Origin of the sequence: Roseovarius sp. (genome assembly GCF_040219995.1) — a bacterium.
Classification (GTDB): Bacteria; Pseudomonadota; Alphaproteobacteria; order Rhodobacterales; family Rhodobacteraceae; genus Roseovarius.
On the sequence record NZ_JAVJUC010000014.1, the window covers coordinates 670782 to 728019 of the forward strand.

The 57238-nt window shown below is 62.4% G+C and carries 55 protein-coding genes, 1 tRNA gene and 2 pseudogenes (2 of these 58 only partly in view); 19 read left to right on the forward strand and 39 right to left on the reverse strand.

Going from position 1 to position 57238, the window contains the following annotated elements:
• Positions 1-12 carry the start of a hypothetical protein gene (locus tag RID11_RS07525; protein ID WP_350137160.1) on the reverse strand. Its footprint begins 186 nt before the window's first position, so only the first 12 of its 198 coding nucleotides appear in the window; its start codon is at positions 10-12; the stop codon falls past the left edge of the window.
• A gap of 191 nt (positions 13-203) precedes the next feature.
• Between RID11_RS07525 and RID11_RS07530 the strand changes: the two genes are divergently transcribed.
• The 4 genes from RID11_RS07530 to RID11_RS07545 are packed head-to-tail and all read left to right on the forward strand — an operon-like array spanning position 204 to position 3160.
• Entirely contained in the window at positions 204-392 is a 189-nt protein-coding gene (locus tag RID11_RS07530; protein WP_350137161.1) for a hypothetical protein, read from the forward strand.
• A gap of 40 nt (positions 393-432) precedes the next feature.
• The gene (locus RID11_RS07535; RefSeq protein ID WP_350137163.1) at positions 433-1920 is read left to right on the forward strand and encodes a CHAD domain-containing protein; all 1488 of its coding nucleotides are present in this window, start codon (positions 433-435) and stop codon (positions 1918-1920) included.
• A gap of 2 nt (positions 1921-1922) precedes the next feature.
• Entirely contained in the window at positions 1923-2672 is a 750-nt protein-coding gene (locus RID11_RS07540) for a ParA family protein (RefSeq protein WP_350137165.1), read from the forward strand.
• Entirely contained in the window at positions 2669-3160 is a 492-nt protein-coding gene (locus RID11_RS07545; protein ID WP_350137168.1) for a CYTH domain-containing protein, read from the forward strand. The genes RID11_RS07540 and RID11_RS07545 overlap by 4 nt, the downstream gene beginning before the upstream one ends.
• Positions 3161-3705: 545 nt before the next feature.
• Here RID11_RS07545 and RID11_RS07550 read toward each other — a convergent pair.
• The 9 genes and pseudogenes from RID11_RS07550 to tnpC all read right to left on the reverse strand — a co-directional run bounded on the left by RID11_RS07550 (position 3706) and on the right by tnpC (position 9258).
• Positions 3706-3945: a hypothetical protein gene (locus tag RID11_RS07550; protein WP_350137169.1), complete on the reverse strand. Its 240-nt coding sequence runs from the start codon at positions 3943-3945 to the stop codon at positions 3706-3708.
• A gap of 9 nt (positions 3946-3954) precedes the next feature.
• Positions 3955-4674 (reverse strand): hypothetical protein, encoded by a 720-nt coding sequence (locus RID11_RS07555; protein WP_350137172.1) that lies wholly within the window; start codon positions 4672-4674, stop codon positions 3955-3957.
• Between the two features lie 163 nt (positions 4675-4837).
• Positions 4838-5344 carry an SMI1/KNR4 family protein gene (locus tag RID11_RS07560; protein ID WP_350137175.1) on the reverse strand — a complete coding sequence of 169 codons (507 nt, stop codon included), beginning with the start codon at positions 5342-5344 and terminating at the stop codon, positions 4838-4840.
• 33 nt (positions 5345-5377) lie between these two features.
• Positions 5378-5761, reverse strand: coding sequence for a hypothetical protein (locus RID11_RS07565; protein WP_350137177.1), 384 nt, complete (start codon positions 5759-5761; stop codon positions 5378-5380).
• Positions 5733-6410, reverse strand: coding sequence for a hypothetical protein (locus tag RID11_RS07570; RefSeq protein ID WP_350137179.1), 678 nt, complete (start codon positions 6408-6410; stop codon positions 5733-5735). Before RID11_RS07570 ends, RID11_RS07565 begins: the two co-directional genes overlap by 29 nt.
• Before the next feature lie 41 nt (positions 6411-6451).
• On the reverse strand, positions 6452-7213 hold the full coding sequence (locus RID11_RS07575) for a hypothetical protein (RefSeq protein ID WP_350137181.1): 762 nt from the start codon (positions 7211-7213) through the stop codon (positions 6452-6454).
• Complete coding sequence (locus RID11_RS07580; protein ID WP_350137183.1) at positions 7213-7806, reverse strand: hypothetical protein; 594 nt, start codon at positions 7804-7806, stop codon at positions 7213-7215. The genes RID11_RS07575 and RID11_RS07580 overlap by 1 nt, the downstream gene beginning before the upstream one ends.
• A gap of 353 nt (positions 7807-8159) precedes the next feature.
• A tRNA-Ser gene (locus RID11_RS07585) sits at positions 8160-8249 on the reverse strand.
• Between the two features lie 179 nt (positions 8250-8428).
• Positions 8429-9258 (reverse strand): annotated as a pseudogene (tnpC, locus tag RID11_RS07590) (IS66 family transposase).
• A gap of 513 nt (positions 9259-9771) precedes the next feature.
• On the opposite strand from tnpC, the gene RID11_RS07600 reads away from it, so the two are divergent.
• The 4 genes from RID11_RS07600 to RID11_RS07615 are packed head-to-tail and all read left to right on the forward strand — an operon-like array spanning position 9772 to position 13902.
• Positions 9772-10818: a glycosyltransferase family 2 protein gene (locus RID11_RS07600; protein WP_350137185.1), complete on the forward strand. Its 1047-nt coding sequence runs from the start codon at positions 9772-9774 to the stop codon at positions 10816-10818.
• Positions 10811-12319 (forward strand): hypothetical protein, encoded by a 1509-nt coding sequence (locus RID11_RS07605; RefSeq protein WP_350137187.1) that lies wholly within the window; start codon positions 10811-10813, stop codon positions 12317-12319. Before RID11_RS07600 ends, RID11_RS07605 begins: the two co-directional genes overlap by 8 nt.
• A 3-nt stretch (positions 12320-12322) precedes the next feature.
• Complete coding sequence (locus RID11_RS07610) at positions 12323-13057, forward strand: O-methyltransferase (protein WP_350137189.1); 735 nt, start codon at positions 12323-12325, stop codon at positions 13055-13057.
• Positions 13054-13902, forward strand: coding sequence for a lysylphosphatidylglycerol synthase domain-containing protein (locus RID11_RS07615; protein ID WP_350137191.1), 849 nt, complete (start codon positions 13054-13056; stop codon positions 13900-13902). The genes RID11_RS07610 and RID11_RS07615 overlap by 4 nt, the downstream gene beginning before the upstream one ends.
• A 136-nt stretch (positions 13903-14038) precedes the next feature.
• Here the strand turns inward: RID11_RS07615 and RID11_RS07620 are convergent.
• Positions 14039-14182 (reverse strand): annotated as a pseudogene (locus RID11_RS07620) (IS3 family transposase); the annotation flags it as partial.
• A gap of 138 nt (positions 14183-14320) precedes the next feature.
• Between RID11_RS07620 and lexA the strand changes: the two are divergent.
• A complete protein-coding gene (gene lexA / locus RID11_RS07625) occupies positions 14321-15022 on the forward strand; it encodes a transcriptional repressor LexA (protein ID WP_350137194.1) in 702 nt (233 codons plus the stop codon).
• Here the strand turns inward: lexA and RID11_RS07630 are convergent.
• Complete coding sequence (locus RID11_RS07630) at positions 15016-17034, reverse strand: ComEC/Rec2 family competence protein (protein ID WP_350137196.1); 2019 nt, start codon at positions 17032-17034, stop codon at positions 15016-15018. The genes lexA and RID11_RS07630 overlap by 7 nt on opposite strands.
• A gap of 77 nt (positions 17035-17111) precedes the next feature.
• Between RID11_RS07630 and gltX the strand changes: the two genes are divergently transcribed.
• The 3 genes from gltX to RID11_RS07645 all read left to right on the forward strand — a co-directional run bounded on the left by gltX (position 17112) and on the right by RID11_RS07645 (position 21789).
• On the forward strand, positions 17112-18524 hold the full coding sequence (gltX, locus tag RID11_RS07635; protein WP_350137198.1) for a glutamate--tRNA ligase: 1413 nt from the start codon (positions 17112-17114) through the stop codon (positions 18522-18524).
• A 73-nt stretch (positions 18525-18597) separates the two neighbouring features.
• Entirely contained in the window at positions 18598-19893 is a 1296-nt protein-coding gene (gltA, locus tag RID11_RS07640) for a citrate synthase (RefSeq protein ID WP_350137201.1), read from the forward strand.
• Positions 19894-20139: 246 nt separating this feature from the next.
• A complete protein-coding gene (locus tag RID11_RS07645) occupies positions 20140-21789 on the forward strand; it encodes a calcium-binding protein (RefSeq protein ID WP_350137204.1) in 1650 nt (549 codons plus the stop codon).
• A 55-nt stretch (positions 21790-21844) separates the two neighbouring features.
• On the opposite strand, the gene RID11_RS07650 is transcribed toward RID11_RS07645, so the two are convergent.
• The 10 genes from RID11_RS07650 to RID11_RS07695 form a co-directional block, all read right to left on the reverse strand.
• Positions 21845-22624, reverse strand: a complete 780-nt coding sequence (locus tag RID11_RS07650; protein ID WP_350137206.1) for an enoyl-CoA hydratase-related protein — start codon at positions 22622-22624, stop codon at positions 21845-21847.
• A gap of 73 nt (positions 22625-22697) precedes the next feature.
• Positions 22698-23150 (reverse strand): cytochrome c-type biogenesis protein, encoded by a 453-nt coding sequence (locus RID11_RS07655; protein ID WP_350137208.1) that lies wholly within the window; start codon positions 23148-23150, stop codon positions 22698-22700.
• Positions 23147-25111: a heme lyase CcmF/NrfE family subunit gene (locus RID11_RS07660; protein WP_350137211.1), complete on the reverse strand. Its 1965-nt coding sequence runs from the start codon at positions 25109-25111 to the stop codon at positions 23147-23149. The genes RID11_RS07655 and RID11_RS07660 overlap by 4 nt, the downstream gene beginning before the upstream one ends.
• 78 nt (positions 25112-25189) lie before the next feature.
• Positions 25190-25756, reverse strand: a complete 567-nt coding sequence (locus RID11_RS07665) for a holin family protein (RefSeq protein ID WP_350137212.1) — start codon at positions 25754-25756, stop codon at positions 25190-25192.
• Positions 25750-26358, reverse strand: a complete 609-nt coding sequence (locus RID11_RS07670) for a holin-associated N-acetylmuramidase (protein WP_350137215.1) — start codon at positions 26356-26358, stop codon at positions 25750-25752. The genes RID11_RS07665 and RID11_RS07670 overlap by 7 nt, the downstream gene beginning before the upstream one ends.
• A gap of 143 nt (positions 26359-26501) precedes the next feature.
• Positions 26502-26948, reverse strand: coding sequence for a cytochrome c maturation protein CcmE (gene ccmE / locus RID11_RS07675; protein WP_350137218.1), 447 nt, complete (start codon positions 26946-26948; stop codon positions 26502-26504).
• Between the two features lie 15 nt (positions 26949-26963).
• Positions 26964-27992, reverse strand: coding sequence for an N-acetyl-gamma-glutamyl-phosphate reductase (gene argC, locus RID11_RS07680; protein WP_350137221.1), 1029 nt, complete (start codon positions 27990-27992; stop codon positions 26964-26966).
• Between the two features lie 65 nt (positions 27993-28057).
• Complete coding sequence (locus RID11_RS07685; RefSeq protein WP_350137223.1) at positions 28058-28870, reverse strand: glutamate racemase; 813 nt, start codon at positions 28868-28870, stop codon at positions 28058-28060.
• A gap of 18 nt (positions 28871-28888) precedes the next feature.
• Positions 28889-29752: a lysophospholipid acyltransferase family protein gene (locus RID11_RS07690; protein ID WP_350137224.1), complete on the reverse strand. Its 864-nt coding sequence runs from the start codon at positions 29750-29752 to the stop codon at positions 28889-28891.
• A 78-nt stretch (positions 29753-29830) separates the two neighbouring features.
• Positions 29831-33250 carry an indolepyruvate ferredoxin oxidoreductase family protein gene (locus tag RID11_RS07695; protein ID WP_350137226.1) on the reverse strand — a complete coding sequence of 1140 codons (3420 nt, stop codon included), beginning with the start codon at positions 33248-33250 and terminating at the stop codon, positions 29831-29833.
• Between the two features lie 171 nt (positions 33251-33421).
• Between RID11_RS07695 and RID11_RS07700 the strand changes: the two genes are divergently transcribed.
• Positions 33422-34327 (forward strand): LysR family transcriptional regulator, encoded by a 906-nt coding sequence (locus RID11_RS07700; RefSeq protein ID WP_350137229.1) that lies wholly within the window; start codon positions 33422-33424, stop codon positions 34325-34327.
• A 216-nt stretch (positions 34328-34543) separates the two neighbouring features.
• Here the strand turns inward: RID11_RS07700 and RID11_RS07705 are convergent, their stop codons facing one another.
• Together RID11_RS07705 and RID11_RS07710 are read right to left on the reverse strand one after the other, a co-directional pair.
• Entirely contained in the window at positions 34544-35674 is a 1131-nt protein-coding gene (locus tag RID11_RS07705; protein WP_350137232.1) for a M24 family metallopeptidase, read from the reverse strand.
• A complete protein-coding gene (locus RID11_RS07710) occupies positions 35671-36702 on the reverse strand; it encodes a pyridoxal-phosphate dependent enzyme (protein WP_350137234.1) in 1032 nt (343 codons plus the stop codon). Before RID11_RS07710 ends, RID11_RS07705 begins: the two co-directional genes overlap by 4 nt.
• Before the next feature lie 200 nt (positions 36703-36902).
• Here RID11_RS07710 and RID11_RS07715 point away from each other — a divergent pair, with 200 nt between their 5' ends.
• Positions 36903-37412, forward strand: coding sequence for a phosphoribosylglycinamide synthetase (locus tag RID11_RS07715; protein WP_350137237.1), 510 nt, complete (start codon positions 36903-36905; stop codon positions 37410-37412).
• 161 nt (positions 37413-37573) lie between these two features.
• Complete coding sequence (gene purL / locus RID11_RS07720; RefSeq protein ID WP_350137239.1) at positions 37574-39739, forward strand: phosphoribosylformylglycinamidine synthase subunit PurL; 2166 nt, start codon at positions 37574-37576, stop codon at positions 39737-39739.
• Between the two features lie 101 nt (positions 39740-39840).
• Here the strand turns inward: purL and hflX are convergent, their stop codons facing one another.
• From hflX to trkA, 4 genes are all read right to left on the reverse strand, one after another.
• Positions 39841-41118 carry a GTPase HflX gene (gene hflX, locus RID11_RS07725; RefSeq protein WP_350137241.1) on the reverse strand — a complete coding sequence of 426 codons (1278 nt, stop codon included), beginning with the start codon at positions 41116-41118 and terminating at the stop codon, positions 39841-39843.
• Positions 41115-41354, reverse strand: coding sequence for an RNA chaperone Hfq (hfq, locus tag RID11_RS07730; protein ID WP_008283145.1), 240 nt, complete (start codon positions 41352-41354; stop codon positions 41115-41117). Before hfq ends, hflX begins: the two co-directional genes overlap by 4 nt.
• A gap of 118 nt (positions 41355-41472) precedes the next feature.
• Complete coding sequence (locus tag RID11_RS07735; RefSeq protein WP_350137245.1) at positions 41473-42996, reverse strand: TrkH family potassium uptake protein; 1524 nt, start codon at positions 42994-42996, stop codon at positions 41473-41475.
• A gap of 4 nt (positions 42997-43000) precedes the next feature.
• Complete coding sequence (trkA, locus tag RID11_RS07740) at positions 43001-44380, reverse strand: Trk system potassium transporter TrkA (protein ID WP_350137247.1); 1380 nt, start codon at positions 44378-44380, stop codon at positions 43001-43003.
• 98 nt (positions 44381-44478) lie between these two features.
• Here trkA and RID11_RS07745 point away from each other — a divergent pair, with 98 nt between their 5' ends.
• From RID11_RS07745 to RID11_RS07755, 3 genes are all read left to right on the forward strand, one after another.
• Positions 44479-44955 (forward strand): hypothetical protein, encoded by a 477-nt coding sequence (locus tag RID11_RS07745; protein ID WP_350137250.1) that lies wholly within the window; start codon positions 44479-44481, stop codon positions 44953-44955.
• A gap of 210 nt (positions 44956-45165) precedes the next feature.
• Entirely contained in the window at positions 45166-46092 is a 927-nt protein-coding gene (locus RID11_RS07750; protein ID WP_350137253.1) for a LysR family transcriptional regulator, read from the forward strand.
• A gap of 204 nt (positions 46093-46296) precedes the next feature.
• Positions 46297-46563, forward strand: a complete 267-nt coding sequence (locus RID11_RS07755) for a hypothetical protein (protein WP_350137256.1) — start codon at positions 46297-46299, stop codon at positions 46561-46563.
• Positions 46564-46583: 20 nt separating this feature from the next.
• Here RID11_RS07755 and phoB read toward each other — a convergent pair whose 3' ends face one another.
• The 10 genes from phoB to RID11_RS07805 all read right to left on the reverse strand — a co-directional run bounded on the left by phoB (position 46584) and on the right by RID11_RS07805 (position 55936).
• On the reverse strand, positions 46584-47273 hold the full coding sequence (gene phoB / locus RID11_RS07760; protein ID WP_350137258.1) for a phosphate regulon transcriptional regulator PhoB: 690 nt from the start codon (positions 47271-47273) through the stop codon (positions 46584-46586).
• A 17-nt stretch (positions 47274-47290) separates the two neighbouring features.
• On the reverse strand, positions 47291-48019 hold the full coding sequence (gene phoU, locus RID11_RS07765) for a phosphate signaling complex protein PhoU (protein WP_350137260.1): 729 nt from the start codon (positions 48017-48019) through the stop codon (positions 47291-47293).
• A gap of 22 nt (positions 48020-48041) precedes the next feature.
• Positions 48042-48842: a phosphate ABC transporter ATP-binding protein PstB gene (gene pstB, locus RID11_RS07770; protein ID WP_350137262.1), complete on the reverse strand. Its 801-nt coding sequence runs from the start codon at positions 48840-48842 to the stop codon at positions 48042-48044.
• Positions 48843-48857: 15 nt separating this feature from the next.
• Positions 48858-50141 (reverse strand): phosphate ABC transporter permease PstA, encoded by a 1284-nt coding sequence (gene pstA, locus RID11_RS07775; RefSeq protein WP_350137265.1) that lies wholly within the window; start codon positions 50139-50141, stop codon positions 48858-48860.
• A gap of 12 nt (positions 50142-50153) precedes the next feature.
• Positions 50154-51527, reverse strand: a complete 1374-nt coding sequence (pstC, locus tag RID11_RS07780) for a phosphate ABC transporter permease subunit PstC (protein ID WP_350137267.1) — start codon at positions 51525-51527, stop codon at positions 50154-50156.
• 70 nt (positions 51528-51597) lie between these two features.
• Positions 51598-52632: a substrate-binding domain-containing protein gene (locus RID11_RS07785; protein ID WP_350137270.1), complete on the reverse strand. Its 1035-nt coding sequence runs from the start codon at positions 52630-52632 to the stop codon at positions 51598-51600.
• A gap of 146 nt (positions 52633-52778) precedes the next feature.
• On the reverse strand, positions 52779-53816 hold the full coding sequence (locus tag RID11_RS07790) for an ATP-binding protein (protein ID WP_350137272.1): 1038 nt from the start codon (positions 53814-53816) through the stop codon (positions 52779-52781).
• Positions 53817-53822: 6 nt separating this feature from the next.
• Entirely contained in the window at positions 53823-54344 is a 522-nt protein-coding gene (locus RID11_RS07795; protein WP_350137274.1) for a gamma carbonic anhydrase family protein, read from the reverse strand.
• Entirely contained in the window at positions 54341-54982 is a 642-nt protein-coding gene (gene gmk, locus RID11_RS07800) for a guanylate kinase (protein WP_350137276.1), read from the reverse strand. The genes RID11_RS07795 and gmk overlap by 4 nt, the downstream gene beginning before the upstream one ends.
• A 63-nt stretch (positions 54983-55045) precedes the next feature.
• The gene (locus RID11_RS07805; RefSeq protein WP_350137279.1) at positions 55046-55936 is read right to left on the reverse strand and encodes a YicC/YloC family endoribonuclease; all 891 of its coding nucleotides are present in this window, start codon (positions 55934-55936) and stop codon (positions 55046-55048) included.
• A gap of 273 nt (positions 55937-56209) precedes the next feature.
• Here RID11_RS07805 and RID11_RS07810 point away from each other — a divergent pair, with 273 nt between their 5' ends.
• Positions 56210-56836, forward strand: a complete 627-nt coding sequence (locus RID11_RS07810; RefSeq protein WP_350137282.1) for a PAS domain-containing protein — start codon at positions 56210-56212, stop codon at positions 56834-56836.
• Between the two features lie 112 nt (positions 56837-56948).
• On the opposite strand, the gene RID11_RS07815 is transcribed toward RID11_RS07810, so the two are convergent.
• Positions 56949-57238 carry the 3' portion of a class II 3-deoxy-7-phosphoheptulonate synthase gene (locus RID11_RS07815; RefSeq protein WP_350137284.1) on the reverse strand. 1081 nt of this gene lie beyond the right edge of the window, so only the last 290 of its 1371 coding nucleotides appear in the window; the start codon falls outside the window, past its right edge — the gene reads right to left on this strand; its stop codon occupies positions 56949-56951.

Consider the following 57238-nt stretch of genomic DNA (forward strand, 5'->3'; position numbering starts at 1 on the left):
GCGTTTTGCCATGGGCACCCTTTCAAGGCAACGACGAGGCGGGCCTGGCTGTTAGAACCGTCTCCGAGTGTATTCCAGACTGATTTGCGCGCAAATCAAAAAATTGTCGCATGTCTTTCGATACATGTGCAATCTCCGGAACATTCGGGTTGCGCCGGGATATTCTATGTGAAAAGTGACGTCATAACGTCATGAGGTCACGAATGTCGAAATCCAAAAAGAACACCACCAAGCCGGACAACGCCAAGGGCGACAAGAAGAAAAACACATCCCTTCGGCTGAACAGCAAGACCCTCAAGGCGCTCAAACTTCGCGCGATAGAGGACGAGACGAGCGTCCAGAAGATCATCGAAACGCTCGTCGAAAACTATGTCAACCAACCCGGAAAGTAGCTCTATGACCCGAAACGGCGACGCGCGCCTCCTTCTTCCTGTGGACGCAATCGACGACCTTTATGCCAGCCCCATCGGCAAGCTGGCGGCTGTGCTGACGCAGGCAGAGGAAACCGCGACCTTTACCCTTTACGACACGTTTGACCAATCCCTGCGCCGCGCGCGGCGGGTACTGATCGAATTCGATGACCGCCTGGAGCTGTGGGAGCCCGACGGCACGACCCTGTCGCAACAGGCAGAACACTGCGAACAATTTGTCGCCGACATGACCGACGGGCCGGTTAAACATGCTCTGTCGGACCTGCCAGCGTTGCGCCGCCTCATGGCGATCTGCACCGGGCAGATGCGCCTGTCGGACCTGGCATTGATGGATGACGAGGAAAAAACCCAGGCCCGCGCCAGCCTGTGCCTGCTCTACGCCGATGACGGTGCCAGCACAGCCGTTGCCACGCTGCAGGGCCTTCGCGGATACGACAAGGCGCTGGCGCAACTGGCTGATCGCACCCGCGCGTGCGGTGGCACACCGTTGGAGAAAGGCGATCTTCACGCGCAACTCCTGCCCGATCAGGCACCCTATGTTGCCAAGCCCGATATCGGTGTTGGCAAGACCGAAAAAACCTTCGATGCCGCGACCGATATCATCGCCGCCTATATCCCGGTCGCCCGGCAGAACGAGCCGGGGATCGTATCGGATATCGACACCGAATTCCTGCACGACTACCGCATCGCCCTGCGCAAGATCCGCTCGGTTCTGAGCCTGTTCAAGGGTGTCTACGCCGAGGATCAGACCCAGCAGCTGAAGGCCCGGTTCTCGGCTCTGATGGCGCCGACCGGACGGCTGCGCGATCTCGACGTTTACCTGTTGGAAAAGGGCGATTTCTACGCGCTCGTACCCGACAGCCTTCATGGTGGTCTGGACCGGATGTTCGCCATGTTCGCCGCCGAGCGGCAAGAGGCGCAAAAGAGCCTGTCCAGCCACCTGCGCAGCAAATCCTACGAGGCCGAGATCGGAAAACTCGCAAGGCTGTTCGACAGCCGCAAGAGGCTGAAGCGCGGCCCGAATGCGGACCTGCCCGCATATGATTTCGCCTGCAAGCTGATCTGGAAACGCTATCGCAAGATCTGCAAGATCGCGGCGGGCATCAATGCCGAGACCGAGGATGAAGAGGTTCACCAACTGCGCATCCATTGCAAGAAGCTGCGCTACCTGATGGAGTTCTTCGGGCCCGTGTTTCCGAAATCCGAGTTCAAGAGCCTGATCAAACCGCTCAAGCGCCTTCAGGACAATCTGGGTCTATTCAACGACTACTCGGTTCAGCAAGACAGCCTGCGGGAGTTTCTCAACGGACTGGAAACGCAGAACCGTGCCGAAGGTCTCGAGATCGCGCAAAGTGTCGGAGCCCTGATCGCCGTGCTGCACCAGCGCCAATTGACGGAGCGCGCCAAGGTCGTCGAAAGCTTTGCCCGCTTCAACAGCCGCGAAACGCAAAAAACCTTCCGCAACCTCTTTCACGGGGGAAAGGAGTGACCATGAAGATCATAGCCTGCTATTCGAACAAGGGCGGCGTCGGCAAGACCGCCACGGCGGTAAACCTCGCCTATGCCCTCGCGGCCGCCGGACAGCGCACACTGCTGTGCGATCTCGATCCGCAGGGCGCATCGAGCTATTACTTTCGCGTCAAACCGTCGAAAAAGTTGACCGAAGCCAAGTTTTTCAAGGACGTGGAGAAATTCACCAAGGCGATCCGGGGCAGCGATTTCGAAAGGCTCGACATCCTGCCCGCGAACATGACGTTTCGTGACTTTGACGTGTTCCTCGCGCGGATGCGCAACAGCCGCTCGCGGCTGAAAAAGGCGCTCAAGGGCGTGAAGAGCGATTATGACGTGGTCTTGCTGGATTGCCCGCCAAATATCTCGACACTCTCCGAGAACGTGTTTCGCTCGGCTGACGGGATCGTCGTGCCGGTGATCCCGACGACCCTGTCGCAGCGCACCTTCGAGCAGTTGGAAGAGTTCTTTCGTGCCAATGACCTGCCGCTGAAAAAGCTGCATGGTTTCTTTTCGATGGTGCAGGGCGTGAAATCCCTGCATGGCGAGACTGTCGACGAGATGAAAAAGGCGCATAAAAAGCGGTTGATGAAAGCGCAGATCCCCTTCGCCTCGGAAGTCGAGCGCATGGGCGTTCACCGCGCCCCGGTGATGGCAACATCCCCTAAAAGCGTCGCCGCGCAGTCCTATCAGGCGCTGCATGACGAGGTCATGGACAGGATCCGCGCATGAGCGACGCGACCGAGATCGAGCGGAAATTTCTCGTCGCCGTTTGCCCGGCGCTAGACGGTGTGACGTCCGAGGCGGTCCGGCAAGGCTATGTCACCGGCCCCGACGACAGCGTCGAAGTGCGCCTGCGCCAGAAGGGGTGCGGGTATTTCCTGACCGTGAAATCCGGCGGCACGGTGCAGCGCGCCGAGCATGAGACAGCGATCACCGCAGAGCAGTTCGAAACACTCTGGCCGGCCACGGCCGGTCGCCGGATCGAGAAGACCCGCTATACCGGCACCTTGCCGGATGGGCTGATTTTCGAGCTTGATATCTTTCGCGGCGCGCTCGCCCCGCTGATCCTGGTCGAGGTAGAGTTCACCACGCTCGACGCAGCAAACATGTTCACCGCGCCCGACTGGTTCGGAGCCGATGTCACCGCCGACAAACGGTTCAAGAACGGCGCTTTGGCGCATGCTTCGTTGGACTCGATGATCGGGGGTAACAGTTAACCAGTTGCGCTGCCACAGGCGAAATTGGATGGCCCATGCTCGAAACGGTAGTTACTTGAATCCAGCATCCAGTCCCGCACAGGCTGCGCTTTCGCCCATGCTTGTATCCTTCACGATTTCACCAGTCCACCTCATCCTCCGGATGGTGGCCCATGTGCGTGTCCGGTGAATCGAGTTTATGCCATGCACCAGTTTCCTCGACAAAAACCTCGTCTTCAGCAAATTCGTTTTCTCACAGCGTCCCCTCTGTCCTGATAAATTCGCCACTCCCGACCGCCCACCTCAACAGTTTCATCGGGAACATAAGGTCTCAAATGCCTGCCTTATGTCACTAGAGAGGTCTTTCAGTACCCCAACCATCATTCACCCTTCTGGATTCCCCGGTTTCGTGGGCAGTTATCTTAGATCGCTCCAAATATCTGGACATGATACCGGACGGCGTTTTGGTACTGCAAATTTATCCTGTATTTCTGCTGACGATCGCATCGGGTTTTCGCTTTTCGGTCAAAGGAAAACCAAACTGACGGAAATAATGGTCAAACTCATCAGCTCAAATTGTACTTCAGCAGTAGGTCGTAGTCGGTCATCTCGCCTGCATAGACAGCCGCGAAGTCTTCCTCTGCAATCTCGTATCTTTTGATCCCACCTGCAAGTTCGCCGGACATGTACTCGTAGAATACCTTGCCATCTACACGCTCAACTGACCATGTTGGTCCCGTCACGCGGTTTGGTTCACGCTTGATCGCAGATGTTTTAGGTACGATGACTTTTTTCCCAAATTTCATAACGATTCCCTAATCCAGAATTATCGGTGTGAAATCCACACCAGTAAAGTCCATGACAGCCTCAGCTTGCCCTCCGGATGTAAAGCCACCGGGCAACCAACGGTCGTTCGCACCGCCTTCATTTCCAGACGGAATACGAATGCTGTTGAAATCCTCGGCCTCAATGAGCACGGGTTCAAATCGTCCGCTTGTCAAATGACCGGGATCGAACCCTAACCCATCCTCCACGATTGAGAGATCGCCTCCTGCGTCTTTCACCATAGCCTCAAATTCGTTTTTTGGCATGACAGAACCGCCGGGCGGGCCCGCCGTATCGTAGTTTGCATCGCGGAATCGCACGGCACCATCGTCAAAACGCGCGAGATGCTCATCAATCTCGGCCTTCGTCATGTATGTTGACGGATCAGGTCGTTGCCCACGCGGTGTGTCCAGTATCTCCCTTATCTTTTCGTCCGAAAGTCCAGAAATCCGCCTCGGCGGCGCCACCTTGTCCTGCCGCACCACATGCGGCTCGGCGTTCTTCGTGCTTTTGCGCTGGATCCGGGTCATGCCGACGGCGAGGGTGTCGAGGAGGCGTCTTTGCAGGTCCGCCGCTGCGGCGCGCAGCTTCGCGGGGTAAACCGATCTGAACGCCCCCACCCGGGCAAGGCCGTCATCGATGATCCTGTTCCAGCCCCAGCTCAACCAGCCCTTCGACCGGGTCATGTAACTGACGACGCGGGTCAGCATGTCATCGAGCAGCCCAAGCGCGGTGTCGAGATGCTTGCCCGTCAGACCGGTGGCCAGATCACGGATCCAGCGATGCGCGTTGCCCTTCTCGAAGAAGTTGAAGACGTTTTGGAGTGTTCAGGTATGAGCTGCCCAAGGATAATAATAGCTTCACTCAGCAGAACTAAAAACCAAATGAAACGCGTTTCACACCACTCCCTATCGCGGCCTGGGCATCTTCTTCGACAATTTCCAATCCCGAGATAAATGAACCAACGCAGTCAGAAACCCTTGTCAACGCATCAAGACTGGTCTCGCCATTCTTGCTCTCATGATGCCAAAAGTATACAGCACCGTTGTCGGGAGCGAGGACAAACAAGTTCCCCAAACCATCATCAGCGAAGGGAATACACTTCCTGCCAATTCTGTCTTTGTACGAGAAATACTTATTGGGAATTCCATTCTTACCATTTGTGAGGCCAAAAACAACAAGCACAAGCTGACGACCGTTTTTATCAGGCAGTGGGTTCGCTTCCTCCACCGATATCCTGATCTCTTCTTCAAAAGTGAATGGGGTACCGCCTTGAGGTATAAATTGAATCAAGTCGGCGGGTATGGGATGCCCGATCAGGCGTTCAACCTCCTGTTTAGGCAGTACCCGTTCCCCTGACTGGAGGTCATAGGGCTTCAAATGAATGTCCGAGTTCAACTTTATCAAAGTGAATTATTTACTCATATACTGATCAACCAATGTTAGCCTAGCAAGATCTATCTTGCTTGCAAACCCGTTCCAATGAAACAAGGTTAAGATCGCCTCATCAATGGAAAAATCCACAACATCTGTAGTGACAACCTGCTTTTTCTTTCCTTGAAAACCAAACCCGAGATCGGTCTCATTTAATCTCTTGAGACTTACGGCCTGATCACAGGCGTTGCCCGACACTCCTGTTACGACATTCAGGAAGCCGGTCGCACGCAAAAGCTCTGATGCTGCCTTGTCCTGATAAATTCGCCACTCCCGACTGCCCACCTCAACGGTTTCATCGGGAACATAAGGTCCTAAAGCCTGCCTTATGTCACTAGAGAGGTCTTCCAGTACCCCAACCATCATTCACCCTTTCCAAGAATTCGAACTGTTGCGCGCCTCCGGAACCACCAAATATGGGGTTGACGGTACCTGTCCTCATTGGTGTACCAGTTGGTGGAGTAACATGAATGAGGTGCGTTGGCTCTGCCGGAAGCGCAAACTTATCTTGTATCTGAGTAGGCGTAAGTCCCGCAATATCGCTTTCTTTCATGACCCAACCACCTTTGGAACTATTCGTCCCATAAACGCGAACGAATTCCGCATTTCCATCAGATGTGAATTCGATAACATCAGTACCAGGCTTATGAGGCGGCTCATAGCCTTGGGGATACAAAGCGTTAACATCATTGGCTGATCGTCGCGTCCCATTCTCGACCAAACTGTCAATGCGGCGCGATTTTTCCGCAATACTTACAGGCGGCGCCATCTTCTTCTGCCGCACCACATGCGGCTCGGCGTTCTTCGTGGCTTTGCGCTGGATCCGGGTCATGCCGACGGCGAGGGTGTCGAGGAGGCGTCTTTGCAGGTCCGCCGCCGCGGCGCGCAGCTTCGCAGGGTAAACCGATCTGAACGCCCCCACCCGGGCAAGGCCGTCATCGATGATCCTGTTCCAGCCCCAGCTCAACCAGCCCTTTGACCGGGTCATGTAACTGACGACGCGGGTCAGCATGTCATCGAGCAGCCCAAGCGCGGTGTCGAGATGCTTGCCCGTCAGGCCGGTGGCCAGATCACGGATCCAGCGATGCGCGTTGCCCTTCTCGAAGAAGTTGAAGATGCCGTAGAGTGTCGCAGGGCGCTGATATCGCCCGCCTTCTTGATTGCCAGCTTCAGCAGGCCCTTGGCCAGCGAGCCCAGAACCGGGATCAGGCCGATCAGCGTGATCAGCAGCAGGATCCAATGCATGGTGACATCCCACTCACGCTTCCAGATCAGCCGGTAGAGCACATTGACGACGTCCTGCACATCGGCCAGTTGGTCGATGCCGGGGATCATGGTCAGGATCATCCGCCCGATGATCTGGCTGGTGGCGGGGTCTTCCTCGAAATCGCCTTTGAAAACGCCCCAGATCCAGTCAGCGCTGTCGGAGATCGTACGCCACAGACGGTCCCAAAAGCCGGCCTCCGGCTCTTCCAGTGGCTTTGCGGCCTCGGGATCTTCGTAGGGGTCGCCCTCGGGATCGTCGTGAAAGTAGAACTCGACCTCGGTGTGTTCATCCGGCAAGGGCACATGCGCGTCGCCGTTTACGTCGGTTTTGCCTTCTGCGATGATATTGCCGGTGAGTGTGCCGTCGGCGGTGGCAGTCTGGACCACGTAATTGGCCCCCGGTACGCCGGCGCCGTCCTCGTATTCGTAGCGAATCTTGATCCAGTTGCCCTGACACAGCTCGCAGATCTGGCCGATAGGGGAAGAGCCTTGCACCGCGGCCGCGTCGGTGGCGGCCTCGAAGACCTGTGGATCCTGGGGCGACCCCATCAGGCGCTGGCCTCAGCGTGGATGTCGACGAGCGTCTGCGCCAGCGTGTCGGGGTCGGAGTGCAGGCGCACCGCCTGGGACAGGCGCGGATACTGCGGATCGTTCAGCCATTGCACTCCGTAGACCAGCGCGCACGCGCTAAGGGCCAGCCGCTGGTGGGCGGTCACGCAAGAGGTGTCGGGGACCGAACGGGCCAGCCAGGCCAGCAGTCGGTCATTGTCGGTGGCCGAAAACATCCGCCAATGGCCCGGCACCACATCCTGCAGGCAATGGGGCTGGGGCCCGTGGCCGGTGCGCACCCGTTCGGCCAGGCGTTCGGAAAAGGCGCGCGGGCTGTCATCGGCCCAAAGCCCGCGCAGCCAGGTCTTGGCCTGCCCCATCATGGCGGTGGCGCGGCGCCCTGGCGGAATATCCGGCGACATCGCCGCCTCGACAGGGCCGCGGAATCGCGGGTCTTGCCAGAACCGGTATCCCAGGGCTGCGGCCACATGGCAAAGCCGGGTCACGTCCGCCCGGCCCGTCACCTGATACCGGCGCGCCCAGTCCGCCACTGTATTGACAAGCGGGATCAGCGGTTCGGGCGAGGCCCCCATCGCGGCATAGTGCGTGCGGAACGTGTCGCATAGGTCTTGCGCCGCCGTTTCGCACCAACGATCCCGAGCAACATCTTCAAAAGCTGTGAACTGGTTCCGAGAAAGTGTAAAAACCAACAGACGATACCCGACGCAAATCTCACCCTACAGTTGAACTTTTAACCCAAGGAGATCGAAATACCATAGCAAACTCCGCGCAGCCTGCCCCGAAATGCAGTGCACCGATCAAGCGTTGTACGCGTTCCGCCTTTTTTCAGCACTGCTTTTATGAGTGTGGTCGGTGTGTGTGGTTGATGTTTCGGCGCCACGCCCAAGTTGCGGACATCGTTAACCAATCAATGATTTTGGTAAAATGGCGGAGACGAAGGGATTCGAACCCTCGAGACCCTTCCGGGCCTACTCCCTTAGCAGGGGAGCGCCTTCGACCACTCGGCCACGTCTCCGCCGATGCGTATAGCCGGGCAATCCCCTGCATTACAAGGCGAAAATTCAAAAACTTGGCCAGCGTCCGCCGACGGCTTTAAACCGTTGAAATGGCATGGAAAGGAACCGCGAGGAATAGGAAATGGGCAGGATCTGGTCATTTCCCGTTTGTAAGCGCCAGTTGGGCCCCACGGGCTTTTCAGCTTGAAGGCTGGAAGTTCCAAGGCAGCAGGTCATCGACGCGGTTCTGTGGATGGCCGGCGGCGATGGCCTCGAGAGTGGCTTTGAGATAGGCAAAGGGCTCTACGCCGTTGATCTTTGCAGTTTCGATCAGCGACGCGATGCGTCCCCATGCCTTGCCGCCCTCGCCGCCCTCGTCGTGGCCCGCGAACAAGGCGTTTTTCCGATTGAGGGCGATATTGGGCGGATCAGGTTCTCGATGCTGTTGGAGTCGATCTCGACGCGTCCGTCCTGGAGGAAGGCCTGCAGCCCGTCCCATTGGTGGTGGATGTAGGTCAGCTTATCACCCAATCTTGATTTTGCCGACACGCGCAGGCGCTGCTGTTGTAGCCATTGACCGAACTCGGCCACGAGGGGCGCCGTACGGATCTGCCGGACCTGGAGCCTTTGCTCGGGACCGCAACCGCGTATGTCGGCCTCGACCTTGTAGAACTCGGCGATACGCCGCAGCCCCTCGGCTGCGATCTCGGAGCCGTCGCGGTCGAACACCTCCTTGAGCTTGCGCCGGGCGTGTGCCCAGCAATGGGCCACGCGGATGGGATCACCGCCCGCGCGGGAGGGGCGCGTCAGGCGATTGTAACCCTGATAGTCGTCGAGCTGGAGGATCCCGTCGAAGCCGCACAGAAACGTCTCCCAGAACAGGATCTTCAGCCGATCCGTCCTCTTAGCACGGAACACGAACACCGTGCCGGCAAACGGATCCCCTTTCAACGTCGATTGGACCAGCGCCGCCAGCCCGTCATGGCCTTTCCGGAAGTCAACCGGATGCGTCGCGACCAGGATGCGCACCCTCCTTGCTCACGGTTGCGATCTCCGCGAGGAGGCTGGGCCACCTGTAAGGTACGGCGAGTTGATCAGCACTTGAAAACCCAAATGGCCAAGTGAAATTCGACGAGATGGTTTGTGTCCGCAATTGCAGGAACTCGCTCCGGGGGCTTGGCGGGCGAGACACCCGTCAAAATGGCGAAACAGTCTTTCGACCAGCCCCGCTTCCGGCTTAAGTCACACCCGCCTGAGGGCCGGAAACTAATCCCCCAAAGGCACCACGTCATCGATTTTAACCAGCCCCCTTCTTGGCGTTCGGCTTCGCCTAAAAATCTGAAAGATACAAGAAATCCATCTGTGCAATCTCTGCACCCCCTTGCCGGTTCAGCACCTCAAGCATATCGCAACGCCGGGGTCCGACCAATTTTTGGAGGTGCCTGTCATTCAAAGAACCGGAACAGGCCATAAACCAACCACATTCAACTGCTTGATTGAAATTGAACTTTGCCAGGAATTTTTGCTTGGAGTGCTGACATAATGAATTATCCCATCCGTCTGACCGATGACACGCGCACTTACTCCTGCGGCATGAACCTCAAGGTCATCGTCCAGATCCCCTGCTACAATGAGGCCAAGACGCTTCCCGCGGTTCTTGCGGATATTCCGGAGATCATTGAAGGTGTCGGCCCGGTCGAAATCCAGGTCATCGACGACGGATCGGACGATGACACCATCGAGGTCGCGCGACGCCACGGGGTGCACCATATTTTGCAACAGAAGGGGAATAAGGGCCTCGCGCGGAGCTTTCAGGCAGGGATCGAGCACGCACTGCGGCTCGGAGCAGACATCATCGTCAACACCGACGGGGACAACCAATACTGCGGCCGTTCAATCCCCGATCTTGTACGGCCGATCGCAGAAAAGCGCGCCGACATCGTGCTGGGAGACCGCCGTCCCGGCGAAAGCCCGCACTTTTCACCGTTCAAGCGCCTGCTTCAGCGCGTCGGCAGTCGCTTGGTGCGGGCGTTGTCCGGCATCGACGCTTCAGACGCGGTCACGGGCTTCCGCGCCTATTCCCGCGACAGCGCGCTCAGCATCACAGTGATGACGCGATTCAGCTACACCGTGGAGACACTGATCCATGCAGGGCAGCGCGGTCTGACGGTCATATCCGTGCCGGTCGAGACCAACGCACCGACGCGGCCTTCTCGGCTTGCGCCGTCCAAGCGGCACTTCGTGTCGCGCCAGGTTGTCACCATGTTTCGTAGCTGCCTGATGTATCGCCCTTTGCGGACGTTTCTTATTGCAGGCATTGCGATGAGTATCGTCGGCCTCGTGCCGATTCTGCGGTTTCTGTGGTTCTACGCCATTGGTGCGGGTGACGGGCACGTACAGTCGCTCGTGCTTGGCGGAGTGCTTCTGCTCGCCGGCTATTTCACCGTTATCGTAGCGTTTCTTAGCGACATCGTTGGCACCAATCGCAAGCTGACCGAGGAGACGTTAATCCGTCTGCGCAGGATCGAGGCCGAGCGGGCCACTCGCGTTTCCGCCGCAAATGCACCGGCGACCACTGACCATGACTGACGCGACCGCACCGCTCAATAGGCTGACGGCCGCCGAGCGTATAGGCGTGCAAACTGTGATCGTCATCTTCGGCGCGACGATCTACGCGCTCTTCATGCTTCGCTCGACCGCGATGGAGCCGAACGCGTTCGGCGCGGACATCTACGACCAGCTCTGGCTCGCCATCCGCGATGGCCGCTTCGACCTTCCGGCACGCGTTCTGCGGCTCGAAGGCCACTATTGGCCGGACGGAACTGCCATGATGTATCACGGGGTGGCACCGCTGTTGACGCGCATCCTGCTCGACCCGTTCGTGACCATTGGAGCCGGTTCGCTCGCGCCGCTCTCCATCTGGCTCTGGACGACGCTGGGCAGCCTCACCTGGCATGTCGCGTTCCTGCGGATCGGCACCCGGTTTGGCGCGGGCGCGGGGCTTCTTGCTGTTATTGGCGTCTGCGTTTGGATTGGCGGACCGGGCCTCCTGCTGACCGCGAACTACGCTCTCTATCATGAGCCGGTCGCACTGGCCTATGCCATCACCGGCGCCTTCGTTCTGGTTTGGACGCGCGCCGCCGCAGGCGACCGCTTCGCACCCGTTGCGCTTGTCTTTCTTGCCACGCTCGCGGCGGTAGCGGTTCATGCGAGGCCTAACATTGCGATCGGTCTCTACCTCGCCACCGGCATCGCCATGACCCAGGTACTGTGGCAAAGGCGTCGTTCAGCGCTGCCGGTCATTATCGCCGCCTTGGCGATGCTTGCGACCGGAGGTGGGAGCTATCTCGCGCTCAATAAGGCAAAGTTCGGGGCGACCACCTCCGCACATGGCAGCTTCACACCGGGTGAACTCCAGTACGGTATCGCCTATTGGGAGATGGAGGAGCCGGGAAATCCCCGCCAGCAGGCATTCGAAGAATACGGGCGTTTCAACGCGGCCCGGATTGTGCCGAACGCCCTCATGTATCTGGGCGCGCCGCCCCGGCTGCTTTCTCCTGCAGCGAATGAGGCAGCGCGCGATTTGCACCATGCCGTCACAACGCCGCTCGCGGGGTATGGTCGCATCGAGGCACCCACCGGTGGAATGCTTTTTCTTTGGCCGTTTTGGTTGATCCTTGCAGGCATCGGCGTCGGCGCATTGCTACAGCAAGGGAGGCCATATGCGGGGCTCCTGGCCGGCCTGGCCACATCGAGCCTCGTGACGCTGTCCTATCCCACCATCACGCTACGATATCACGTCGAACTTTGGCCGCTCATCGCCGCGGTCGCGTTGCTGGGCATTGCGCGGCTCCCCGCTGGCGAAATCACGCTTTGGCAGCGCAGAATCCTTGTCTTGGCGTTGGGGATTGGGATTGGTGTGTCGATTGGCACGGCCGTCTATTATACGAATCTGTTCCGCACTCAGGATGACTCGGCCTTTGCGGAATGGACCGAAGCCGAGTGTATCGCGCGTGCGGAGGCAAAGGAACTCGACGCTGCCCGTGTAACATATGTCTGCCGAGACCCCATGATTGAGAGCAGGAGCTAAGACATGTCGATCGAACTTGCGGTGAAATCAGGATATGTCGCAGCTGTGCGAAGGGCCGACCGCGTTGTGCAGACGAGCGGACTTGGCCGCTTTCTCGACGCGCGGGCATCCCGATCGCGAACGGCGCACTGGTTGCGGAGCCTCACGGCGATTCACGACCTCGAGGCGATGATCCGCCTTGACGTGCCCTGGTGGACCTATCGCGCAATCGACCGTGTCGAGGCTTTCCTGCGCACGAGAGCCAACGCGCGGGTTTTTGAATTTGGTTCCGGCGCCAGTACAGTCTGGCTGGCCCACCGCGCCGGACACGTCACAAGCGTCGAGCATCACGCCGACTGGTACGCGCGGATGCAGTCGGCGCTCGCAAGGCAACCCGAGTGCGCAAGGGTCGATCTGCGGCATGTACCGCCAGAGACCGAACAATTGCCGGACTCATTCTATCAATCGACCAAAGCCGGATTCGAAGGTGCATGCTTTTCCGCCTATGCAGGGAGCATTGACGAAGCGGGGGGGCGCTTTGATCTCGTGGTTATCGACGGCCGCGCCCGACCGGCCTGCCTGAGGCACGCGCTTGGGCGACTCGCGCCCGGCGGCTTAATCGTGTTCGACAACTCGAACCGCGCCCACTACCGCGCGCATATCGCGTCTGCAGGCCTGCCCGTCCGCAAGCTCGCCGGCCTCACTCCTGCCCTGCCACATCCTGACGAGACGACACTCTTGGGGCATCTCGCGCCATGAACCTTAAGCACCTCACAGAGGTGGCCGGATTCGCGCTCGTTGCCGCCTCGCTCGCCTATCTCGGTCGAGAAATTCTGGTCTATCACGACAGCCTCTCCCTTCACAGCCTGCCGGTCGCAATCTGGACCAGGCTCGCTGCGCTCGGCTTCGTCTATGGTGCTGCAATGCTCTTTCTCGCTGAGCAGTGGCACAGGATCATCGGCCTTTTCGGCGAGGAGCCACGACGGCGCACTTGGCCGTCCTACACATCAACACTCGTGGCGCGCTACCTGCCCGGGAATGTGTTTCACATCGTAGGCCGCATGGCGTGGCTCCGCCGAGGAGGATTATCGGATTCTGCGCTCCTGCGCTCGTCTGCCTTGGAGCTCGCATTAACGCCGGTCGCAGCAGGGATCTTGCTCCTGCCCTTCCTACCATTCCTTCCACAGCCGATCCCCATTATCAGCTTTGTCATCGCGGCATTCATATTGATCGCTGTGGCCGCACATCCGCGGCTGCGCTCGCTCGCCTTCTCGTGGCTTCCGCGCCTGGCACCCGCCCTGATCTTTGGCTTGGCTTTCATGGCAGTCCTCGCGGGAGTATTCGTGGCCGTCGCCAATGCGGTCTCGCCGGTCGCGCCGCAATCCGCCGTTGCGGTCGCGCTCGGGGCCTGGCTTGCCGGTTACGCGACGCCGGGCGCACCGGGCGGCATAGGAGTGCGGGAAGCAACAATCGTTGTCCTTCTGTCCCAGACGATCTCGCCCGAATCTGCTGTTCTCGTCGCGCTTCTTTTCCGTGGTGTCACAATCGTTGGAGATGTTGTTTGTTTCCTTTTGGGAACTGCTGCAAGGAAGGCGGTGCGGTAAGTTCAGCCTCAAAAACACAGGTACCAACTCCGTTCTCCCTTGACGCAAATCATTTGGGTGCGCTCCCTGACTAAGATCTGCCGTATGCGACAATGGCACAGCGCGGGTATGATGTTTTTCGCCGTGAGGGTGACAACATGCGTGGTCGACCAAAACCCCCCAAGCTCAGACGCGACTGCTCCTTGATATGCGTTAGAACAACCTTCTCCCTGCACTGTCACCGACTTGCCGGTCAGCCGCGGAATGACCGGCTTACACACGTGCTGATGCTCATGACCCGGCTATGCCTGTCAGTCGGCCATCCCGCCGGCGGCATCGGTGCGTCGCCTCCACGACCCCGGACGTCAAGGCGCATGGTTGACACAAAACAAGAACATGCGTAGAACAAAACAAATGCCAAGCGCAGGGAACATGGCCGATGCTTACCAAGAAACAGCTTGATCTGCTTGAGTTCATCCACAAGCGCGTGCAGCGCGACGGCGTGCCGCCCAGCTTTGACGAGATGAAGGAGGCGCTTGATCTGCGCTCCAAATCAGGCATCCACCGCCTGATCACGGCGCTCGAGGAACGAGGGTTCATCCGGCGGCTGGCGCACCGGGCCCGGGCTCTTGAAATCGTCAAGCTGCCGCAGAGCCTTGGCGGCGAGGCGACGCATGGCTTTACCCCCCGGGTCATCGAGGGGGATCGTCCGACCGCAGCGCAACCCGCCAACGCGCAACCGGTCGAGGCGACATTGGCGATCGAGGTGCCGTTGATGGGGCGGATCGCCGCCGGTGTGCCGATCGAGGCGATCGCGCATGCCAGCCGTAACGTGTCAGTGCCGGGCGGCATGATTTCAGGCAAGGGCGAGCATTACGCGCTGGAGGTCAAGGGCGACTCGATGATCGAGGCGGGGATCAATGACGGTGACGTCGTGATCATCCGCGAGACACGGACCGCCGATAACGGCGATATCGTGGTGGCGCTGATCGAGGATGAGGAGGCCACGCTCAAGCGGTTTTTCCGCAAGGGCAACGCCATCGCACTGGAAGCGGCGAACCCGGCCTATGAGACCCGCGTGTTCCCAGATGATCAGGTCAAGGTGCAGGGTCGGCTTGTGGGGCTTATCCGCACTTACTGAGCAGACCAGAGGCGGTTGCCGGTCACGGATCGCGCGGTGACGACGCGCAATCCTGATGCCTCATCGAAGATGGCGAGCGATCCAGTCTGCCTCAGGGTCTTGGGCGTGATGCTCTGGCATCCGTCGGTGTCAGGCAGGATATCCGGCTCGGCGCTGAAGACGACGAGCGAGGCGCTACCACAATCGACCCTTTCGCGTGCCGCGCGTGCGCCGATCACCACGTGCAAGGGCACAGGCAGGGTGGAGTGGTCGGGCCAGCGCAGATGCGCGTCCTCCTGGGTTGCGGCATCGCCATCATTTTCCAGCCAGTTGAGAGCGACGAAGCCCCCGCCGCGCGGTTTGCTGAGGGCGCGGCCCTCAGGCGTCAGCACGCCGACAAGCACGCCATTGTCCGAGACCAGAACAGCGGGCCGGTCGGTGCCGGACCAGAGCCAGAATCCCAGCATCGCTGGTGCCAGCCCCACGAGGCGCGCCCGCCCTTGCCACAGCACGAGAACGAGCGCGCCAAAGGCGATGAGCGGCAGCACCTCGGGGCCCGGGGAAACGACAAGGCCGCGCGCGCCCTCCCAAGAGGACACGCGTGTCGCCACGCCGAGGATCCAGTCGAGTCCCTGCCCCATCACCCAAAGCGGCGCCCAGTCGAGGCCGAGGGGCAGAAGCAATGCCGCGACCACGGCAGCGGGCATCACCAGAACGCCCATCAACGGCACGCTCATGAGGTTCGCAAGTAGGCCGTACTGCGCAATCTGGTTGAAATGCGCCGCCGCGACGGGTGCCGTGGCCGCCCCCGCCACCGCCGAGGAGATCACCACAGCCAGCACCGGACGCAGCCAGCGTGGCCCGAGCGGCACCTGTGCATCGCGCAACCAGCCAAAGACCGCGACCAGCGCCACTGTCGCGGCGAAGGACATCTGGAAGCCCGGGCCAAGCAGCGCCTCGGGTTGCAGGCAGAGCACGATCACCGCCGCCACCGCCACCGCGCGCAGGCTGAGCGCACGCCGGTCGAGCATCACCGCCACAAGCATCACCGCCACCATGACAAAGGCGCGCTCGGTTGCGACATTGCCGCCCGATAGGCCGAGATAGCCCGCGCCCGCGAGGATCGCGACGCCCGCCGCGATCTTCTTGATCGGCCAGCGCAGCCCGATCCCCGGCAGGGCGGCGAGGCCAAGGCGGCAGGCGGCGAAGACGAAACCGGCCAAGAGCCCCATATGCAGCCCCGATATCGCCAGAAGATGCGCGAGGTTGGAGATGCGCATCGCCTGCAACGTGTCCTGCGACAGGCCCGCGCGGTCGCCGGTCATGATCGCAGCGGCAAACGCCCCGACCTGCCCCGGCAGCCGCTCCTGAACATGACCCGAGAGCGCCATGCGCGCGCGGAAGAGGAGCTGCGCGCCCTGCGCCTCGCCCACGGTCAGGACGGGCGTGCGTGTGTAGCCGATCGCTCCGATCCCCAGGAACCAGGCGTGACGCTGAAAGTCGAAACCGCCAGGTTCGACAGGGCCGGACGGCGGGCCGAGATGTGCGGTCATCATCACCCGCAATCCGGGGCGCGGCGTGGTGAAGCCCTGATCGCCATGGAGAGAGACGCGCACGCGGTCGGGCACCTTGTCAGGGTGCATACGCTCAAGCACCACGCGGTCGAGCGTCAGGCGCGGCGCGTCCGAGGCCGAACGGTCGATCACCACGATACGCCCCTCCACGGGGCCGTAATAGCGCCAGCCGAGCACGGGCCCGGCCATCAGATGCGCACGCGCGCCTGCGATCGCCACGCCCGCCAGCACAAGCGCGCAAACCAGCAGGAGTGGCCCGGCCCATTCGCGCCCACGCAGGGCCACCAGCCCGAGCAGGAGAGCCCCGGTGCCGCAGGCCCAGAGCACCGCTGCAGGCGGTTCCACCCTCAGCGCGAAATAAAGGCCGACGCCGCAGCCCAGCCAGACCGGAACCCACGGGAACAGCGATCCGCGCTGTGACAGCCATCCGTGTTCGATCAGATGCCAGACGCGCGCCACTTGTGTCCCTCCCGGCGGACCGATAGACAGTGTCAAATCCTAGCCGTTGTATCATTACCGAAAGGTTAATCCGCCCTATGGCAAGCCAAGTCGTGACCCGTTTTGCCCCCTCGCCCACCGGTTTCCTGCATATCGGCGGGGCGCGGACGGCGCTGTTCAACTGGCTTTATGCGCGCGGTCGGGGCGGCAAGTTCCTATTGCGGATCGAGGATACGGATCGGGCGCGATCGACCCCCGAGGCCACACAGGCGATTCTCGACGGGCTGGCGTGGCTGGGGCTTGATCATGACGACGAGGCGGTGAGCCAGTTCGCGCGTGCCGAGCGGCACCGCGAGGTCGCGCATCAGCTGCTGGCCGAGGGCCATGCCTATAAATGCTTTTCCACGCAGGACGAGATCGAGACCTTTCGCGATACCGCCCGCGCCGAGGGCCGCTCGACCCTGTTTCGCAGCCCGTGGCGCGAGGCCACGCCGGACCAGCACCCCGGCGACAGCGCCTATGTGATCCGCATCAAGGCCCCGCGCGAAGGTGTCACTATGATCCGCGACGTGGTGCAGGGCGACATCACCATCCGCAACGACCAGTTGGACGACATGGTGCTGTTACGCGGCGATGGCACACCGGTCTACATGTTGGCAGTTGCGGTGGATGATCACGACATGGGTGTTAGCCACGTCATCCGGGGCGATGATCACCTCAACAACGCGGCGCGGCAGATGCTGATCTATCAGGCCATGGGCTGGCCCCTGCCGGTATATGCCCACATCCCTCTGATCCACGGACCCGACGGCAAGAAGCTGTCGAAACGTCATGGTGCGCTCGGCGTCGAGGAATACCACAAGATGGGCTATCCGGCGGCGGGCATGCGCAACTATCTGGCGCGGCTTGGCTGGAGCCATGGCGATGACGAGTTTTTCTCGGACGCGCAGGCAACGGAGTGGTTCGACATCACCGGCATTGGCAAATCGCCTGCGCGGCTGGATTTCAAGAAGCTGGAGAATCTCTGCGGGCAGCATATCGCGGCGATGGACGATGCTGCACTGCTGCATGAATTGCAGGGATTCCTTGCCGTGACCGGTCAGGCGTCGCTGTCTGACGCAAAGTTGACCGTCATGGAACGGGGTATGTATTGCCTCAAGGAACGTGCGAAGACATTCCCCGAACTACTTGATAAGGCGGATTTTATCCTTTCCGAGCGCCCGATCGTTCCGGAGGAGAAGGCGGCCGCACAACTGGATGATGTATCCCGTGGTATACTGAATGAATTGACGCCGCAGCTGCAAAATGCTACGTGGTCGCGGGACGGGATCGAGGCTCTCGCGACCCAATTCGCCGAAACCCACGGCATGAAATTCGGCAAGCTGGCCGGTCCATTGCGGGCCGCGCTTGCAGGCCGCAGCGCAACACCGAGTGTGTTCGACATGATGCTGGTTCTCGGGCGTGATGAAAGCATCGCCCGACTGACCGACGCCGCCCGCGGCGGGGCCTGACGCCCTGCCCGGGTTTACGTTTATCCAGCCCGGGGCGCTATGGCCATGCGGGCGTTGAGAGGGAGGACCCCTGATGTCAGAAAGCAAGAGAGCCGCAAAGCTGGAGATCGACGGCAAGACCTATGATCTGCCGATCTTTTCGCCCACGGCGGGCCCTGATGTCGTGGACATCCGCAAGCTCTATGGTACGGCGGGTGTGTTTACCTACGACCCCGGATTCACCTCGACGGCAAGCTGCGACAGCACCATCACCTTCATCGACGGTGACAAGGGCGAGTTGCTGCATCGCGGTTATCCGATCGACCAACTGGCCGAGAAATCGCATTTCCTCGAAGTATGCTACCTGCTGCTTTATGGCGAGTTGCCCTCGCCTGCCGAGTTGGAGGATTTCGAGTGCCGCGTGACCAACCACACCATGCTGCACGAGCAGATGGTGTATTTCTTCCGTGGCTTCCGCCGCGACGCGCATCCGATGGCGATCATGGTCGGTGTGGTTGGCGCGATGTCGGCGTTTTATCACGACAGCACCGATATCAGCGACGAGTGGCAGCGCGAAGTGGCCTCGATCCGGCTGATTGCCAAGATGCCGACGATTGCCGCCTGGGCCTATAAGTATTCGATCGGGCAGCCCTTCGTCTATCCGCGCAACGATCTTGATTACGCTTCGAACTTCCTGCGCATGTGCTTTGCCGTGCCCGCCGAGGATTACGAGGTCAACCCGATCCTGAGCCGCGCAATGGACCGGATTTTCACGCTTCATGCGGATCACGAACAGAACGCCTCGACCTCGACCGTGCGTCTGGCGTCGTCGTCGGGGGCCAACCCGTTCGCCTGTATCGCGGCGGGCATCGCCTGCCTCTGGGGTCCTGCGCATGGCGGGGCCAACCAGGCGTGCCTCGAAATGCTGCGCGAGATCGGCACGCCCGACCGCATCCCCGAATTCATCGCGCGGGCCAAGGACAAGAACGATCCGTTCCGCCTGATGGGCTTTGGTCACCGGGTCTACAAGAATTTCGATCCGCGCGCCAAGGTGATGAAGCAATCCGCCGACGAGGTGCTGGAATTGCTGGGGGTCGAGAACAACCCGACGCTGCAGGTCGCCAAGGAGTTGGAGAAGCAGGCGCTGGCCGATCCGTATTTCTCGGACAAGAAACTGTTCCCGAACGTGGATTTCTATTCGGGGATTATCCTCGAGGCGATGGGCTTTCCGACCTCGATGTTCACCCCGGTTTTCGCCGTCTCGCGAACGATCGGCTGGATTTCACAGTGGAAAGAGATGATCAGCGATCCGCAGATGAAGATTGGCCGTCCCCGGCAGCTCTATCAGGGCGAGACGTTGCGCGATTACGTCGATATCGAGAAGCGCTGACTGCGTTGAAACGGAACCCGGCCACTGGCCGGGTTTTTTCTTAGCTGCAGCAACCTGTCTGATTGTCGCCGATCCAGAGACAGTCCTTGGGTAATCTGCCGGTTGTCTCGGAGGATGTGCATTCGAGACAAAATTCGCCTTTTTTCACAGTTGCATATCATTGGAATACCCATAAAAGTTAATGCAAGTGACGGTCGTCTGCCACGTCCGTCACCGCGTTGTGCCAGTATCTGGGGGGTATTTCAAATGGGTGCATTCTTGTTTCTTGGGCTTTTGGCAAGTGCCGGGCTTGCGGCTTTCGTGTTCGACGAGCTTGATGATGACGACAACGACGATACCGTCGTTGAAAGCGGCGATGACGGTATGACCGGCGACGATCTGCTGGGCGGAGGCGACGATGCGCCGGGCGATGACGATCTTCTGGGGGATGACCTCAACGTGATCGACGGGACCGACGGGGCCGACAGCATCGACGGGTCTCTTGTGGGCGATCAGATCACCGGGCACGAAGGTGATGACACCATCTCGGCCTCCGGCGGGCGCGACGAAGTGTTCGCGCAGGACGGTAACGACATTCTGCTGGGGGGCAATTCCTCGGACGTGCTCTGGGGCGGTGCCGGTGACGACACCGTAATCGGCGGTGCGGGCAATGACCTTGTTCAGGGCAATGCGGGGAATGACGTGATCTTCGGCGTCGATATCGACCTCAACAGTCAAGGCGCGGCTGACCTTGCTCTTGCGGACACCGATGGCAGCAGTGCCGCGCTTCCGGGGGCGGGCGACGATCAGCATGGAGAAGATACGCTTCTCGGTGGCAGTGGCGATGACGACCTGTTCGCAGGGGGCGGCGATACCGCGACGGGAGGCCTTGGCGTTGACAGCTTTGTCCTGGGGGACTGGATCGACGCTGGCACGATCGCGACGATCACCGACTTCGACGCCGCGACCGAGGCGCTGAGCTTTGTCTATACCGATGCGGGCGGCGTCACCCCGGAGGTGACCGTCGCGCCGGATGCGGACGGAAACGCGGTGGTGAGCTTGGACGGAGAGCCGGTCGCGCTGGTCGAAGGTGCCGGGGCAACGCTGACCGCAGCCGATGTGCAATTGTTGCCACGCAGCGGTGGCGACGACAGTGCGGGCGGGCCGGGTTCGTTGCTGGGCGATGAGTTGAATGTCATTGAGGGCACCGATGGGGCCGATCCGATCGACGGCACGAATGTCGGTGATCAGATCAACGGGCGCGAGGGCAATGATGTGATCTCGGCTCAGGGTGGCCGGGACGAAGTGTTTGGCCGGGAAGGCGATGATGTCATCCTTGGCGGCAATGCCAGCGACGTGCTCTGGGGCGGCACCGAAAATGATGTCGTCCTGGGCGGGCTTGGCAGCGACCTGATCCAGGGTAATTCCGGGAATGACGTTCTGTTTGGCATGGATGTCGGGCTGAACAGCCAGACTGCGGCGGAGCTTGCTGCAATCGACCTGAGCGGTGTGACCGATCCGCTGACGGCCCCTGGCATCGCCACCCCGGCACCGGGCAGCGATGCACATGGCAGTGACACGCTGCTTGGGGGCAGCGGTGACGACATCCTGCTGATGGGCGGAATCGATGTGGGCACCGGCGGTCTGGGCACCGACAGCTTCGTGATCGGCGATTGGTCTGCCCCGGGCGAGGTGGCGACGATCACCGATTTCGATCCCGAGGTGGAACTGGTCGCGTATAACTACACCGCGACCGGCGGGCCCGCGCCCACCGTGACGGTTGCCCCGGATGCAGACGGTAATGCGGTGGTAAGCGTGGATGGCGCGACGGTTGCGTTGGTCAATGGCGCGGGGACAACAATGACGCTGGATGATGTCATCCTCGTCGAGCGCCCGGCGCTGGCGGTGGCAAGCTGATACTGGGGGCTGGATGGGTGACTTGCGATCACCCGGCTGCCCTTTGAAACGCCATTCAGCGCCCTTCGAACCGGGCCGGTCGCTTTTCGAGGAAGGCCATCACGCCCTCCAGAAAGTCGCGGCTCTGACCGCAGGCGCCTTGCAGCTTGGCCTCGAGATCGAGCTGTTGTTCCAGCGTGTTGTCCCAAGTGCCCCGGATCGCCTGCTTGACGGCCTTGTAGGTCTGCGTCGGGCCCTTGGCCAGATGGGCGGCGCGCGCCTGCCAGTGTGCCTCAAAGCCCTCATCGCTGACGCATTCCCAGATCATCCCCCAATCGCTGGCCTGCCGGGCGCTGATCGGCTCGGCAAAGAGGGCGGCACCCATCGCCTTGGCCATGCCCATCTGACGCGGCAGCGCCCATGTGCCGCCCGCGTCAGGTATCAGCCCGATCCGGGTGAAGGCCTGCAGGAAATAGGACGCCTCGGTCGCGATCACCACATCCGCCGAGAGCGCCAGATTGGCCCCTGCCCCCGCCGCAGGCCCGTTAACCGCGCTGATCGTCGGCACCGGGCAGTCGGTGATGGCGCGCAGCATCGGCACGTATTCCTCGCGCAGAACCCGCTCCAGATCGAGGGTCGCGGCATTGCCGCCGTCGCTGAGATCCTGACCGGAGCAGAATGCCTTGCCCTTGCCGGTCAGCACCACGACGCGCGCCTCGCGCCCGGCATGGGTCATCGCATCGGTGATCTCGGCGCGCATCTGCGTGTTGAGCGCGTTCATCTTGTCGGCCCGGTCGAGGCAGAGCACGGCGACGCCCTCGATGATCTCAAGCGTGATGGTCTGGTAATCTTTCACGGGATTCGGCCCTCCTGACATGGTCTTGGGGATCAAACCCTATCGTTGCCCCCGGGCCAAGGGCAACGGCGCGTCAGTCGTCGAGAATCTCGCGCAGGCGGCGTTCTTCGGCCTCGCTCAGACGGGCGACCTCGCGCTCGGGTGTTCGCGCGCGGCCGCGCAGATAGATGCCTGCCATCACCAGCCCCGCACCGAGCATAATCGGCCCAGCCATCCACAACAGCAGGTTGGAGCCACCGCTACGCGGCTTGAGCAGCACATATTCGCCGTAGCGATCGACGACAAAGTCCACGACCTCTTCGTTGCTGTCGCCCGCCACCAGCCGCTCGCGCACCAGAAGGCGCAGGTCACGGGCGAGTTCGGCGTTGGAGTCGTCGATACTCTCGTTGCGGCACACGAGGCATCGCAGGCCCGCAGAGATGTCGCGCGCGCGCTCTTCCAATGCGGGGTCATCGAGGATTTCATCAGGCTGCACCGCAAAGACCGGCGCGGCGATGACGCAGAGCGCGAGGATCAGGCGTTTCATTCCGCGGGCACCCCTTGCGGCAGTTTGCGTGCGCCTGCGGCCACGCGGTAGCGCCGGTCGCTGAGTGACAGGAACCCGCCAAGCGCCATCAGAATCGAGCCGCCCCAGATCCAGTTGGCCAGCGGCTTGTAATAGCTGCGCACCGCCCAGCCGCCGCCCTCCTGCGGGTCACCGATCACCACGTAGATGTCACGCAGGAACCCGTTATCGAGCGCCGCCTCGGTGGTGGGCATCTGCGCCACCGGATAGACGCGCTTTTCGGGGTGCATCTCGGCGATCTCGCGGCCATTCTGGCTGAGCGTGAAGGTGGCCTTGGTCGCCATGTAATTCGGCCCCTGCTCCTGATGCACCTCGTCGAGGCGCAGCCCGTAGCCCGCGATTTCCAGATCCTCGCCGACTTGGAGCACGCGGATATCCTCGGCCTCCCAGGCCATCATCGCGGCGATGCCGGCCATGGTCACACCCAGCCCGCCATGCGCGACCGCCTTGCCCCAGTCGGCGCGCGGCAGGCGGGTGAGGCGGGCCAGTCGCCCGGTTCCGCGCCCGGTGCGCGACCAGATATCGACCATCGCGCCCGCCACCAGCCAAGCGCCCAGGAACAGGCCCATAGGTCCGAGCGCCGAACGCCCGGATTGCATCGCCCATGCGAGCGCCCCAATGGCGACGGCAAGGGCAAAGGCGGGGATCAACTGTCGCACCACACGGCCCACCGTTGCGCGTTTCCATGCCAGCATTGCACCGACCGGCAGGACAAGGCCGAGCAGCACCATGAAGGGGGTGAAGGCGGCGTTGAAGAACGGCGCGCCGACCGAGAGTTTGCGGTCAAACGCCATCTCGGCGATGAGCGGCCACATCGTGCCGATGAAGACCACGAAACAGGCCACCGCCAGCAGGATATTGTTGAGCACGAGCACCGATTCCCGGCTGACCATGCTGAACACGCCCCGCGCCTGCATCACATTGGCGCGCGCGGCAAAGAGCGTCAGCGCCCCCATCATGAAGGCAGCGGTGATGCCCAGCAGAAACACGCCGCGCTCGGGGTCAGTGGCGAAGGCATGGACGCTGGTCAACACGCCGGAGCGTGTGATGAAGGCACCGACCATGGAGAAGCCGAAAGCGATGATCGCCAGCAGAATGGTCCAGCTTTTCAGGCTTTCGCGCTTTTCCACCACGATGGCCGAATGCAGCAGGGCGGCGGCGATGAGCCATGGCATGAAGCTGGCGTTTTCGACCGGGTCCCAGAACCAGAAGCCGCCCCAACCAAGCTCGTAATAGGCCCACCACGAGCCGAGGCCGATGCCGATGGTCAGGAAAATCCACGCCGCCAGCGTATAGGGCCGCACCCACCGGCCCCAGGCCGCATCGACACGTCCCTCGATCAGCGCCGCCACAGCAAAGGAGAAGGTCATCGAAAGACCGACATATCCGAGATAGAGAAACGGCGGGTGAAAGGCGAGGCCCGGATCTTGCAGCAGCGGATTGAGATCCTGCCCGTTGAAGGGCGGTGTCCCCATCCGAAGAAACGGGTTCGAGGTGAGCAGGATGAAGGCAAAGAACGCCGCCCCGATCATCGCCTGAACGCTCAGCACCCGCGACTTGAGCGAGGGCGGCAGGTTCGCACCGAACCATGCCACCGCCCCACCAAAGAGCGTGACGATCAGCACCCAGAGCAGCATCGAGCCCTCGTGATTGCCCCATACGCCGGTGATCTTGTAGAGCATCGGCTTGTCGGTATGGCTGTTGAGGGTGACCAGCTTCAGCGAGAAATCCGAGGTGACAAAGGCCCATGTGAGGGCCGCGAAAGACGCAGCCGTCAGCAGGAACTGAATCGTCGCGGCAGGCTCCGCAAAGGCCATCCAGCCGGGCCAGCGTTTATGCGCGCCAACAAGCGGAATGACCGCCTGCGCGCAGGCGACGAGGAAGGCCAGGATAAGGGCGAAGTGACCGAGTTCTGTAATCATGCGTCAAAGATAACGCAGGCGCGGCCCCACGCCAATCGCAATCGGCGTGGGGCGTGGTTCACATTGTCGCGGGCGAGCTCAGGCCTTCGCGCGCCATTCCTCCAGCGCCGGGTTGCCTGAGGGGGTGAGCACGCGCAGCGCGGTGTCGGCATCGGGGCCGGGATCGGCCGCGCCGGGACTGTCGGCGCGCAAGGCACGCAGTTGCGCCACGCTTTCGACCACCTGCGGCGCGCGCGCCAGCGTGGCGGCGATGGAGCGCTGAAATTCCTGCCCCTTCACCTGATACCGCGCGCCGAAATAGAAACTGACGATCGCGCCCAACAGCCACCAGAGCGGATCGGGCACCAGCGCCAGCCCCGCCATCCGCTCACCGAACCACAGGGGATCGACCATCGCCGCGATGAACAGCGCCAGCGTGCCAAGCGCCATGGTCGGGCGCGGGATGCGGTTAAGCCCGTCGATGATCCGGTCGAAGGTGCTGCGCCCCGCAGCCCCGAACTCCGCCGCCATCTGATCGAGCGCGGCGCGCTGTGTCTCGACCCGGCGCTGATCTGCGGCCTCGGCATTGACGCGAAACACCTCCGCAGTCTCGCGCACCACGTTGCCACCGGCGCCGAAGAGCGCCCGCAGAATGTCGATCACCATGCCGCGACCCTTTCCTGAAAGGCCTGATCGCTCAGGTGAAAGCGCGGCGCGATGAACTCTTCAGCGCGCCTGATCCAGCCGCCCTTGCCACCAGCGCGCGTCCGCGCGAACTTGCGGCTTGTCGGGCGAGCATCGGCCAAAGAAAAATAATAATTCCGCCGCGCGATCCCGTAGGCATCACCGATATGATCGGGCGCGACCTGTGCTGCGCGCACCGCCGCCGCCTGCGTCTGCGGACCGATCACCCCGTCCACATCCACCGCCTCGCCCATCTCGCGCAAGAGGCGTTGCAAAATTTTCACCGCGTTGGCCCCGGCATTGACATACATGTCGAATACGCTGGCGCGTAGCGGCACGGGCAGGCCCGCGATACCGGGACGGCGATAGTAGTGGTCGATGAAGATCGCCACCGCCTGCCCCCGGCTCAGCGCCCGCACATCGCCCACATCGACATCGCCGTCACGGTCGAGATCGAGCCCCAGCCGCCGCATCGTGTGGATCGTCACCCCGAAATTCGTGGCCCTGCCGGGATCGTCCGGATCGTTCACGAACCCACCCTCGCGCGCGACAATCTCTTCGGCTATCTGTTCGACATCTCGCATCTGCCTGCCCCATCTTGCCTGTGCAACATGGATGCGAGGATGGGATCATAAAGATTAACGCGCGCCTGAACCAGCGCGCGCTCTTATATTACCGGCCATGGTTTCTTCTTGGTAAAAATACTCGAATCCGGACAGCAGAACCCCTAGCTGCCATCCGCCTCCTTGTAGACACCCTGCTCCTTGAGTGCGTCCACCACTTCCTTGGGCATGTAGTCCTCGTCATGCTTGGCAAGGATTTCACTGGCCTCAAAGACCCCGTCGCGATAGCTGCCGGTGCCGACCATGCCCTGATTTTCCTCGAAAAGATCGGGCAGAACACCCTTGTAGGTCACCGGCACCACGGCCCCGCCATCGGTCACGTTGAAATGGATGACCTCGCCCTGACCGCGCTTGAGGCTGCCTTCCTCGACCAGCCCGCCGATGCGGAAAATCTCGGTCTCGCTTGGCGGTTCGGCCATTACCTGTGTCGGTGAGCGAAAGAAGTTGATCCCGTCGCGCATCCCGTAGCCGATCAGCGCGGTGGCCATCACCAGCGCCACGGCGGCAATCGCGATGACCTGCACGCGGCGCTTCTTCTTCAGCGATTTCATGAGCCTCGTCCTTTTTTACGGAAAGACCGGGGCCAGCATGAGGCCCGACGTCTCGTCCAGAGATAACATCAGATTGGCGTTTTGCAACGCCTGCCCGCTGCTACCTTTTGTCAGGTTATCAAGCGCCGCGATGACGGAGCAACGCCCAGCCTGCCGGTCGGCGACCACACCGATATGACAGAAATTGCTGCCCCGGATGTGGCGCGTGCTCGGGGCCTCGCCCATCGGCAAGACCTCGATGAACGGCTCAGCGGCATAGGCCGCTTTCAGCGTGTCGTGCACTGCCTGTGCCGCGCCGCGCAGATAAGCCGTCGCCAGAATGCCGCGATTGGCGGGGATCAGATGGGGCGTGAACTGGATCTCCACGGGCCGCCCGGCGATCTTCGAGAACTCCTGATCGAACTCGCCGAGATGCCGGTGGGTGCTGCCCAGGGCATAGGCGTGATAGCCCTCGGACAATTCCGCATGCAGCAGGTTTTCCTTGAGGCTGCGGCCCGCGCCCGAGACCGCGCATTTCAGATCAAGGATGATCTCGTCCAGATCGATCACCCCGGCGCTGATCAAGGGCCGCAGGATATACTGCCCGGTCGCCGCGTTGCAGCCCGTGCCCGCCACCAGCCGCGCGCCCGCAATCTCGTCGCGGTAGAACTCGGTCAACCCGTAGACCGCCTCCTTCTGCAACTCGGGTGCGGCATGGGGATTGCCATACCACTTTTCATAATCCGCCGGATCACGCAGCCGGAAATCGGCGGAGAGGTCGACGATTTTCAGATCGCGCGGCAGGGCGGCGATCACCTCCTGGCTGGTCTTGTGCGGCAAGGCACAAAAACACAGGTCGATACCTGCAAAGTCGATCTCGTCGATCGTCACCAGATCGGGCAGATCGAGATGGCGCAGATGCGGAAACACCTGCCCCATCCCCTGCCCCGCCTTGGAATTGGCAGCAAGCGCCGCGATCCCAAGGTCTGGATGGGTGGCGATCAGCCGGACAAGTTCGGCGCCGGTATAGCCGGACGCGCCCAGGATGGCGATTTTATGGGTCATGGTGACCTCTCATAGCGAAATTCAAACAGGGGATAGTGCGTATCACGGCACAGTGCAACGCACGCTCAGACGGGACGAAAGCCGATCTCTCGTCGCAGGAACTGCGTCGCGCGGGACGACACCCGCTTGGGGTCGCCCGTGGTCAGGAACATCGACTCGGTGCCCGGCCCGATCTTGTCGGGGTGGCGGCCGAGGTAATCGCTCAGGCTCGCCGCAACCAGCGTGGGCTGCGAATAGACCGCCACGTCGGGGCCCAAAGCATCGCGGAACACCTCCTCGACCAGCGGGTAATGCGTGCAGCCCAGAACGGCAGCCTCCGGGTGCGGCATCTTGCGTCTGAGCGCGTCCACATGGGAGCGCACCAGCGCCTCGGCGAGGATCATGTCACCCTCTTCGATGGCATCCACGACACCGCCACAGGCCTGCGCCTCGACATCGACACCGATGGCGCGAAACGCCAGTTCGCGCTGAAAGGCGCGGCTTGCCACGGTGGCGGGGGTGGCGAAGAGCGCAACGTTCTTCACGGCCACCTCGCGCGGCGGAGAGTTGTCGCCCCACTCCCGTTCGGTCAGCGCCTCGATCAGCGGCACGAAGACGCCCAGCACCCGCTTGCCCTCGGGCACCCAGGCCTCCTGCATGCGGCGCAGGGCGGCGGCAGAGGCGGTGTTGCAGGCGAGAATCACCAGATCGCAGCCAGCATCGAACAACCGCGCGACATTGGTCGTGGTCAGATCATAGATGTCATCGGCGTCGCGTACCCCGTAGGGCGTGTGCGCGTTATCGCCGAGATAGACAAACGGCACCTCGGGGAGACGCTTGCTCAACGCATCCCACACCGTCAGGCCACCCAGCCCGCTGTCGAAGATCCCTACCGCCATGTTCCGCGCCCAATGTCGTTACTCGTATTCGAACCCGATTTCCGAGGCGACAACCGGGCTTGGCGATAATTCATAGGTCTTTGCGCGCAGGAATGCCATCAGCGATTTTGTGTCGCCCGCATATTGCGCGAGCGTGCTGCGCGGGATCGGATCACCCACCACGACCTTGACGGGCGTGTCCACCCGCTTGCGGAATTCCTTGATCAACAGGCCCATGCGCAGGGTGTAATGCAGGTGGCTGGCCAGCTGAAACAGGCGGCTGGTGTGACCGTCGAAATAGACCGGCACGACGGTGGCCTCGCTCTTTGCGATCATCTTGGCGGTAAACCCGCGCCAGCCCGGATCCATCGGGCGCGAAAACGGCTTGGCGGCCGTGCTGACCGTGCCGCCGGGAAAGACGCCGATCGCCCCGCCCTGCCCCAGATAGTCGAGCGACGCCTTGCGCGTGGCGAGATTGAGCGCGAGGGCCTCCTTGGTACCGTCAAAACTGATCGGCAGGATCACCTTGTTGAGATCTTCGGCCTTGCGGAACACCTGATGCGCCAGAATACGGAAATCGCCGCGGGTCTGGCTGAGGATATGTCCCATCATCAGCCCGTCGAGGATGCCGTAGGGGTGATTGGCGATCAGCACCAAAGGCCCCTCGCGGGGGATGTTCATCAGGCTGCCGCCTACAACGTCGAGCGTCAGCCCGTAGCGTTCCACGATCACTTCCCAGAAATCGCGACCCCGTGACACCTCGGTCTCATATCCCGCCGCGCGCTTGATAAGTGCGATGCGCCCGGTAAGGTTCTCCATCGTGCGGATCATTGCCCGCCCGCCCTTGGTCTGGGCGGAATAGGCATAGGAAATGTCACGGGCGATCTGGCGATCAGGGCGCATGGATGGTCCTCGGCTGGCTTGCGGCCTGTTAAGAATATGCGACGCTTTTGACCAGATCACGTGACAGTTTCGTGACGCCTACTCCGCCGCCTGTGCCATTTCCGCCCCACCTGCGCGGATCACCGCCAACAGTTCCTCGCGCCGTTTCGCGGCCTTTTGCTCATTCGCCTGCTTGACAGGCCCAAAGCCTCGGATCGAGAGCGGCAGTTCAGCCAGTGCGATGATCGCGTCACGGGTGCGTGTGTCGAGTTTCGGCAGCACCTCGGCCATATCGGCCTCGTATTGCTTGATCAGCTCGCGTTCCATCTTGCGCTCCTCGGTGCGTCCAAAGGGATCGAGCAGGGTGCCGCGCAGAAACTTAAGCTTTGCCAAGACACCGAAGCCGCGCAGGATTCCAGGACCGAATTCGCGCTTCTTGGGGCGACCGTCATGGCCCGTCTTCGACAGGACCGGCGGGGCGAGGTGGAATTTCATCTTGAAATCCCCGCCGAATTCAGCGCGCGCCTTTTCCGCCGTTTCCAGATGCAGCCGGGCAACCTCGTATTCATCCTTGTAGGCCAGCAGCTTGTGATAACCCTTGGCCACCGCCTCTTTCACGCCCGTATCCTCGATTTCGTCGAGCATCTTGCGATAGCGTTTGACCAACCGCTTGCCCTGATAGGCGCGCAGGTGATCGGCGCGATAGGCGATCTTTTCGTCGAGCGCTTTCGGCTTGGTGATCACTGTGGGGGTCAGGACCTTCTCCACCTCGGCGGGATAGAGCGCCGCCCAACGGCCCACCTCAAAGGCGCGCAGATTGGCCTCGACGGCCGCACCGTTGAGGGTAATGGCTTGCGTGATGGCGTCATGGCTGATCGGGATCAACCCGCGCTGCCACGCCGCGCCAAAGATCATCATGTTGGAATAGATCGAATCGCCCATCACGGTTTTGGCCAGATCCGAGGCGTCGAACATCTGCACGCCCTCGCGCAGACGCGCCTCAAGCGCCAGTTGCAGTCGGTCTGCGGGCAGGTGAAACTCGGGATCGCGGGTGAAATCGCCGGTGACGATCTCGTGGCTGTTCACCACCGCCCCGGTGCGGCCCTGACGTGTCAGGCCAAGCGTCTTGGCCCCGGCACTGACCACCAGATCGCCGCCGATCAGCGTGTGCGCCTCTCCCGTTGCGACCCGGATCGCGTTGATATCGCCGGGATTCTCGGCAATGCGGCAGTGGATGTGCACGGCGCCGCCCTTTTGCGCGAGACCGGCCATTTCCATCATGCCCGCACCCTTGCCGTCGATCTGCGCCGCCTGCGCCATGACCGCGCCGATGGTGACGACGCCGGTGCCGCCCACTCCGGTGATCACCACGTTATGCGTGCCGTCGATTCCGGGCAGCGTGGGGTCTGGCATGTCGGGCAGCTGCAAGTCGGTCGTGCTCTCCTTGCGCGGCGTGGCCCCTTCGAGCGTGACGAAGGACGGACAAAACCCCTTGAGGCATGAGAAATCCTTGTTGCAGCTTGACTGGTCGATGGCACGCTTGCGGCCAAACTCGGTCTCGACCGGCACGATGGCGACGCAATTGGACTGCACCCCGCAATCGCCACAGCCCTCGCAGACATCGGTATTGATGAAGACGCGGCGATCCGGGTCGGGAAACTTGCCGCGCTTGCGGCGGCGGCGCTTCTCGGCGGCGCAGGTCTGGATATAGAGGATGACGCTGACACCCTCGACTGTTGCCAGCCGATCCTGCACCGCCATCAGATCGGAACGTTCTGCGAATTCAATGTCATGCGGAAAGGACTTAAGGTCGATCTCTTCCTTCGCGTCATAGACCACCGACAGGTGCTTGACCCCCATGGCGCGCAACTCGGCGGCAATGCGCGGCGCATCCAGCCCGCCCTCATTGGCCTGGCCCCCGGTCATCGCCACGGCATCGTTATAGAGGATCTTGAAGGTGATCGTCGTGCCCGCAGCAAGCGCGGCGCGAATGGCCTGCACGCCGGAATGGTTATAGGTGCCGTCGCCGAGGTTTTGAAAAACGTGACCGCGCTTGGAAAACGGCGCCTCACCGATCCAGTTCGCCCCCTCGCCGCCCATATGTGTGAACCCGGTGGTCTCGCGATCCATCCATTGGACCATGTAGTGACAGCCGATCCCGGCATAGGCGCGGCTGCCTTCGGGCAGCTTGGTCGAGGAATTATGCGGGCAACCGGCGCAGAAATACGGCAGACGCGTTGCGATTTCTTCGGCATTGTCACCGGCGCGCGCCTCCGAGAGTGACGCCAGCCCGGCCTTGATCCGGTCGGTGCCGCGCCCCTCCTCAATGAGGATGCCGCCCAGCTTCTCGGCGATCCAGATTGGATCGAGTGCGCCGCGCGTCGGGAAAAGCTCGTCGCGATGCATGCCGCCCGCGCCGCCCTTGTACCAGCCATAGACGCGGCGACCCTGACGGTCGTCAAATATTGCCTCCTTGATCTGCACCTCGATCAGCTTGCGCTTTTCCTCGACCACGACGATCAAGTCGAGTCCCTCGGCCCAGTCGTGAAATCCATGCATGTCGAGCGGGAAGACCTGCCCGACCTTGTAGGTGGTGATCCCGAGACGCTCCGCCTCGTCCGCATCAATCCCCAGCAATTCCAGCGCATGCACCAGATCGAGCCAGTTCTTGCCCGCCGCGACAAAGCCGATCTTGGCCCCCGGCTTGCCCCACATCCGCTTATCCATGCGGTTTGCACGCGAAAACGCCTCGGCGGCAAAGCGTTTGTAGTCGATCATGCGGGTTTCCTGCGCATGCGGCGTGTCGATCAGGCGGATGTTCAGCCCGCCCTCGGGCATCGGGAAATCGGGCGTCACAAGCTGCACGCGATCCGGGTTGCCATCGACCACCGCCGTCGCCTCGACCGTGTCCTTCATCGTCTTGAGGCCGACCCAGACCCCCGCAAAGCGGCTGAGCGCATAGCCGTAGATACCGTAGTCGATGATTTCCTGCACACCTGCGGGGCTGACCACGGGCATGTAGGCATCGACCAGCGCCCACTCGCTCTGATGCAGCACGGTCGAGGATTCGCCGGTGTGATCGTCGCCCATGGCCATCAGCACGCCGCCATGCGCGGAGGTGCCCGCCATGTTGGCATGGCGCATCACGTCGCCCGAACGGTCCACCCCCGGCCCCTTGCCATACCAGAGGCCAAAGACGCCGTCATACTTGCCTTCACCGCGCAATTCCGCCTGTTGCGATCCCCAGAGGGCGGTCGCCGCGAGATCCTCGTTGAGCCCTTCCTCGAACCGCACCTGCGCCTCGGTCAATACCTTCTGCGCGCGGCGCATCTGCATATCCACCGCACCAAGGGGCGAGCCGCGATAGCCGGTGACATAGCCTGCGGTATTCAGCCCCGCCGCCCGGTCGCGCGCGGCCTGTGTCAGCATCAGCCGCACCATCGCCTGCGTGCCGTTCAAAAGAACCGGCGATTTTTCCAGATCGAAACGATCGTTCAGCGTCACCTTTTGCGTCGTCATGTGCGTGCCTCCCTTGGTTTGAGGGCCTTGCCTCAGTATAGGGCAATATTAGGTCATAATTTATGACCTACCAAGGGGAATTTCATAAAATTATCGCGCGCTTGCTATCGCACCGCGAGGATTTTCTGCTATTACGTCAGAGGTGCTGCGGTTTTTCGGAAAGTTAGGGTCATGGACTGGGACAAGCTCAGAATCTTTCACGCGGTGGCGGATGCCGGCAGCCTGACCCATGCGGGCGATCAGCTTCATCTGTCGCAGTCGGCGGTCTCTCGCCAGGTGCGCGCGCTTGAGGAATCGCTGAATGCGACCCTGTTTCACCGCCATGCGCGCGGGCTGATTCTCACCGAACAGGGCGAATTGCTGTTCGATGCGACCCGCGCCATGCTCAAGCGTCTCGATGCCGCCACCGCCCGCATCCGCGACAGCGAAGAAGAGGTGTTCGGCGAATTGCGGGTGACCACCACGACCGGCTTTGGCACTCTGTGGTTAGCGCCGCGCCTGCCCAAGCTTTATGCGAAATACCCCGACCTCAAGATCGATCTGATGCTCGAGGAGCGTGTGCTCGACCTGCCGATGCGCGAGGCAGATGTGGCCATCCGGATGAAGGAACCCAGCCAGGCCGACCTGATCCGCAAGCGGCTGATGAGCGTGCATATGTGCCTCTATGCCACGCATTCCTACGTGGCACTGCACGGTACCCCCGAGGCACCCGAGGATCTTCAGGCACACCGCCTGATCTGTCAGAACCCGCGCTCGGCGCAGGTTGGTGCGGCGGCGACGCTCGTGAATGAGTTGATGACGAATGACATCTCGTCCCTGCTGACAGTCAATAACTATTTCGGTGTTTTGCAGGGTGTGCTGCATGACCTCGGAGTGGGCGTGTTGCCCGATTACCTGATCCGCGATTTCCCGGAACTCGTGCGTGTGCTGCCCGAAGTGTCCTCTAACGAGGTACCGGTGTTCCTCGCTTATCCCGAGGAATTGCGTCACTCCAAGCGCATCTCCGCCTTCCGGGATTTCGTGCAGGAAGAGATCATCGCCTACCGGAAAACGATGAAAGAACAGGCGCTTGGCTAAGGGTTTGGGCAACGTCTGAACCAGCCATGCAGGAATCGCATATCGGCCATGCTGCACATGCGGCATTATTTTCCTTGAACGAGCCGAAGCGCCCCCTTATTTGCCGATTGTGACGGTGATAGCCGCAAGGCGCTCACCATCATACCTCCCTGTTGGACTTTGGCCGAGCTTAGTGCTCGGCCTTTTTTTTCGCTGCACGGAATTTGCGCAACGCCGTCAGATTACGGGCAGGTCGGAGGTGGCAAACTGCGAGAGCCTGCGCGGTGCCGCGTCGGTGATCACGATATTTTCCTCATGCACCATGATGCGCCCCGGGGCGAGGTCCACGCCCGGCTCCAGCGTGATGACCATGCCGGGCTGCAACACGGTCTGATCTTTGGCGGTCAGCGACAGCCCTTCGGTCAGTTGCATGCCCAGGCCATGCCCCAAACGCCCTGCCCCCTCGCCACCGCCGACGATATCGGCCATCGCGCGCCACACGTCGCAGGCCCGTGCACCCGGGCGTGCCGCCTCTTCCCCGGCGAGCGTGGCCTCGATCAGCCTTGCCTGCGCGGCGCGCTGCGCCGGGCTTGACCGCGTGACGGCGAAATTTCGGTCGTAGTCGCAGAAATATCCGTCCCAGACCGCGCCGGTGTCGAGCATCAGCACATCGCCCGCTGCCAGGGGCGCATCCGAGGCGGGTGAAATCACATCCGCATAACCCTGCGGACCGGCCCCACCGGCGAGGTACGGCACCCAATCGGCCCCCTCCTCCAGCAACAACCCCTGGAAATTCCGAAACACGCGGGAGAGCGGGACACCGGGGGCTGCAATCTCGCCCACCCGGCCAAAGGCGCGGCCCGCGATACCGCAGGCTTGTGCGATCTTGGCGATCTCGGCCTCGGACTTGACCGCGCGCAATGCGGCCGCGATGCCGTGATCGCCGCGCCAGTCCAGTGCGCTTGCCCGGCGCACACGCTCGAAATCGCCGAGCGGCATGCGCAGGTGGCTCTCGGGCCCGTCCGGCACACCCACCGGGCCGCCGATCTCGCGCAGGGTATCGGCCAGCAGCGTGACCCCGTCATCGTCGGGGTCAGGTGCCGCCCATGTGCGGATATCGCTGATCCAGGTGGTGCCCATCAGCGCCGCCCCGATCGAGGGGATCACCGCCACCGGATCGCCCGAGACAGGCAGGATCAAGAACCACGGGCGCGACGGGCTTTCCCAAAAGCGGGTCAGGAACCCGGTGAAATAGCGGATTTCAGGCTCGGTCGTGAGCAACAGCGCCCCCAGCCCCGCCTGCGCCATTTCCGTCTGCGCACGGCGCACCCGCGCGTGATATTCCGCAACCGCAAAGCCGCGCGTCACCCCTCGGCCTCTTCGCTCAGGATGCACAGCACGCGGGCATCCTCGGACAGATCCAGCCCGCGCAGCGCCGCCACACCCGCCGCGCCTGAGGGCGTCGAGGCGAGGCCCTTGGCCGCCAGATCACCCAGCACCGCCTCGGCCTCGGCATCCGAGATCGTGGCGAAAGCATCGGCATCCCGCGCCAGCCCCTTGAGCGCAATCAGCGACGGCACCTTGCAATCGAGCCGCCCCATGTTTGACACCTCACCGCTCGTCTCGACCGGGCGCGCATCGCGGATGCTCTCTTGCAGGGCGGGGGCACGCTCGGGCTCGACCACAATGATTTGCGGACCGTCGCCCCAGACATGGCGGAACCACGCCGCCGCTGCCCCGGCCAGCCCGCCGACCCCGGCTTGCAGCAGGATATGGCTGGGGGGCTCGGCCATCTGCCGCGTGACCTCCTCGGCCATTGCGAGATAACCCTCCATCAGGCGATGCGGCACCTCAAAGTAGGCGGGCCATGAGCTGTCGGACAAAAGCGTCCAGTCATTGTCGGTTGCAGCGCGACCGGCGGCAACCATGCTCGCCTCGTAATCGACGCCGTCGCGGATCACCTCGGCGCCCTTGGCGCGCAGCTTGTCGGCGAACCATTCAGGCACCAGTTCCGACAGGTAGATGACTGCCTGCGCACCGAAGATATGCGCGCCCGCAGCAACCGAGAGGCCGTGATTACCGGCGCTCGCGGTCACATAGGTCCGACCCTCGAGCGCGCCGCGCATATCCTCGGCCCCGGTCTCGGCGGCGTCGTGCGCGATCACATACGCCGCGCCAAGCGCCTTGAAACTGCCCAGCCCCATGCGCCCGCGCTCGTCCTTGATCCACAGTTGGGCCCCGAACCCGTCAACCTGCCGCAAAGGTGTCTCTGCCGCCGCCGGACAACGCCCCAACAGATCTCGTACCGCCTCCGCATCGACACTTGGCCACGGCGCGCCAGCCAGCACCCCTTCATCCATGCCTTTGCCACGAAACGGATTTTCCAGAATTTCCATGATACCCCCTTGTTTCGCGCATCAGAGCGAAAGCGGCCCGTGGCGTCAATGCCTCACCTGTGACCAGAGAAAAATTGCACCTGCGCGAAATTTGTCAGGAACAAGATTCCGGCCCCTGTCGTTGTGTCACCAAGCGCGCATGAAGCGCGTTGAACTCAACCGCAGGGCGCGCCCTGCGCTAGCAGAAACGGAGGACTGTAATGACATTCCACAAACTCGCGCTTGCAACCGCATTGACCAGCGTCACGGCGATGGCCGCTTATGCCGATGCAGAAACCGACAAGAACCCCAAGCGTATTGACGACCCCCAAGTGGAAGGCAGCGAAACGTCTGACGCCAACATGACCGAAGCAACGGTAAGTGATGATGGCGACATCACCGCGCCGAGCAGCGTAGACCTGGCGAACAAGGGGTTCACCAATTCGGACAAGACGCTGATTGAGAACGTGCTCACGCAAGCCGACGACGGCGCGACGCTGAACTCGGTCGATGACGTCGTTATCGGCGAGGTCACATCGCACGCGGGCAACCGCGACGCCGAGCATCTGGTCTATGTCGATGTACGCGACGATGCAGATCTCGCTGCGGATAAGGTCGCATTCGAGGCTGGCACGCTCAGCGCCGAGGAAACCGATGGGCTGGAATATGCCTACTCGATGGAGCAATTGCGCACTGCAGTGGCCGCCAAGGTCGCCGCAATGAAGCAATAAGACAGGCAAATCGGATCCGCCTGTGGCCCGGCCCTATGGCCGGGCCTTTCTTTTTTCAAAGCTGTGGATTCTGACTGTCCGTCGCGAGCGGCCCCTTTCCCCGGCCTGCGCAATGGCCTAAAGAGACGCGCAATCGGACCACCTTGGGGGATTCCAGTCAAATGCAGGAACCGGCACTCACGCCCGAACTGATCGAGGCCCATGGCCTTAAGCCCGACGAATACGACCGCATCCTCGAGATCATCGGACGCGAGCCGACCTTCACCGAGCTTGGTATCTTTTCGGCTATGTGGAACGAGCACTGCTCCTACAAATCCTCGAAGAAATGGCTGCGCACCCTGCCCACCACCGGACCACAGGTGATCTGCGGCCCGGGCGAGAACGCGGGCGTGGTGGATATTGGCGATGGGCAGGCCGTGGTCTTCAAAATGGAGAGCCACAACCACCCCTCCTATATCGAGCCCTATCAGGGGGCCGCGACCGGCGTGGGCGGCATCCTGCGCGATGTCTTTACGATGGGCGCACGCCCGATTGCGGCGATGAATTCGCTCAGCTTCGGCGAGGTGTCGCACCCCAAGACGCGCCAGCTTGTGCATGGCGTGGTCGAGGGGGTCGGCGGCTATGGCAACTGTTTCGGCGTGCCCACCGTGGGCGGCGAGGTGCGGTTTGACCCGGCTTATAATGGCAACTGCCTTGTGAATGCCTTTGCCGCCGGTCTGGCCGATGCCGACAAGATATTCTATTCCGCTGCGTCGGGTGTCGGCATGCCGGTGGTTTACCTCGGGGCCAAGACGGGCCGCGACGGTGTGGGCGGCGCGACCATGGCGTCGGCCGAGTTCGATGAGACCATCGAGGAAAAGCGCCCGACCGTGCAGGTCGGCGACCCGTTCACCGAAAAGCGCCTGATGGAGGCCACGCTGGAGCTGATGCAGACCGGCGCGGTGATTTCCATTCAGGACATGGGTGCGGCGGGCCTGACCTGTTCCGCCGTCGAGATGGGCGACAAGGGCGGGCTTGGCGTCAAGCTGCAACTCGACGCCGTGCCGCAGCGCGAGACCGGCATGACGGCCTATGAGATGATGCTGTCGGAGTCTCAGGAGCGCATGCTGATGGTGCTACGCCCGGAAAAAGAGGCCGAAGCACGCGCCGTATTCGAGAAATGGGATCTCGATTTTGCGATCGTCGGCGAGACCATCGCCGAGGACCGGTTTCTCATCCTGCATGGCAATGATGTGAAGGCCGATCTGCCGCTGGCCACGCTGTCGGGCTCTGCGCCGGAATATGACCGCCCTTGGGTAGAACCCAGCCTGCCCGAGCCGCTCAATCCCGCCTCGGTGCCGGGCGTCGATCCCATCGACGGGCTGCGCGCGCTGATCGCCTCGCCCAATTATTGCTCGCGGCAATGGGTGTACGAACAATACGACACCATGGTCATGGCCGACAGCGCCCGCACGCCCGGTCAGGGCGCGGGGCTGATCCGTGTGCATGGCACCGACAAGCTGCTGGCCTTCACCTCGGACGTGACCCCGCGCTACGTCAAGGCGAACCCCGTGGAGGGCGGTAAACAGGCGGTGGCCGAGGCCTATCGCAACCTCAGCGCCCTGGGCGCGGTGCCGCTCGCCACCACCGACAACCTGAACTTCGGCAAACCCGAGAAACCCGAGATCATGGGGCAGTTCGTCGGCGCCATCAAGGGCATCGGCGAGGCCGTGGCCGCGCTCGACATGCCAATCGTGTCGGGCAATGTCTCGCTCTATAACGAGACCGACGGCACGGCGATACTGCCGACGCCGACCATCGGGGCGGTGGGCCTGATCCGTGATCCCGAAACGGCAATCACCGGCGAGGCGCGCGAGGGGCATGTGGCGCTTGTCCTGGGCGAAACCCATGGCCATCTGGGGCAATCGGCATTACTGGCCGAGGTGTTCAACCGCGTCGAGGGTGACGCGCCCCCGGTCGACCTGGCCGCCGAGAAACGCCACGGCGATTTCATCCGTGCCAATCACGCGCTGATCAAGGCCTGCACCGATCTCAGCGACGGCGGTCTCGGGCTCGCGGCCTTCGAGATGGCCGAAGCGGCGGGTGTGGGCGTGCATTTGGACAGCGACGACACCGCCACGCTCTTTGGCGAGGATCAGGGCCGTTATCTGATCGCGTGCAATTTTGATCAGGCCGAGGCGCTGATGATCGCTGCCGGTCAGGCGGGCGTGACGCTTACTTCGGTGGGCCGATTTACCGGCGACACGGTGCGCATGGGTCGCTCTGACGCCCCGCTTGCGGAGCTGTCCGAGGTGTTTCGGTCCAGTTTCGGGGCGACCTTTGGCTGAGATCGGCGCGGCACATTTTGGTCCGATGTTGACGTTGGAATGAAGCGACCGGGCGAAACCCGGCTTCCGCAAGCGGGAGCATCAGGCCAACGCCCGACCGCTCACATATTCTCGAACTGCTGCTGCTGCCGGGCCGTCCAGCGGACGGTCAGATCAAAGCCGTCCTCGGTCTGACGCTCACCCTCGACCAGTTCCTTCTGAAACAACCAGGCCCGCTTGCGCCCCTCGTCGAATCCCAGATGCACGTCGCTTAGATGCCGCACCTCGGCGAGCGCCTGTGACACCGCCGCGACCAGATCGTCGATGCCCTGCCCCGTCACAGCCGACAGCGCCTGAACCCCGTCCTGCCGGGCTGCCTGCGTCATGGCAGCGGCGCGCGCCTCATCCTCCAGCCGGTCGATCTTGTTCCAGATCTCGATCTGCGGCACCGTATCCTTGACCCCAAGACTTTCGAGGATCGTCGCCACGTCGCGCGCCTGTGCCGCGCTCTCGGGATGCGAAATGTCGCGCACGTGGCAGATCAGGTCCGCCTCCAGCACTTCTTCCAGCGTTGCGCGGAACGCTGCCACCAGTTCGGTCGGCAGGTCGCTGATGAACCCCACCGTGTCCGACAGGATCACTTCGGGTCCGCCACCCGGCAGGACGACCCGGCGCATCGTCGGGTCAAGCGTGGCGAAGAGCATGTCCTTTGCCATTACATCTGCGCCGGTCAGGCGATTGAAAAGCGTGGACTTTCCGGCGTTGGTATAGCCGACAAGGGCGACAATCGGGAACGGCACCTTGGCCCGGGCGGCGCGGTGCAGGGTGCGGGTCTTGACGACTTTTTCCAACTGCCGCCGCAGGCGCACCAGTTGCTCGTCGATGGCGCGGCGGTCGGCCTCGATCTGCGTCTCGCCGGGGCCGCCGACAAATCCCAGACCACCGCGCTGCCGCTCGAGGTGGGTCCAGGCCCGCACGAGGCGCGTGCGCTGGTAGGAAAGCGCCGCCATCTCGACCTGCAGCACACCTTCGCGCGTCGCGGCCCGGTCGCTGAAAATCTCAAGGATCAGCCCGGTCCGGTCGAGGATCTTGATATCCCAGGCCTTTTCCAGGTTGCGTTGCTGTACCGGTGTCAGGGGCCCATCAACCAGCACCAGATCAGCCTCGGCGGCGCTGATCGCCTCTTTCAGTTCCTCGCGCTTGCCCTTGCCAAAGAGCCGCCCGGCGTCGGGTTTGCGCAGCCGCACGACCTGTGCGCCCGCGACCTCGAGATCCGGCAGTGCATGGGCGAGCGAGACCGCCTCTTCGAGCGCAAGATCAGGGTCGCGCGCCCGGTCGGCGCCGACAATCTCGGGGTGGATGACCCAGGCCCGGGTGATCGGGCGCGCATGTTCCTTCAATTGGCGTCGTCACCGTCATAGAGGTTCACGGGCTGCGATGGCATGATCGTCGACACGGCATGCTTGTAAACCAGCTGCGATTGACCGTCGCGCCGCAGCAGAATGCAGAAATTGTCGAACCAGGTGATCACACCTTGCAGCTTGACCCCGTTGATCAGGAATACCGTGACCGGGATCTTGGTCTTGCGCACCTGATTGAGAAACGCGTCCTGCAAATTTTGCCGATCAGAAGCCATTCAATATCCTGCCTTTTTTTCTTGCGCACGCCGCGTATCGACGCGTCTTTCAACCCTGACACGCGAGCGAGTATGTCCTGCCAGCGCGTGAGTTTCCAGCCCAAAATTGCGCGCCCGGTCAATCCCGCCAGACCGTGGGGTTGAGCAGCGCGATCAGCGCGAGCGTCTCCAGCCGGCCCAGCACCATTGCCGTCGCATAAACGAGTTTCGCCCCCTCGCCCAGTTGTGCCAGGCGGATCGGCTCTTCGCTGGCGGCATGAATCAACGGGCCGGTGGTCGACAGCCCCGACAGGGCGAGGATCAGCGCAGATTCGAAGGTCTGACCAAAGAGCGCAAGCACGGCGGTCAGCGCGGTCAGCGTCAGCGCGAAGAGCATGAAGAAGATCCAGGCGATATAGGCGCCTTGCCGCCGGATGCGCCGTCCCGGCCCCGAGGCGCGCCCGACCGAGGAGGGATGAATGAGCCGCTCAACTTCGCGTTGGCCATGCAGATAGAGGGCATAGACCCGCAACAGCTTTACCCCGCCCGCCGTGGTGGCCACGCCGCCGCCCACCAGGGCCAGCCCCATCAGAATGAGCCCCGGCGTCTTGAGCCCGGACCAGTCGCGGGCCGCCTGCCAGTCGGCGCTCTCAAATCCGGTGGTCGACAGGAACGACAGCACCGTGAACACCGCCCCCCAAAGCGCGCTCAGCACACCTGCCCAATCGGCAGGATCGGCCACCTCGTAGGCCCCGATCCAGTGCCGCAGGAACAGCAGCATCGGCACCCCCGCCACGATCATCAGGCCCAGCCGGAACTCGGGGTCGTAGAGCAGCCCCTGCCGCACCGTCGGCACCGTGTCCGACGAGAAGGTGAGCCGCGACAGCGAGAAGATCAGGAACAGGAAGATCGCGAACTCCCCGGCAAATCCCGAGACCCCGTTCTGCAGGCCACCGATCGACGAAATACCACTGGTCGACATCGTCGACATCGCGTGCACGGCCGCCACGAAGGCGCGCTCGCCGCCCGCCATGAGAATGATCCAGAGCGCCGCCGTCAGCCCGATATAGACCGGCCCGAGGGTGAGCGTGATCTGTGCCAGCCGCCGCGCCGGGCTGGCCCGCTGGAACCGTCCCAGCAGGGCGTCGTCCTGCCCCGGTTCGGCGCGCACCGTAACCTCGAACCCGCCAAGACTCATCGGCGCGAGCACCGCGGAAGCGGAAATCCAGATCAGCAATCCCCCCGACCAGCCGACAATGGCGCGCCACAGGTGCAGGCTGTCCGTGATCCGCCCCGGCACACCAAAGAGCGTGGCGCCTGTGGTGGTGAAACTCGACACCATCTCGAAATAGGCATTGAGATAGGTGGTCGTCTCGACCCCTTCATAGAACGGCAGCGCCAGGTAGAGCGGCAGCAGCAGATAGGCCAGCAGCAGCGAGGCGAGGTTTTGCGCGTCGGTCATCTCTCGGGCCGCATCGCGTCCCGACATCGCCAGCCCGATCACCACGACCAACGCCAGCCCCAGGAGCCCCGAGTTGCCAAACGCAAGCGCCACGCTTGTGTCGCCACGCATCAACGCGTCGACCATCGGCAGGAACATCAACAGACCGGCAACACCGGCGAGGATCAGGATAAGCGGAAATCGCAGGAGACGCGCGGTCATCGGATCAGAAATAGTCGATCGAGACCTGCAGCAGCTTTTCGACCGCTGCCACATCTGCCGCAAGCGCAAAGATCACCACCGCATCTCCGGCCTCGATCCGCAATCCGCCGCGCGGCTTGTGGATCTTGTCACCCTTCTTAACGCCACCGATCAGCACGCCTTCGGGAAAGTCGATATCGCGCAACGCCGCCCCGGCGATGGACGAGGTCGACATCACTTCGGCCTCGATCACCTCGGCCTCGGCATCGCCGATGGAATAGACACCGCGCACACGCCCGTGTCGGATATGGCGCAGGATTGAACTGACGGTGGTGGCGCGTGGGTTGATATAGGCGTCGATGCCCAATGGATCGAGCAAGGGCACCATCGTGGGATCGTTGATCAGCGATATCGCGAAGGGGCAGCCCTCGGACTTGGCGCGCACCGCCGCGAGCATGTTGGTCTTGTCGTCATCAGTCACCGCCAGCACCGCGTCGGCCCGCGAGATCCCGGCCTCAGAAAGCAGCGCGGCGTTCAGCCCGTCGCCATTCAGCACGATGGTCCGTTCCAGCGCATCCGCCGCGCGTTCGGCACAGGCGCGGTTCTTTTCGATCACCTTGGCGCGGATACGCCCGCCGGGGCGCCGCTCCAGCGCCTGCGCGACCGCAAGACCGATGTTGCCACCGCCGATGATGACCACGCGCTCTTGCTTCTTTTGCGACTTGCCGAACACCTCAAGCGTGCGCGGTACGTCCTCAACCGGGGCGAAGAGATAACACTCGTCGCCCTCGAACAGCTGATCGCCCGACTCGGGCGCAAAGAGCCGCCCCTCACGGCGCACCGCCAGGACCACGACCCTCAGCGTCGAGAACAGGTCACTCAATTGCCGGAGCGGCGTGTTGAGCACCGGGCAATCCTCTTCCAGCCGGATCCCCATGAGCTGGGCGCTGTCGTCCATGAAGGTCACGGTATCAAAGGCAGCAGGCGCCGCAAGCCGCTGCAACGCGGCCTGCGCGACCTCGCGCTCGGGGCTGATCACCACGTCGATGGGCATGTGATCGCGGCGGTAGAGATCGGAATAGATCGCGTCGAGATAGGACTGGCTGCGCAGGCGGGCGATCTTGCGCCGGATGTCAAAGACCGAATGCGCCACCTGGCAGGTCACCATATTGACCTCGTCCGAATAGGTGGCGGCAATGATCATGTCGGCATCGCGTGCGCCCGCGCGGTCCAGCACATCCGGATAAGAGGCAAAGCCGGTGAGCCCCTGCACATCGAGCGTGTCGGTGGCCCGGCGCACTAGATCGGGATTGTTGTCCACGACCGTGACATCGTTGCGTTCGCCCGACAGATGCCGGGCGATCTGCCAGCCCACCTGACCGGCCCCGCAGATGATGACCTTCATGTCTCTTGCCTCATCCTGTCTGACGCCGCTGCATGACAGAAGGGTCAGATGCGGTCAATTGCTTTGTCCCCGGCGCGTGGCCCGGCTATGATGCGACTATGACCCGGATCGCTCGCCTTTCTCTCGCCTGCCTCGTGCTGCTTGGTGCCTGCGCACCGCCCGCGCTTTATCACAAGCCCGGGGCCGCCCCCGCGCAGATCGAGGCCAACCTGACCACCTGCCTTGTCTCGGCCCTGAATCAGGTGCCGCGCGACATCCGCACGCGCTACATTCCCGCTCAATATGCGCCTTACCGCTACTGCAACTCACGTGGCCAATGCTATACCCGCCACCGGTTGATCAGCCCGGCACGCACCGAAAGCTATGACGCCAATGAGGGCCTGCGCGCCCGCGTCACCGAGCAATGCATGGCGCAGGCGGGGTATCGTCCGGTATCACTGCCGCAATGCGACCCGGACCGGGTGCGCGCGGCTCAGATCGCTGCGGACGCCCCGCAGCCGCGCCTTGACGCCACAAGCTGCACGCTGCGCCTGCCTACGGGTGAATGGCGGATCGTGACGCCGGGCGGGACATAGGCGCAAACGGCGCTTTTCAGATGCAATCCGTCGCTGTGTCGAAGGCGGCTTGCACAACCCTGCGGTAATCACGTAAACGTGACTTTGGCTTCATTCTCCGGTGCGACGCTGCATAACGGGTATGCAAAGACGCCGCTTGTAGAATGAAGCGTGACCGCCATATGCGGCTCACTTTAACCGTTTCCCAGTCCCGAACAATCTTCACAAGAGGTGTCCAAAGGTTTGCCTACAACGTCCTCGCCGTCCCCTTCCTTCGCACGCATTTACGATGACTTGCGCGTTGTTCTGACCGTACAGCGCTGCGGCTCCATGACCAATGCCGCAAGTGAGATCGGAACCACCACCTCCACTGTTTCGCGACAGATTGCCCGGCTACGTGAAACGCTCGGCATATACCCATTTGTCAAATCCGATGGTGATTGGCAGCTCAACCCCGCTTTGCGGGATCTGGTCACGGCGTTCGAGCAGGCCGACGGTATGCTTGAAAGCGAGTTGGCGCGCCTGCAAAGCTATCAGCCAACCGCGCGGCGGGACGTCAAGATCGGGGCACCACCAACGGTTCTGTCACACATGCTATGCGAGGGGATGAACGCGTTCGTACGAGCCAATGCGGGCATCCGCCCGGTGCTCGAAAGCCGCGTTCTGGAAAGCGGGCTTGGCACCACCGATATCAGCGTCGTGTTTCACCCGCCTGAATCCGGACGCGTGCGGGTCAAACGCTGCGGCGTGCTGGATTTCGCGCTCTTCGCCCCCAGAGGCTGGCGCAATGGCGATGGATGGGTCTCTCTCGGAGAGCGCTTGGCCGGGCCTTACATCCAGGCGCGCCGGCATTTCTTCAACAGCGATCCCACGGTGCTCGTTGACAGTTTTCCACAAGCGATACGGGTCATGCGCGACATCGGTGTGGCGGGAGCATTGCCGGTCATCATTGCCGCACAAGAGCCCGATCTTGAATTGATCGGCCCTGCCGGCCTCGACGTCACGCGCGATCTTTACGTGATCCACCATGAAACCCGAAGCGCCGATCCTGACATCCGCGCAACGGTGAACTGGGTCAGCACGCAACTGACTGAGGCGAAACGCAAAACGCGCGAGTTGCGCGAAACGCAAGATCGCTTTTGCGATAGCCTTGCTTGAAGTGAACACCTCTTGGTTGCACAGTGCGCTTAAAAATAAGCAATCGAGGCAGACATGATACAGGCATCCGGCACGGCTGGTCTTCTCAGCCGACTATACCTTGCGGCATTCTTTGCATCGCACGTGACCCACACCCTGGCCCCCGGCGCGTTAAAGACGTGGAGCGGGACCACAGCGCACGCTCTGCACACGGGCGATCCCTGGATGGATATCGCCGTGGCAGCAGTCCTGAGCCTTGTTGTGATCTGGTTGACGCTTGGCGTGCGTAGCCGGATCGTGGCGCTGATCGGCTTTGTGATCTGCACCGCGACGATCCTCTTGCATGGCAACGCATGGATAAATCCCACGGCGGTCGATCTATGGACCTGGCCGCGTGTGACCGCACTGGTGGCGGTTCTGATCCTTGCCATCACCGGTGGCGGGACATGGCGGCTCTATTCCGGGGGCTGGCGCGTCAGCCAGTCGATCTGATCGTCGCGACCGGTTGCGCGTCAGCCAAGCGCGTAACCGGCCCCGCGCACGGTGCGCAGAGGATCATCGCCACCATGCTGGCACAGCGCCTTGCGCAGACGCCCGATATGCACATCCACGGTGCGGGTATCGACATAGATGTCGCGGCCCCAGACCCGGTCGAGCAGTTGCTCGCGCGACCAGACGCGACCGGGCTTTTCCATGAAGGTCGAGAGCAGCCGGAACTCGGTCGGGCCCAGCTTCAGCGCCTTGTCGGAGCGTGTGACACGGTGGGTCTCGGCATCCAGAACGATATCGTCATATTCCAGCCGCTCGCCCACCGTGGCGGGCCGCGTGCGGCGCAGTTGCGCGCGCACCCGCGCCATCAGTTCGACCAATGAATAGGGCTTGATCACATAGTCATCGGCACCGGTTTCCAGCCCGCGCACCCGGTCTACCTCTTCGGAACGCGCCGAGAGCATGATGATCGGAATGGCGCGCGTCTCGGAGCGGGTCTTGAGCTGGCGGCACACCTCGATGCCCGACACATTGGGCATCATCCAGTCGAGCACGATGATATCGGGCGGCATTTCCGACACCATCAACAGCGCCTCCTCGCCATTGCTGGCGGTGACGACGCGGAACCCGTCCGCTTCAAGGTTATAGCCCAGCACCTCGCGCTGCGCGGGCTCATCCTCAACCAGCAGCACGGTGGGTTGATCGGCGGACATCGGCAGTCTCTCCTGTGTCAGGCTTTGATATCGGGCGCGATGCTGGGATCGACCGAGGTCGTGTCCCCCTTGGGTCGCGGATCCTCGGGCATTTCGCCCGACACCAGATAGATCACCTGCTCGGCGATGGAGGTCACAAGATCGCCCATCCGCTCGGTATTCTTGGCGATGAAATGCAGATGCATGCAGGGCGTGATGTTGCGCGGGTCTTCCATCATGAAGGTCAGGAATTCGCGGAAGATCGCGTTATACATCTGATCGACATCCTGATCGCGGTGCATCACCTCGAGCGCCAGATCGGCATCACGCTGGATATAGGCATCGAGAATGTCCTTGAGCATCTCCTCGACTTCACGCGCCATCCGGCGCAGCGCAGCCGGAGAGCCATTGACCGGGGCCATGCTGGACAGGACCGAGGTGCGCTTGGCCATGTTCTTGGCATAGTCGCCGATCCGCTCGAGGCTGGCGGAAATCTTGATCACCGTCAGCACCAGCCGCAGGTCGCGCGCGGTCGGCGCGCGCAGGGCGATGACGCGGGCGGCTTCCTCGTTGATCTGCTCTTCAAGCGCGTCGATGGCCTTGTCGCGGCCGCGCACTTCCTCGGCCAGTTCCTCGTCGCGGGTTTCGAGCGAGCGGGCGGCGTCAGCGATGGCGCGTTCGACCATGCCGCCCATCTTCATGATTTGCGCCTGAATGGTTTCGAGATCCTGGTCGAAGGACGAGACGATATGCTGCTGGTCTGACATTGGAATGATCCTGATCCTGGCCTCAGCCGATGCGCCCGGTGATGTAGCTTTCGGTCCGCTCATCTTCGGGATTGGTGAAAATGTGGCCGGTCTCGCCGTATTCCACGAGATTGCCGAGATGGAAAAACGCGGTTTTCTGGCTGACGCGCGCGGCCTGCTGCATGGAGTGGGTGACGATCACCACGGAATAGTCCTGCCGCAACTCGTCGATCAGTTCCTCGACCTGCGCGGTGGCGATCGGGTCGAGCGCCGAGCACGGCTCGTCCATCAACAGCACCTCGGGGGCGGTAGCCACGGCGCGCGCGATGCACAGGCGCTGCTGCTGGCCGCCAGACAGACCGGTGCCGGGCTGGTCGAGCCGGTCCTTGGCCTCATTCCACAGCGCGGCGCGGCGCAAGGATTTCTCGACGATCTCGTCAAGATCCGCCTTGGTCCGCGCAAGCCCGTGGATGCGGGGGCCATACGCCACGTTGTCATAGATCGACTTGGGGAACGGGTTGGGCTTCTGGAACACCATCCCCACCTTAGCGCGCAACTGCACCGGGTCGACGCGCTTGTCATAGATGTCCTGCCCGTCGAGCAGGATATCACCCTCGACCCGGCAGATGTCGATCGTGTCGTTCATCCGGTTGATGCAGCGCAGGAAGGTCGACTTGCCACAGCCCGAGGGGCCGATGAAGGCGGTCACGGTCTTGTCGAGGATATCCACATCCACGTCCTTGATGGCGTGGGTGTCGCCATAATAGACCTGCACGTTGCGCGCGGCGATCTTGATGTTGTCTTGGGTCACTTTGCTCTCCGCGAGATTGGGGGCATCATACATGGTCTCAATCCTTTCCTACCATTTCCGCTCGAACTTGCTGCGCAGAAAGATGGCGATGGCGTTCATGGCGATCAGGAAGGTCAGCAGGACCAGAATAGCGGCCGAGGTGCGGCTGACAAACCCGCGTTCGGGGCTGTCGGCCCAGATGAAGATCTGCGTGGGCAGCGCCGTGGCACTGTCGAGCGGCGATCCGGGGGCCGAGGTGATGAAGGCGTTCATCCCGATCAGCAGCAGCGGTGCTGTCTCGCCCAATGCCTGTGCGAGGCCGATGATCGTGCCGGTCAGGATGCCGGGCATCGCAAGCGGCAGGACATGGCTGAACACCACCTGATGCTTGGACGCGCCCACCCCGAGGGCCGCTTCGCGGATCGAGGGCGGCACCGCCTTCAATGCTGCGCGGGTCGCGATAATGATCGTCGGCATGGTCATCAGCGCCAGCGTCATGCCACCAACCAGCGGGGCCGAGCGCGGCATGCCGAACCAGCCCAGAAACACCGCCAGAGCCAACAGACCGAAGACAATGGACGGCACCGCGGCCAGGTTGTTGATATTGACCTCGATAATATCGCTCCACTTGTTCTTGGACGCAAATTCCTCAAGGTAGATCGCCGCCCCGATACCAAGCGGGAAAGAGATCAGGAAGCAGACCAGCAATGCCCAGAAACTACCGACCAACGCACCTTTGAGGCCGGCAAGCTCCGGAAATCGCGAGTCGGCATTGGTAAGAAGCGCCCAGTTGATCGGCTGGGTGATGACGCCCGCCTCTTCCAGCGTCTCGAACCATCCAATCTGACGATCCGAGAGCTTGCGCTGGTTTTCAGGGCTGTCACGATCGACCATGCCCTTTGCAAGCTGATCGTAATCATCCGAGGTGGGCACGGTCACGCTGATTGTCTGCCCGATCAGGTCGGGGTTTTCCACGACCTGATCCCGCAGGCGAAACTGCGCTCCGTTCGACAGGATGGTTTCCAGCTTGCGCAGGTCGGCACGGCCCTCCACGTCAGGAAAATACTGCTGTAGACTTGCCAGTAGCACATCGTCAAATCCGCCGCGCGGCAACCCATCGACCGGAATTTCCTCAGGGTCGACGAAGACCTCGACCTGAATATGGGTCTGGGTGAAGGCCTTGTATCCACTGCTGACCAGCGAGGCGATCAAGATGAACAGCATGATCGCGGCAAAGCTGATCGCGGCGATGCCAAGTCCTTGCAGCATCGTCTGGTGGCGGTTGCGCTTTTTCATCAGCGCGCTGCCGGACGAGGCGATGGAGGACGGCGGGGTTGCGGAAATATCGGTCATGTCCTTGGGTCCTCAGTCATAGGCTTCGCGGTACTTGCGCACGATGCGCAGCGCGAAAATGTTGATCACCAGCGTGACGATGAAGAGCATCATGCCAAGCGCGAAGGCGGCGAGCGTCTTGGGGTTGTCGAAGGACGTATCGCCGATCAGCAGGGTCACGATCTGCACCGTGACCGTGGTCACGCTATCGAGCGGATTGATCGTCATCTTGGCGATGAGGCCCGCAGCCATCACCACGATCATCGTCTCGCCAATGGCGCGGCTCACGGCCAGCAGGACACCGCCCACGATACCCGGGATCGCCGCCGGAAAGAGCACATTGGTCATCATCTCCGCGCGCGTCGCCCCGAGACCGAGCGCACCGTCGCGCAGTGATTGCGGCACTGCCGACAGCGCATCATCGGCAAAGGACGAAATGAACGGAATGAGCATGATGCCCATCACGCTGCCCGCCGCAAGCGCGGTGTTCGGCGAGACGTCGAGCCCGATCGCCTGGCCGAAACTGCGGATCGCCGGGGCCACCACGAGGATGGCGAAGAACCCGTAAACCACCGTCGGAACACCGGCGAGAATTTCGAGGAAGGGTTTCGCGATGGAGCGGAAGCGTTTGGGCGCGAATTCATTGAGATAGATCGCTGACATCAGGCCGATAGGCACGGCAAGAAACAGCGCGATCACCGTGATCACCAGCGTACCCACCATCACCGGCAACCAGCCGAACGCACCCTCGGCCGCGACCTGATCCTCGCGCAGCGGGATCTGCGGTTCCCAGTTGGTGCCGAACAGGAACTCCCAGACCGAGACTTTCTCGAAAAACCGGAAGGTCTCAAACATCAGGGACGCGATGATGCCGATGGTGACAAAAATCGCCACAACCGAGCAGAAGATCATCAGCCCCGACACGATCCGCTCGACGCCATGGCGCGCCCGGAACTCCGCAGCCACCTTACGGCGCGAGAAGAAAAGCAAGGCCAGCGAGACCGCCAGCACCGTCACCAGCAAGAGCTGCCCACTGCGGGCATTCAGCGTGACATATCGCTCGGCCGCGTCCAGCTTCCACTGCTCGGGCGTGCCGAATATCGAGCCCCCGGCGATGGATTTGATCTCGGCGACGATCAACTGCACCGCGCCGGTGCCAAGCCCCTCAAGCCGCTCTGAAATACCGGCCTTGAGGATCAGGTCGATCACCGGGCCCTCGAGCACCAGCCACAACAGAATGAGAACGATGACCGGCACAAGGATCATCAGCAGAGAGTAGAAGCCGTGAAAGCCTGTCAGGGAATGGAGACGTGCTCCGCCGTTCCTGATTGCCGTGGCCGCCTGACGGTTCCAGACATATCCGACGATGGAAAGAATGAGGAGGCAGAGAAAGGCTGCAGTGGTCATATCGCCCTCGATCCGGGTAAAAGAAACCGCCCGGCCGTGAACAGCCGGGCGGCCATGTTGTCAAAGCCGCTTAGGACGCCTTCGGTTCCATGTTGACGGCCTCGATGGCCTCATTGCGCTCTTGCTCGCGCTTCTTGTCACCCAGCGGAACCATGCCGCGCTCGGACAGGTAGCCGCCCGGGCCCATGGATTCTTCGGACGTGTACTCTTCGATGAATTCCTGCAGGTTCGGGATCACACCGCGATGCGCGTTCTTGACGTAGAAGAACAGCGGGCGCGAGATGCCGTACTCGCCGCTTTCGATGGTGTCGAAGCTGGGCGTGACGCCACCGATAGCAACGGCCTTGAGCGTGTCCTGATTCTCGAAGAGGAACGAGTAGCCGAAGATACCGACCGCGTTGGCATCAGCATTCAGGCGCTGAACGATCAGGTTGTCATTCTCGCCGGCTTCGACGAAGGGGCCGTCCTGACGCAGACGCGCGCAGTTCTCTTCTGCCCAGTCCTCGCCCTTGTCGGCGATCATCGGAAGTTCCATGCAGCCTTCGACGATGGCCAGTTCAACGAACGCGTCGCGCGTGCCCGAAGTCGGCGGGGGGCCGTAGGCGAGGATTTCTTCGTCCGGCAGGCTGGAGTCGACGTCCGACCACTTCATGTAGGGGTTGGCGACCATTTCGCCGTCGACCGGCACTTCAGCGGCGAGACCAAGATAGACCTGCGTTTTGGTCATGTCCCAGTCGTGCTCGCTGTCACGCGACACGGCGATCGACAGACCGTCCGAGCCGATCTGCACTTCGGTGATGTCGGTCACGCCGTTTTCCTGGCAGAGTTCGTATTCGGAGGCCTTCATGGCGCGCGACGCGCCGGTCAGGTCGGCATGCGCCTCACCGATGCCGCCGCAGAAGATCTTCATGCCGCCGCCGGTGCCGGTCGATTCGACGATGGGCGACGGTGCGCCGGTGTTGTTGGCAAACTGCTCAGCGGCAGCCTGGCTGTAGGGGAACACGGTGGACGAGCCGACGACGCGGATTTCGTCACGTGCCTGCGCCGCGCCAGCGGCCAGTGCGGCCAGAGCGGCAGCGGAAACGGTGGTTTTGAGAAGAGACATGGATTGCTCCCAGATTGGTTTCACGGGGCCACCCGGCAGGGCGACCTTGGGGGCGGTGCTAAGCACTTTCAGCGACGCTTTTGTTACACTTATGTAACCGTTTTATGACAGTCGCGGATTTGCCGGAAATCGTTGGAAAAAAGGGCTCAGGCGATCCAGCGCGGCAGGATCACGGTGAATTCGCTGCCCTCGCCGGGGGTCGAGGAGATTCGCAGCCGCCCGCGGTGGCGGTTCACGATATGCTTGACGATCGCCAGCCCAAGCCCGGTGCCCCCCATCTCGCGCGAGCGGTGCGTATCGACGCGGTAGAAGCGTTCCGTCAGGCGCGGGATATGCAGCGGGTCGATCCCCGGCCCGGTATCGCGCACCCGCGCCACGATGGCGGGCATGCGCAGGGTGGCGTCCTTGGGATGCCGGTCGAGCGTGATGGTGATTCGGTTCTCCGCCCCGCCATATTTGATCGCGTTCTCGATCAGGTTGGTGAAGACCTGTTGCAGCTGATCGGCATTGCCGGGCGCCTGCATGCCCTCGCCGCTCTCGAAGATCAGTTCCGTACCGCGTTCGCGCGCCAAGGGTCGCAGCATGTAGACGACCGAACCGATCACCTCCGAAAGATCCACCGCCTCGCGCGGGCGCACCCGTTCCTCGCCCTCGACCCGGCTGAGCGACAAGAGATCGCGCACCAATCGCTCCATCCGCGCGGCCTCATTCTGCATGATGCCCAGAAACCGGTCGATCGCGGTCTCGTCGCGGCGCGCAGGGCCCTGCAGCGTCTCGATGAACCCCATCAGCGCGGTGAGCGGCGTGCGCAACTCGTGGCTGACATTGGCGACGAAATCGCGGCGCATCTGTGCGGCCTGCTCGCGCTCGGTCATGTCCTCGAACGACACCAGAACCCCGCGCGTGCTGTCGGTCTCGACATAGGCGACATGCACCTCGAAGCTGCTGTCGCGCCCGGCCTCGGAAATCTGGTAGCTCGTCTTGCGCCGGGCGCGGTCGCGCAGCGTGGCCTCGATCGCCTCCAGCACATCGGGCTGGCGCAGGGCGGTCAGGAAATGCCGCCCGACAATGCCCTGCCCCATCATCTCCAGCGCGGCGTCATTGGCCGACGCGATGCGCTCGTCCGGGCCAATCAGCAGCGCCGCGAGCGGCATACCCGCCAGAACCGAGGCCAGACCCTTCATGGCGCTTCAGACCTCGCTCAGCCCGGCGCGAAACCGGCGCATGTTCTGCTGGTAATGCAGCGCGCTCGCCTTCAGGCCCTCGATGGCGGCCTCATCAAGGCTGCGGATCACCTTGCCCGGCGCACCCATCACAAGGCTGCCATCGGGGATTTCCTTGCCCTCGGTAATGAGCGCGCCCGCACCGATCAGGCAGTTGCGCCCGATCCGTGCACCATTGAGCACCGTCGCCCCCATGCCAATGAGAGAATTCTCGCCGATGGTGCAGCCATGCAGCATCGCCTTGTGACCGATGGTGCAACCCGCACCGATCACCAGCGGATAGCCCATATCGGTATGCATCACGGTGTTTTCCTGCACATTCGTGCCGGTGCCGATATGGATTACCTCATTGTCCCCGCGCAGCGTGACGCCGAACCAGACCGAGGCACCGTCTTCCAGAACGACCTTGCCGATCAGGTTGGCATCGGGGGCGACCCAGGTATCCCCGGCGATCTCGGGGCTGTGGCCGTCAAGCGTGTAGATGGTCATAGCGTCTCCTCGAATTCGGCTTGCAGGTGGCGGACATGATCGGTCAGCCAGGGTTGCTGGCCACGGCGCAGGCGGGTGGCCTCGATGATCGTCCTCAGGCGCGCCTCGGTGGCGTCCAGATCGTCGTTCACCAGCACGAAATCATAGCCGTCCCAATGGCTGATCTCGTCCCAGCTTTTCTGCATGCGGCGCGCGATCACGTCGGGGCTGTCCTGTCCCCGTGTCTCCAGCCGTCGGTGCAGTTCGCGAATCGAGGGCGGCAGCAGGAAGATCGACAGCGTATGCGCCCCAAGCGCCGAGTTGCGGATCTGCTGGGCGCCCTGCCAGTCGATATCAAAAAGCACATCGCGCCCGGCATTGATCGCGGTCTCGACCGGTCCCTTGGGCGAGCCATAGAAATTGCCGAAGACATGGGCATGCTCGAGCATCTCGCCCGCCGTCACGTCGCGCTTGAACCGCTCCTCGCTCAGGAAATGGTAATCCTGCCCATCGACCTCCCCCTCGCGCGGGGTGCGCGTGGTGGCGGACACCGAAAAGGAAATCGTCGGGTCCCAGTCACGCAGTCGTCGCGACAGCGTGGATTTGCCCGCGCCCGACGGCGAGGAGAGAATGATCAACAACCCGCGCCGGTCCGTCATCGCGTCGCTTCCCCTGTCTTCATCTTGCCAAAAATATCCATTCCGCCCTTTGTGGCGCGCGTCTCATTCGACATTCTGCACCTGTTCGCGCATCTGGTCGATCACCGTCTTGAGCGCGAGGCCGATCTCGGTGAGGCCCGCATGTTGCGCCTTGGAGCACAGCGTATTGGCCTCGCGGTTGAATTCCTGAGCCAGAAAATCCAACTTGCGCCCAATCGGCCCGCCCTTGGCCAAGAGCACGCGCGCCGCGCCCACATGGGTGCGCAGGCGGTCGATTTCCTCGGTCACGTCCAGCTTCACGGCCAGTATCGCGAGTTCCTGTGCGACGCGCGCGGGGTCGGACTCGGGCGCGGTCTCGCTGATCCGCGCGAGGGCAGCGCGATGCTGGCGGGCGATATCCTCCTGCCGGGTGACGAGAAGATCGGCTGCGGCCTCGGTCAGCCGCGCGATCTCGTCGAGATGTCCAGCCAGCACGATGCCAAGCGCGGCCCCCTCATCGGCTCGCATGGCGACAAAGCTTTCCAGCACCGGCTCGAAATCCGCGAGGATCGCCTGCCCGAGGCCGACCGTATCGGGATCGGGCGGCGCAGTCTCCAGCACCCCGCGCAGCGCCAGCACATCGGCGGCATTCGCGGGTGCCAGCGTGATGGCCTGCGCCATGGCGCGCGCCTCGACCTCGGCCATTGCAGCCAGCACCGCATCGAGTGCTGCGGAATCGAGCCCGACCGTAGCCGCCTCGGCCCCGCCCCGCACGCGCAGGCTCACGGTGACATTGCCCCGGCCAAGCGCCGACGTCAGACGCGTACGCAGCCCCGCCTCCAGCCCCTCGATCCAGTCTGGCACCCGCAGGCGCAGATCAAGCCCCTTGCCATTGACACCGCGCAACTCCCAGGCCCAGGCGTGATCCGCATGGCATCCCTGTCGGGTGGCAAAGGCGGTCATTGAATGGATCATGAGCGTCGGGCCTCTGGGCAGGAGCAATGAATGTCCCTCTCCTAGAGCGCCCGCGCCGGGCTGGCAAGCCGCTCTGCCACAGAAGCACACTCGGCGGCCAAGCCGCGAGAGGTTAACCAATACCTTCAAATTTTAGACACTTGCGAGACAATTTGTGCCAATCTCAACGCACCGCACGCAGCCTCAGAGTCGGCTTAACGCGGCGCATGAAGGCTGTCACCGATCAGCCAAGGATGCGACACCGGTGACGAGACACGACAAGAGGATGATGCCATGCGCGATGACGCAAGACCGATGGAGACCGCGAGGCCAGAGCCACGCGTGGAGGCACATCTGCGGGCATTGCACGCCTATTGGAACGAGGCGCGGCGTGGGCAGGATGTACCCAAGCGCGCCGATATCGACCCGCGGCGGATCGAGCCGCTCTTGTCCAACGCCTTCATCGCCGAACGCATCGCGCCGGGGGTCACCCGGCTGCGGGTGGCGGGAATGCACCTGAGCGAAATTATGGGCATGGAGGTGCGCGGCATGCCGCTGTCGTGCCTGATCGCGCCGCCTGCGCGCGACACCTTCGCACTGCATTTGGTCGATCTCTTCGAAGGGCCCGCCACCTTGCGGATGGAGTTGCGCAGCCCCGGCAGCCTTGGTCGCCCCGAGATGGGTGCCACCTTGGTGATGTTGCCCCTGCGCAGCGACCTGGGTGATGTCTCGCGCGCGCTCGGCTGCCTCGTGACCCGAGGGGCCTCGGGCCGCGCACCGCGCCGGTTCGAAATCAAGACCTGCCGGTCAACCTCTGTCGCCGGGATCGAGGACGCGGGCGGCTTGCTTCAGGTCCTTCCCGGCGGGCTCAGCGGCACGGTTCGCGGACGCGGCAGCAAACGCGGTTGCGCGTATCTCTAACTGGTAAGATAGCGGCGAAGGCCCTTGCAAGGGCCTTCCACCGCGCTTTGCAAAGCACGGACCAAGCCGTTTGCAAACGGCTTGGCGCTCCGGTCGCGGGCGGCGCGGTCTATCAGACCGCCTGCGCCTGCTTGCGGTCGTCGCGCAACGCCTTGAGTTCCTCGGCCACGAGGAACGCAAGCTCCAGCGATTGCGAGGCGTTGAGGCGCGGATCGCAGGCGGTGTGATAGCGATCGCTGAGATTTTCATCCGACAGTGCCCGCATGCCGCCGGTGCATTCGGTCACGTCCTGCCCGGTCATCTCGAAATGCACCCCGCCCGGGATCGTGCCTTCGGCGCGGTGGATGCCGAAGAATTCCTGCACCTCGCGCAGCACCGCCTCGAAGGGCCGGGTCTTGTAGC

Coding starts and splice junctions, on each gene's coding strand:
- RID11_RS07570 (WP_350137179.1), bottom strand. CDS start 6,410: ATGCTGACCCGCGTCGTCAGTTACATGACCCGGTCAAAGGGCTGGTTG.
- ccmE (WP_350137218.1), bottom strand. CDS start 26,948: ATGAAATCGCTGAAGAAGAAGCGCCGCGTGCAGGTCATCGCGATTGCC.
- hfq (WP_008283145.1), bottom strand. CDS start 41,354: ATGGCTTCTGATCGGCAAAATTTGCAGGACGCGTTTCTCAATCAGGTG.
- RID11_RS07665 (WP_350137212.1), bottom strand. CDS start 25,756: ATGGTGATCGACATTCTGCGGGCGCTCTTCGGCGCCGGTGGCAACGTG.
- RID11_RS07805 (WP_350137279.1), bottom strand. CDS start 55,936: ATGATCCATTCAATGACCGCCTTTGCCACCCGACAGGGATGCCATGCG.
- RID11_RS07600 (WP_350137185.1), top strand. CDS start 9,772: ATGAATTATCCCATCCGTCTGACCGATGACACGCGCACTTACTCCTGC.
- RID11_RS07645 (WP_350137204.1), top strand. CDS start 20,140: ATGGGTGCATTCTTGTTTCTTGGGCTTTTGGCAAGTGCCGGGCTTGCG.
- RID11_RS07695 (WP_350137226.1), bottom strand. CDS start 33,250: ATGACGACGCAAAAGGTGACGCTGAACGATCGTTTCGATCTGGAAAAA.
- gltA (WP_350137201.1), top strand. CDS start 18,598: ATGTCAGAAAGCAAGAGAGCCGCAAAGCTGGAGATCGACGGCAAGACC.
- RID11_RS07555 (WP_350137172.1), bottom strand. CDS start 4,674: ATGCTGACCCGCGTCGTCAGTTACATGACCCGGTCGAAGGGCTGGTTG.
- RID11_RS07700 (WP_350137229.1), top strand. CDS start 33,422: ATGGACTGGGACAAGCTCAGAATCTTTCACGCGGTGGCGGATGCCGGC.
- pstC (WP_350137267.1), bottom strand. CDS start 51,527: ATGACCACTGCAGCCTTTCTCTGCCTCCTCATTCTTTCCATCGTCGGA.
- RID11_RS07610 (WP_350137189.1), top strand. CDS start 12,323: ATGTCGATCGAACTTGCGGTGAAATCAGGATATGTCGCAGCTGTGCGA.
- RID11_RS07685 (WP_350137223.1), bottom strand. CDS start 28,870: ATGGCGGTAGGGATCTTCGACAGCGGGCTGGGTGGCCTGACGGTGTGG.
- RID11_RS07795 (WP_350137274.1), bottom strand. CDS start 54,344: ATGACCATCTACACGCTTGACGGCCACAGCCCCGAGATCGCCGGGGAT.
- lexA (WP_350137194.1), top strand. CDS start 14,321: ATGCTTACCAAGAAACAGCTTGATCTGCTTGAGTTCATCCACAAGCGC.
- RID11_RS07615 (WP_350137191.1), top strand. CDS start 13,054: ATGAACCTTAAGCACCTCACAGAGGTGGCCGGATTCGCGCTCGTTGCC.
- RID11_RS07785 (WP_350137270.1), bottom strand. CDS start 52,632: ATGTCTCTTCTCAAAACCACCGTTTCCGCTGCCGCTCTGGCCGCACTG.
- RID11_RS07790 (WP_350137272.1), bottom strand. CDS start 53,816: ATGAAGGGTCTGGCCTCGGTTCTGGCGGGTATGCCGCTCGCGGCGCTG.
- RID11_RS07715 (WP_350137237.1), top strand. CDS start 36,903: ATGACATTCCACAAACTCGCGCTTGCAACCGCATTGACCAGCGTCACG.
- RID11_RS07605 (WP_350137187.1), top strand. CDS start 10,811: ATGACTGACGCGACCGCACCGCTCAATAGGCTGACGGCCGCCGAGCGT.
- RID11_RS07565 (WP_350137177.1), bottom strand. CDS start 5,761: ATGGTTGGGGTACTGGAAGACCTCTCTAGTGACATAAGGCAGGCTTTA.
- gltX (WP_350137198.1), top strand. CDS start 17,112: ATGGCAAGCCAAGTCGTGACCCGTTTTGCCCCCTCGCCCACCGGTTTC.
- RID11_RS07710 (WP_350137234.1), bottom strand. CDS start 36,702: ATGGAAATTCTGGAAAATCCGTTTCGTGGCAAAGGCATGGATGAAGGG.
- RID11_RS07545 (WP_350137168.1), top strand. CDS start 2,669: ATGAGCGACGCGACCGAGATCGAGCGGAAATTTCTCGTCGCCGTTTGC.
- RID11_RS07690 (WP_350137224.1), bottom strand. CDS start 29,752: ATGCGCCCTGATCGCCAGATCGCCCGTGACATTTCCTATGCCTATTCC.
- pstB (WP_350137262.1), bottom strand. CDS start 48,842: ATGTATGATGCCCCCAATCTCGCGGAGAGCAAAGTGACCCAAGACAAC.
- trkA (WP_350137247.1), bottom strand. CDS start 44,380: ATGAAGGTCATCATCTGCGGGGCCGGTCAGGTGGGCTGGCAGATCGCC.
- phoU (WP_350137260.1), bottom strand. CDS start 48,019: ATGTCAGACCAGCAGCATATCGTCTCGTCCTTCGACCAGGATCTCGAA.
- RID11_RS07810 (WP_350137282.1), top strand. CDS start 56,210: ATGCGCGATGACGCAAGACCGATGGAGACCGCGAGGCCAGAGCCACGC.
- gmk (WP_350137276.1), bottom strand. CDS start 54,982: ATGACGGACCGGCGCGGGTTGTTGATCATTCTCTCCTCGCCGTCGGGC.
- RID11_RS07655 (WP_350137208.1), bottom strand. CDS start 23,150: ATGAAACGCCTGATCCTCGCGCTCTGCGTCATCGCCGCGCCGGTCTTT.
- purL (WP_350137239.1), top strand. CDS start 37,574: ATGCAGGAACCGGCACTCACGCCCGAACTGATCGAGGCCCATGGCCTT.
- RID11_RS07745 (WP_350137250.1), top strand. CDS start 44,479: ATGACCCGGATCGCTCGCCTTTCTCTCGCCTGCCTCGTGCTGCTTGGT.
- RID11_RS07550 (WP_350137169.1), bottom strand. CDS start 3,945: ATGAAATTTGGGAAAAAAGTCATCGTACCTAAAACATCTGCGATCAAG.
- RID11_RS07755 (WP_350137256.1), top strand. CDS start 46,297: ATGGATATCGCCGTGGCAGCAGTCCTGAGCCTTGTTGTGATCTGGTTG.
- RID11_RS07735 (WP_350137245.1), bottom strand. CDS start 42,996: ATGACCGCGCGTCTCCTGCGATTTCCGCTTATCCTGATCCTCGCCGGT.
- pstA (WP_350137265.1), bottom strand. CDS start 50,141: ATGACCGATATTTCCGCAACCCCGCCGTCCTCCATCGCCTCGTCCGGC.
- RID11_RS07540 (WP_350137165.1), top strand. CDS start 1,923: ATGAAGATCATAGCCTGCTATTCGAACAAGGGCGGCGTCGGCAAGACC.
- RID11_RS07580 (WP_350137183.1), bottom strand. CDS start 7,806: ATGGGGGCCTCGCCCGAACCGCTGATCCCGCTTGTCAATACAGTGGCG.
- argC (WP_350137221.1), bottom strand. CDS start 27,992: ATGACCCATAAAATCGCCATCCTGGGCGCGTCCGGCTATACCGGCGCC.
- phoB (WP_350137258.1), bottom strand. CDS start 47,273: ATGTCCGCCGATCAACCCACCGTGCTGCTGGTTGAGGATGAGCCCGCG.
- RID11_RS07575 (WP_350137181.1), bottom strand. CDS start 7,213: ATGGGGTCGCCCCAGGATCCACAGGTCTTCGAGGCCGCCACCGACGCG.
- RID11_RS07660 (WP_350137211.1), bottom strand. CDS start 25,111: ATGATTACAGAACTCGGTCACTTCGCCCTTATCCTGGCCTTCCTCGTC.
- RID11_RS07670 (WP_350137215.1), bottom strand. CDS start 26,358: ATGCGAGATGTCGAACAGATAGCCGAAGAGATTGTCGCGCGCGAGGGT.
- RID11_RS07530 (WP_350137161.1), top strand. CDS start 204: ATGTCGAAATCCAAAAAGAACACCACCAAGCCGGACAACGCCAAGGGC.